The organism is Streptomyces sp. NPDC001927 (genome assembly GCF_053594455.1).
Window position 1 is genome coordinate 55,753 of the sequence record NZ_JBSFEN010000001.1, and the last position, 56,665, is coordinate 112,417.

A 56,665-nucleotide genomic window follows, 5' to 3' on the forward strand; every position below is an offset into this window, starting at 1 on the left:
TGGGCGAGTCGACCGGCCGCTCGACGAGGAAGATCGCCCCGCGCGGCGCGCACCTGCGGGAACACCGCGAGGCGCGGCGCGCGGCACTCCCGGACCGGGCGGCGAACGTCCGCACACCCCGCCGAACGAGGGCCCCGCCGTTGCCCCGCGAAGACAACCCCGTCTCCGAACCGGGAAGCCGATCCTGTACGTATGAGGAGGGAGACCCCACACCCGAACCCCGTACCCACAAGGACTGGCCCGTGATCACCTCGCCCTCGCCCCTCGTACCCGTCCCGATCCCCGACCGCGTGGCCGCCATGATCGGGTCCTGCCTGCCGCTGCACGTCCTGCAGGCGGAGGTCGACGCCGACTGCGCGGCGCGCGAGGTGCTGCGGTTCCGGGGCCCGCTCTGCGCGGAGGACCGGGCGGACCGCGAGCACGCGCTCTCCGCGCTCGCCCGGGCGAACAAGATCCTGGCCAAGCACCACCCGCTGCTGCCGGTCCGCCCGCGCCAGGAGCCCGGCTTCCTTTAGGCCGTTCGGGGCGCCGCCCCGGTACCGCACCGGTTCGGGTGTTCCCCGCATGCGGGTGACGCCGCCCGGTGTGAGGCTGCGAAGGTGACCACCACCAGCGAAGCCGCACCCGCGCCCCCGGCCGCCTCGCCACCCGTGCTCGACAGCCGCCGCCGCAACATCGTCTTCGGCACGATCATGCTCGGTGTGCTGCTCGCGGCGCTCGACCAGACGATCGTGGGGACCGCCCTCCCGACGATCGTCTCGGACCTCGGCGGCGCCGCCCACATGTCGTGGGTGGTCACCTCCTACCTGCTCGCGGAGACGGTCGCCACCGTCCTGGTCGGCAAGTTCGGTGACCTCTTCGGCCGCAAGGTGATCTTCCAGATCTCGGCGATCGTCTTCATCACCGGCTCCTTCCTCTGCGGCCTCGCCACCAACATGACGCTGCTGATCGTCTGGCGCGGACTGCAGGGCATCGGCGCCGGCGGTCTGATGGTCACCGCCATGGCGCTCATCGCCGATGTCATCCCCCTGCGCGACCGGGGCAAGTACCAGGGCGCGATCGGCGCGGTCTTCGGCGTCTCCACCGTGATCGGACCGCTGCTCGGCGGGCTCTTCACCGACCATCTGAGCTGGCGCTGGGCGTTCTACGTCAACGTCCCGATCGCGATCCTGGTCGTCATCGCGGCCGCCCGCACCATCCCCTCCGTACGCTCGGCGAGCAAGCCGATCATCGACTACGCGGGCATCGCCCTGGTCGCCGCCGGGTCCAGCGCCCTGATCCTGGCGACCAGTTGGGGCGGGAACGAGTACGCCTGGGGTTCAGCCGTCATCATCGGGCTCTTCGTCGGCGGACTCATCGCGCTCGCCCTCTTCTGCTGGGTGGAGACCCGCGCGGCCGAACCGATGCTGCCCATGCGGCTGTTCGTCAACCCGGTCTTCACCGTCTGCTCCGTGCTGAGCTTCGTCGTCGGCTTCGCGATGCTCGGCTCGCTGACCTTCCTGCCGTCCTACCTCCAGTACGTCGACGGGGACTCGGCCACCGTCTCCGGCATCCGGACCCTCCCCATGGTCATCGGTCTGCTGATCGCCTCGATCTACAGCGGCAACGCCGTCAGCAAGACCGGCACGTACCGGATCTTCCCCATCGTGGGCTGTCTCGTGATGGGCGTCGGCCTCTTCCTGCTGTCCTTGATGGACACGGACACCAATGCCTGGCTGGAGTCCCTGTACATGTTCGTGCTCGGCGCCGGCATCGGTCTGTGCATGCAGGTGCTCACCATCGCCGTGCAAAACACGGTGGAGTACGCCGACCTCGGCACCGCGACCTCGGGCGTCACCTTCTTCCGCACGCTCGGCAGCTCCTTCGGCACGGCGGTCTTCGGCACGATCTACGCCAACTCCCTCAAGCCCAACCTGGCCCAGGGCGTCGGCGAGGCGGCTGCGGTCGCCGGGCCGGGCCTGTCCGCGTCCGAGATCGCCACGGCCGCGACGAGTCCGGCCGGGCTCCACGGGCTGCCGGACGACGTGGCGGCGCCGATCGTCCAGGCGTACGCGGACACCCTGCACACGGTCTTCCTCTGGACGGTGCCGGTCGCGGCGTTCGGCTTCGTCGTCGCGCTCTTCCTCAAGCAGGTGCCGCTCAGGGACACCGCCCGCGCCTCGGCCCCCGACATGGGCGAGGGCTTCGCCTCGCCCACCTCGTCGGGCGACTCCGCCAAGCTCCTCGAACTCTCCGTCGGCAGGATCCTGCGGAAGACCGACCTGGACACCGCGCGCCGGATCGTCGCCGACTCCGACACCCGGCTCGACACGGCGGGCGCGTGGGCGGTAATGCAGGTCGAGCTCTTCACACGTACGGTCGGGCATGCCAGTCTCGGCCTGATCTCCGCCGGACGGCGGGTCCCCCCGGAGGTCCTGCTGCCGGTCTTCCAGCGCATGGTCGACGAGGGGTTCCTGACCCGGGACGGCAACCTCCTCTCGCACACCCGGGCGGGCGAGCGCGAGGCCGAGGTCATCACGCACGCCTGGGGCGACTGGCTGAAGGACCGGGTCGAGGAGGAGCGCGGCCGTCCGAGCGGCCCCGAGCTGCGGGCGGCGACGGACGCCATCGCGAAGAAGCTGATCGCGGAGGACCTGGCGCAGGGGCTGCCACGCAAGCGGGAGCAGGTCGGGATCTCCTCGTGAGCGGCGGGCGGCTCACGCCTCGTCGATGAAGTCCCCGTCGACGTACACCCAGGCGCCCTCGTGGCGGCGGAAGCGGCTGCGCTCGTGGAGCGAGCCGGCCTCGCCGCCGTGGGTGTAGCGGGCGACGAAGGTGACCGTTCCGGACTGGTGGAAGGCCGTGCCGTCGGTCGTCTCCCGGATCTCCAGGCCCGCCCAGCGCATGGACGGGTCGAAGTCGACCTCGCCGGGGCGGGTCTCCGGTGCCCAGGTGCGCAGCAGGTACGCGGCGTCGCGGACGACGAAGGCGCTGTAGCGGGAGCGCATGAGCAGCTCGCAGGTGGGCGCCGCGGTGGCGGGCCCCGCGTGGAAGCGCCAGCAGCACGCGCCGTACCGCGCGGGCAGTCCGCAGGGGCAGGGCGAGTCGGCGGAGACGGCGGGGGCGGCAGACGCGGTCTTACGGGCGGGGTTCTTCCGGGCGTTACGGCGGGACATGGCCCCCATTGTGTCGTGCGGGGCGCGGGGTCGGGATCGCGCCATGTGCGGGGCGGTGGCCGCACGACGCTTCCGGGGGCCGGTGGACGCCCTTATGCTCCTGCGCCGGACGTGACTGTTACCGCCGGTAAGCCAAAGGGGCTGGGGCATGAACCGTACGGGCACCTCGCGACGCACCTTCGTCGGCACGGCCGCCGCCGTCACCGCGGCCACCGCCACCGCCGGCGTCGGAGCCGTACCGGCCCACGCGGCCGCCACGACCGGCCGCGCCGAGCAGGCAGCGGCCCCCGCCGTCGCCGTGCTCGGCGGTGGCGTGGCGGGTCTCACCGCCGCCCACGAACTGGCCGAGCGCGGCTTCCGGGTCACCGTCTACGAGCGCCGGGCGCTCGGCGGCAAGGCCCGCTCGATGGACGTGCCGGACAGTGCCCGGGGCGGGCGGCGGGCGCTCCCCGCCGAGCACGGCTTCCGCTTCATCCCCGGGATCTACCACAACCTCCCCGACACGATGCGGCGGATCCCCTTCCCCGGGAACGCCAACGGCGTCTGGGACAACCTCGTCGCCCCGGCCGAGATGGCCTTCGCCCGCACGGGCCGCGAGGACCTGCGCATCCCGCTCCCCTGGCCCGGTCACCGGCCCGCCGAGCTCACCCTCGACGAGATCCGCCGCGCGCTGACCGCGCTCCTGGAGACCGCCCGGTCCATCCCGCTCCACGAGGCCGCGTACTTCGTCAACCGCTTCATGGTCTTCCTGACCAGCTGCGACGAGCGGCGGAACAGCACCTGGGAGGCCACGCCCTGGTGGGAGTTCCTGCGCGCCGACCGCATGAGCTACGACTACCAGCGCATCCTCGCCGTCGGGCTCACCCGCAACATCGTGGCCACCAAGGCCGAGGAGGCCAGTACCCGTACGGTCGCGACCCTCCTCGAGGCCTTCGCCTTCAACGCGCTCGGGCGCGGCGCCGACGGACCGCTCGACCGGATCCTCGACCTGCCGACCAACGAGGCGTGGATCGACCCCTGGGTCACCCATCTGACCGGTCTGGGCGTGGAGTTCCGGGTCGGCTGGACGGTGCGCGAGATGGCGTACGACGCGGCGGCCGGGCGGATCTCGGCCGCCGTGATCGAGGACCCGGACGGGGTACGGAGGTCGGTCACGGCCGATCACTACATCTCCGCCCTGCCGGTGGAGCACGCCCGGCGGACCTGGGGCGCCGCGCTGCGGGCGGCCGATCCCCAGCTGGCCCGGTGCGACCGTCTGGAGACGGACTGGATGACGGGCATCCAGTTCTATCTGACCGAGAAGGCGCCCCTGCTCGCCGGACACGCCAACCTGATCGACTCCCCCTGGTCCCTGACCTGCATCCAGCAGGCGCAGCACTGGCCGACCCGGAACTTCCCGGCCGACTACGGCGACGGATCGGTCGTGGACTGCCTGTCGGTGGACATCTCGGAGTGGGACCGCCCCGGGATCCTCTACGGCAAGACGGCCAAGCAGTGCACCCGTACGGAAGTGGCGCGCGAGGTGTGGGCCCAGCTGAAGGCCGGCTTCAACGACACGGGCCGTACGGTCCTGAAGGACGGCTCCCTGCACTCCTGGTTCCTGGACCCGGGCGTGGACGGCCTCGGCACCCCGAACCCGACCAACGACGACCAGCTCCTCGTCCACCCGGTCGGCACCTTCCACAACCGCCCGCAGGCCGCCACGCGGGTGCCGAACTTCTATCTGGCCGGCGACTACGTGGCCGTCGACATCGACCTGGCCACCATGGAGGGCGCCAACGCCTCCGCCCGGCAGGCCGTCAACGCGCTGCTCGACCGTACGGGCTCGACGGCCGCGCGCTGCACGGTCGAGCCGCTCTTCCGCGCCCCGGAGCTGGAGGGGCTCAAGCGCCACGACCGGGTGCGTTTCCGGCTCGGTCTGCGCAACGCGCTCGACGTGGGGTGACGAGCGACTCGGCCCGGCGGAACCGCCCCACCCCGCCCGTTCGTGTTACGGACCGAGGACCGACGCGCGACGAGAGGCGAGTGGCTCCATGGACAGCTCCTGGCAGATCCTCCTGGTCCTCGCGGGCCTGGTCTGTGTGGCCGGCGGAGTGCGGGAGGCGCGGACGCAGGTGCGGATGCGGCGGTCCGGAGTCCGCTCCGAGGGTGTGGTGCTGCGTCACGAGGTCACCTCCCGGGAGGGCAACAGTCGCGTGTACTCCCCGGTGGTCGGCTTCCGCGACGAACACGGCACGCACCGGGAGTTCACCAGCGACCTGAGCGGCTCGCCCCGCAGCCCGCGGGAGGGAGCCCGGGTGCGGGTGGTGCATCTGCCGGGACGCCCGGAGACGGCGCGGCTCGACACGGTCGCGTACAAGGTCACGGTCCTCGCCCTCGCGTTCGGCGTGGGCGCCGTGTTCCTCACCGTGGCCGTCGCGTTCGGGCGGTGACGGACGCGTCGTCCCGGTGGGCCGCCCGGGCCCGCCGGGTGAGTAGCGTACGAGCATGAAACTGACGATTCTCGGAGGCGGCGGATTCCGGGTCCCGCTGGTGTACGGCGTGCTGCTCGGCGACCACGCCGAGGGCCGGGTCACCCGGGTGACCCTCCACGACCTCGACGGCGGCCGGCTCTCGGCGATCGCCCGGGTCCTCGCGGAGCAGGGCGCGGGGGTGCCGGACGCCCCCGAGGTGGCGGCGACGACGGATCTGGACGAGGCGCTGCGCGGAGCGGACTTCGTCTTCTCGGCGATCCGGGTCGGCGGTCTGGAGGGCCGGGCCGCCGACGAGCGGATCGCGCTCGCCGAAGGGGTCCTCGGTCAGGAGACGGTCGGCGCGGGCGGGATCGCGTACGGGCTGCGGACGGTGCCGGTCGCGACGCACATCGCCCGGCGGGTCGCCGCGCTCGCCCCGGACGCCTGGGTCATCAACTTCACCAACCCGGCGGGCCTGGTGACGGAGGCGATGTCCCGGGTGCTCGGTGACCGGGTCGTCGGCATCTGCGACTCCCCCGTCGGGCTCGGCCGCCGGGTCGCCCGGATCCTGGGCGCGAACCCGGCCGAGGCGTGGATCGACTACGTGGGCCTCAACCACCTCGGCTGGCTGCGGGGGCTGCGGGTCGGCGGGCGGGACGAGCTGCCGCGGCTGCTCGCGGACGAGGAGGCGCTCGGCTCCTTCGAGGAGGGCCGGCTCTTCGGCCCCGAGTGGCTGCGCTCGCTCGGCGCGATCCCCAACGAGTACCTGCACTACTACTACTTCAACCGCGAGGCCGTCCGCGCCTACCAGCAGGCCGAGCGGACCCGGGGCGCGTACCTCCGCGACCAACAGGCCGGTTTCTACGCGGAGATGAGCAAGCCTGACACGCCTCCGCTGGCGGCCTGGCACCGTACGCTCGCGGACCGCGAGGCGACCTACATGGCCGCCAACCGGGAGGCCGCCGGGGTCGGGGAGCGGGACGAGGAGGACCTGGAGTCGGGCGGGTACGAGAAGGTGGCCCTGGCGCTGATGCGGGCGATCGCGCGCAACGAGCGGGCCACGCTCATCCTCAACGTCCGTAACGGCACGACCCTTTCGGTGCTCGACGCGGACGCGGTGATCGAGGTGCCGTGCTTCGTGGACGCGGCCGGCGCCCATCCGGTCTCCGTGGCACCGCTGCCGTACCACGCGGTGGGTCTGGTGACGGCGGTGAAGGCGGTCGAGCGCGAGGTGCTCTCGGCGGCGGAGAGCGGGGAACGGGCGACGGCGGTCAAGGCGTTCGCGCTGCATCCGCTGGTCGACTCGGTCTCCGTGGCGCGACGCCTCGTCGACGGCTACACGGCGGAGCATCCCGAACTGGCGTATCTGCGCCGCTGAATCGACGTCCGGACGACTGTCCGGCGAACATCTTTACGGCGGCGAGGGGCGCGGCCTACGCTCGCGCCCCATGACCTCACCTGGCACACGTTTTCGACGGGCGATCGTCCGTCTCACCACGGGCTGTCTGCTGACCGCCGGGCTGGTGGCCGCGGGACCGGCGGTCGCCGAGTCCGCCGAGCCCGCCGACCCGGCCCTCGCCGCCGCGCGCGTCGTCCCCGTCCAGCTCACCGGGCCCGCCGAGAAGCGTTTCAACCTGGTGGTCATGGGCGACGGCTACACCGCCGAGGAGACGGCCGCCTTCCGGGCCGACGTCGACAGGCACCTGGGTGTGCTGTGGAGCATCGAGCCGTTCGCCTCGTACCGCTCGTACATCAACGTGTGGGCGGTGGAGGTCCCTTCGCCGGAGTCGGGCGTGGACTGCGACCCGGGCCTCGACGCGCCCCGCCGCGACACCGCGCTGGACATGGGCTTCTGGGGCGGCTGCAACCCGGCGAGTGTGCAGCGGCTGCTGACCGTGGACAGCACGAAGGCCGCCGCGCTCGCCGGTCTCGTCCCGGGCACGAGCCCCGCCAACCGGCAGATCGTGGCCCTCGCGAACAGCGACACCTACGGTGGCGCGGGCGGCAGTTACGCGACGGCGTCCGGCGGCAACGCGCTCTCCTCGCTGATCACCCCGCACGAGATAGGCCACTCGCTCGGCGGCCTCCAGGACGAGTACGACTACTACGCGCGCGGGGTCGCGGGCGGCGCGTACGAGGGTACGGAGCCGGCCTCGGCCCACCACACCCTGCTGACCGAGGCTCAGATGCGCGAGCAGCGTGCCAAGTGGTGGCGCTGGCTGGGCGAACCGAGCGAGGCGGGCGGTGTCATCGGGCGACACGAAGGCGGCCTGTACAGCACCACGGGTGTCTGGCGGCCGAGCCGGCACTCGATCATGAAGACCCTCGGCTACGCCTTCGACCAGGTCGAGCGCGAGGTGATGGTCCGGGCGATCTCCGCGAAGGTGAACCTCGTCCAGGACCACACCCCCAATTCGGCGCCGATCGGGGCGGACCGGACGGTGTGGGTGGACACCCTGCACCCGCTGGGCGGTGAACTCGACGTCGTCTGGCGCCTCGACGGCCGCACGCTCAGGACCGGCAACGCCCGCACGGTCGACCTGCGCGCCCTCCCCCTCTCCCCCGGCACCCACACCCTGACGGCGACGGTGACCGACCCGACGCCGTTCGTGCGGGACCCGGCGGTACGCGGCTCGGCGGCGCTGACCCGCACGGTGAGCTGGACCGTGGACCGCGCCCTGACCACGCCCGTCGACGGCACTGGGCCGGCGTTCACGGGCCACACCCCGACGACGGCCCCGGTGGGCGCGCGCTCGGTGGTCCACGCGGACACCACCCACCCGACGCGCTCCGCCCCGGCCGTCCGGTGGCGGCTCGACGGCCGGCCGGTCGCGAACCCGGGCAACGACCGGGACCTGGACCTACGGGCACTGCGGCTCACCCCGGGGACGCACACCCTGACCGCCCGGATCGCGGGCACGGACGCCGAGTTGAGGTGGACGGTGGACGCCCGGCCGGCCACGGCCTCGTACGAACTGTCCACTCCGCTGCGCACGGTGAACCGACCGGGCCGGCCCGTCGAGTACGTCTACGACGGTCCGTTCACGATGGGCCTCGCCGCGCGGGACGACCAACCCGGTTCCGTGGTGCGCCAGTTCCGGGTGAACGGTGACGGCTGGTACACGTACTACGGCTGGCCCACCGACGCCGAGGCGCCGTTCCGCTTCTCGCCGAGCGGCACCGTCATCGACGACCTCGTCTACGGGAAGCTCGGCCGGAGCCGCGCGGTGCCGTGGGACGACGCCACTCCGGACTACGGCACGCACACGATCGAGTACCGCACGATCGACGCGGCCGGCAACGTGGGCCCGGCCAAGTCGTTCCTGGTGACGCTGGTGAAGCCGGGTAGCTGACGGAACGCGCGAGGCCCGCGGACCGGAAGGGTCCGCGGGCCTCGGCGCGTACTCCGTGAACGCCTTCGACCGGCGCGCGGTCAGGCGATGCGGCCGACGGCGGCCCAGCCCGGGATCGGGTCGTCGCCCTGGACCGGGACGACCTCGCCGAGCTCCGGGTGCCACTCGGCGGTGAGCGAGACCCCGGGCTCGACGAGCTCCAGGCCCTCGAAGAACGCGGCGAGCTCGTCGCGCGAGCGCGGCCGGAGGGTCAGCCCGCGGGCCTTGTACATCTCGACGGCCTTGGCCGCGCCCTCCGGGTCGAAGTCCCCGGTGACGTGCGAGAGGACGAGGTAGCTGCCCGGGGCCAGCTTGTCGACGAGCTTGCGGACCAGGTCGTACGCCCCGTCCTCGTCGCCGACGAAGTGCAGCAGGGCGAGCATCGAGAGGGCGATGGGCTGGTCGAAGTCAAGGACCTTTCCGGCCCTTTCGAGAATGATCTCGGGGTCGCGGGCGTCGGCCTGGATGTACTCGGTGGCCCCCTGCGGGGTCGAGCGCAGCAGGGCGGCCGCGTGCGCGAGGACGATCGGGTCGTTGTCGCAATAGACGATCCGCGACTCCGGCGCCGCCTGCTGGGCTATCTGGTGCAGGTTGGGCTCGGTCGGGATGCCGGTGCCGATGTCCAGGTACTGGCGTACGCCGTGGGCGCTGAGCCAGCGGATGGCGCGGTGCATGAAGGCCCGGTTGACCCGGGCCATGTCACGGCCGCGGGCGTCGAGGGTGAGGAGCTGCTTGGCCATCTCCTCGTCGACCGGGTAGTTGTCCTTGCCGCCCAGGAACCAGTCGTACATCCGCGCGGGGTGCGGCTTGCTGGTGTCGATCCGTACGGCTGCGGGGTCCTGGGTCATGGGGGCTCCTGGTCCGGGAGTGGAACTACTGGCACTGCAGCAAGAGTTACGCGACGGTAGGGGTGCGACGGAAGAGGTCAGGTGAGCAGAAAGTCTGCCTGACCGGATTTCGCTCCCTGGATGAACGCGGCGATCTCGCCGTGGGTGTAGATGAGCGCGGGTCCCTCGGGGTCTGCGGACTGTCGCACGGCGACTCTGCCGTCGGCCAGCTTCATGGCCTCCACGCAGTTGCCCCCGTTCCCGCCGCTCCACGGCTTGTGCCAGCCTTCGGCACCGAGATCCGCGGCGGGCATGCCGTTGTATATGCGATCCATTCACAGCTCCTTGCGGAGACCCCGGAGGATCTCCTTCGTGCGTTGTGCAGTCGCGGCCTGAGCCGCCATGCGGTCCATGACCTCGAGGTGGGAGGCCACCTCGGGGCGCGCGTCGAGATAGACGGCGCCGGTCAGGTACTCGCTGTAGACCATGTCCGGGAGTTCGGGCACGGCGAAGCGGAAGAGGACGAACGGTCCGTAGGTGCCGGGGTGGTGGCCGGACGCGAACTCCGCGACTTGCAGGGTGACGTTCGGCAGCTCGGACGCTTCGAGCAGCCGGTCGAGCTGGTCGCGCATCACCTCGGGCCCGTCACCGACCGGTCGGCGGAAGACCGTCTCGTCCATGATCACCCAGAACTTCGGGGCGTCCTCCCTGGTCAGCAGGGACTGGCGCTCCATCCGCAGGGCCACATGACGCTCGATCTCCTCGGCGCTGCTGGCGCCGACCGCTCCGCTGCGCAGAATGGCGCGGGCGTACCCCTCGGTCTGCAGCAGACCGGGGACGAACTGGGGTTCGTACGCCCGGATGAGGCTCGCGGCCCCCTCCAGGCTGACGTACATGGAGAACCAGCCGGGCAGCACGTCGTGGAACCGCTGCCACCAGCCGGGCAGGTTGGCCTCTTCGGCGAGGGCGACGAAGGCCTCGGCCTCGGAGTCGTTGATGCCGTACGCCTGGAGCAGGAGCTGTACGTACGGGATCTTCAGCGCGACTTCGGCGGTCTCCATGCGGCGGATGGTGGCCGGGGCGACGCGGAGGACCTTGGCGGCCTCCTCGCGCTTCAGGCCGGCCCGCTCGCGCAGATCCTGCAGACGTCTACCGAGAACGACCTGTCCCACCGTGGGGGCGGACCGCGGCTCGCTCACTCTCAGACCTCCCCGACGCGCTGTTTCGCTTGAGTGTGCCACGAACACGGCCAGAGAGAACACAGCACTCTGCATTTTTCAGAGTGCCACTTGCCAAGTGTCCGCGTCGGGAGCAAAGTATTCCGGTGAACCAGTACGCGCTGCTGCCGCGCGACGCCTCGGGAGGTTGCGTACGGCACTGCTTACCCACTGTTGTGAGGAACCGGTCGTGGCTTCTGGTAACGCGCTTCCCTCAGGTCTCATGAGCCCCCGCGTCATGCAGCAGCGCCCACGCACCGAAACTCTCCGCCACGACGTCCGCCGGTTCACCTTCGAGCTCCCCGCCCGCACCTCGTCGGTCTCGCGCGCCCGCAGACTGGCGGAGGAGCGGCTGATCCTCTGGGGCTGCGCCCCCGACATACGCGACACGGTCACGCTGATCGTCTCCGAGCTGGTCACCAACGCGGTGGTGCACACCGCGAGCGGCCATGTCGTCTGCGAACTGCGCGAGGGGGAGGACCAGTTGCGGATAGCGGTACGGGACGAGGGCGGCGCGGCGGACCCGCGGATCCGGGACTGCGGCGAGGAGGAACGCGGCCGGGGGCTGCTCCTCGTGGACGCGCTGAGCAGCGCGTGGGGATCGGACAGTACGGGGCACGGCACGGCGCGGGTCGTCTGGGCCGAACTGGCCCACGGCATGGGGCACACGTGCTGAGGTCGATGGCGACCCTTCTGTCGCCGAGGTCCCGCAGGACGCCGGACGGGGCGGGAGCGGGTTCGGGGACGGCCGCCGGCGCGCCGACCGGGGGCTCGACCTCACTGATCATCCCGCCGGGCTTCCGCACCACCCTGGGCTGCGACGCGGTCGGCGTCCCGGCGCGCTACGGCTTCCGCATCCTCTCCCGGCTGCCGTCGAAGGGCTGTGTCTACGCGGACACGGACTGGTGGTGGTGGCTGGTCCCGGCCGGCTCCGACCTGGACCTGCGCTGGCCGCTGCCGTCCTGCTACGCCTCGGGCGCCGAGATCCCGGACCGCCGCCCCCGACTGATCCACCACCCGGACGGCACGTCTCCGTACACCCCCCCGATCCCCCTCTATCTGCTCGCCTGCCAACTGACGGGTACGGCTCCGTCCTGGAGCTTGATCCCGACGCAGGGCAACGGCGTAATGTCGGAGCATGTTCACCCCTCAGGGCCCGACCGCACGTGAACTGACCGTCCAGGCGTTCTCCTCGGTGGAGCACGGGTACGACCTGCTGGCGAGGAAGTTCGACGCGACCCCGTTCCGCACGCCGGACCTGGTTCTCTCGGCGGTGACGGACGCGCTGCGTCCCGTCGGCCCCTTCGACACGGGCCTCGACGTGTGCTGCGGCACGGGGGCGGGCCTCTCGGTCCTCCGCTCGCTGTGCGCGGGCCGGGTCACGGGCGTCGACTTCAGCGCGGGGATGCTGGAGGAGGCCCGCAAGGCCCACCCCAAGGCGACCCTGATCCGCGCGAACGTCCTGGCCCTCCCCTTCGCCCCGACGTTCGACCTGGCGGTCAGCTTCGGCGCCTTCGGCCACTTCCTCCCCCGCGACCAGATCACCCTCTTCCGCCAAACCCACGCCTCCCTCCGCCCAGGCGGCCTCCTGGCCTTCCCCCTCCCGGCCCCACCCCACGTCGCCTCCCGCGCGTACTGGACCCTGCTGGGCTTCGACACGGCGATGCGCATCCGGAACGCGGTGTGGCGGCCGCCCTTCGTCATGTACTACCGCACGTTCCGCCTGGCGGACGTACGCGAGCGGCTGACTCGGGCGGGGTTCGAGGTTGAGACCCGGGCAATCGACTCGCTGGGGCGTCGGGACGACGGGAGCCCACGGTGCCGGCTGGTGTTGGCGCGGAAGGTGTGACGTCGGCACCGTCCGCGTCACGCGCGGTCTCGCCGGAGGCGTGAACGTCGGGGGGCACGCCTGGTCAGAGCAGCACCTCGTCCGCGATCTGGGCCAGCCAGTTCTTCAGGCGGTGCCACCGGCTGCAGTACCGCTTGAGACGCCACCACGAGCGCTGCTCGATCGGCCGCTCGCACCACTTGCACGGCAACGGGTCCCACTCGATCTCGATCGCCCCCATGGCCGTGACTCTAACGGCCACCACCTCTGACCTGGCCCTTGGGGAGCGCATCAGGGAAAACGCGGAACGGCCCCAGCTGGGCTGGGGCCGTTCTGATCTGTGTCCGAGGGGGGACTTGAACCCCCACGCCCGATAAAGGGCACTAGCACCTCAAGCTAGCGCGTCTGCCATTCCGCCACCCGGACTAGGTGTTTGTCGTTTTGGGGCGTTCCCCGCGGCGACATGGATAACTCTACCAGGGGTTTGAGGTGCCTTTCACCCACGTTTCCCGTGGTCAGTGGGGTGCGGCAGGAGTCGAGTCCTTGATCGTCGCCGGGCCGGCCCGGGTGGTGCACAGAGTGTCGCCGTACGCCTGCGTGGCGTAGTGGGTCGCGGCGCCTAGCCTGCGCTGGGTGAGCTATCTCTTCGAGCCCCGTGGGTCCACGCACCGCAGGCCCAGGATGCTGTCGCCCCTGCGGGAGCATCTGCGGGACACCTTCTGGTTCGCCCCGATCGTGAGCATGGCGGCCGTGTTCGTGCTGTGGCTGGTCTCCTCCGCGCTGGACGAGGCGATCATCCGGTTCCTGCAGGAGGAGCAGGACTACGACGCGGTCACCGAGCTCATCGGGATCGTCGAGGACGCCAAGACGATCGTGACCACGATCAGCTCGGCGATGATGACCTTCATCGGTGTGGTCTTCTCCATCTCGCTCGTCGCCGTGCAGATGGCCAGCGGCCAGTTCAGCCCCCGCGTCGTACGGATCTTCATCCGGAGCCGGATCACCAAGGCGACGTTCTCCGTCTTCCTCGCCACGTTCCTGCTGTCCCTGCTCGTCCTCACCTCGTACGACAGCGAGGCCGATCCCCGGTACGTCACGACGGTGCCCCTGGTGCAGTCGGTACTGACGCTGCTCATGGTCGGGCTGAGCCTGCTGCTCTTCGTGGCGTACGTGAACGCGACCCTGCGGCTGATGCGGGTGGGGCACGTGGTGGACCACATCACGTGGGAGGCGTTCGGCGTCCTCGCGAAGCAGCCGCTGTACGAGGGTGAGCTCGGCGACCTGGGCGAGGCGACCGAGCACGTGCTGCACCGGGGGCGCGCCGGGGTCGTGCGGGACGTGAACGTCGCCCTGCTCGTACGGCTCGCGCGGCGCCACGGCGTGGTGCTGCGGCTACTGCCCCGGATGGGGGACTTCGTGGTGCCCGGGACCCCGCTCCTCGCCGTGCACGGCGGCCGGGTGCCGCGCCGGATCGGGGCGGCGGTCTCGGTGGGGGTGGAGCGGACCTTCCACCAGGACCTCGCCTTCGGGCTGCGCCAACTCGCGGACATCGGGCTCCGCGCCCTCTCCCCCGCCGTGAACGACCCGACGACCGCCGTACAGGCGCTGGACCGGATCACCCAGTTCCTGGCCGCCGTGGTGAACCGCCCGCTGGGGGCGGTCCACCACCGCGACGGCAAGGACGCGGTCCGGCTGGTCCAGGACGTACCGGGGTGGACGGACCTGGTCGACCTCGGCTTCACGGAGATCCGCGGCTGCGCCCCGGGCAACCCCCAGGTGTCGCGGCGCATGCTGGCAGGCCTCGACGACCTGCTCTCCATGGCGCCGGCCGACCGCCGCGAACCCCTCCTCCGGCACCGCACCCTGCTGACCCAACTGATCGAGCGCACAACACCGGAGGCGGCCGACCGCGCGTTCGCGCTGGAGGGGGATCGTCAGGGGATCGGGTGAGAGGGGCGGTGCCCTGTCGTCACGACGCGCCGTGCGACGGCGACGGCCACGGGTCGCCCTGCAAGCGCGCGTGCAGATGCTCGTCGTGCCATCCGTCCGCGTGGAGCAAGGCGCTTCGCATGGTCCCTTCCAGCGAAAAGCCCGCCTGGGTCGCGACCCGGCAGGACGCGGGGTTGGCGACGGAGTGCGTGATACGGAGCCGGTGCAGACCCAGGTCGTCCAGGGCCCACCGGCTGATCCGGACCGTCGCCCGCGTCATCACCCCGTGTCCGCGCCCTCGCGGCAGCAGCCAGTACAGGAACTCGGCGCTTCCCCCGTGGAGGTCCATGTCGCCCAGGCCGATCAGGCCGACCGGCCCGCCCTCGCCGAGCGGGGCGATCGCCCAGATCGCGGCCCGCTCCGCGAGCCAACGCTGCCGCCAGGCCTCGATCTTGGCGACCGCCCCCTCCAGCGTCAGATGCCCGGGGCGGTTCCACCGCTGGACGTCCGGATCGTCGCACGACTCCGCCAGCACCCCGGCGTCGTCCTCCCGCCACGGCCTCAGCTCGAAGCCTCCGCCGAGGCCGAAGACCGGCTGGTCACCGTCGCTCATACGGCCCGCCGGAACCACCGCCGGTATCGAATCGATCATCGAGCCATCATGCCAAGGGCCTACGGCATCAGGTGGTAGTCCGGGAAGTTGCCCGGGAGTCGCTCGTCCTCCGGGCCCTCGGTGACGGCCTTGACCAGGAGGTCGCCGCCTACGAAGGCGCCGCGCCAGGAGGCGCCGAAGCCGCCGAAGAGTTCGTCGCGGTCGCCGCGCGAGCGGGGTTTGCCGTGGCCTGTTTTGAAGGCTCGGATCTGGGGGGCCAGGCGGGCGTACGTCTCCGGGTCGTCGGTGGCGAGGGTCGCGACGAGGGCGCCGTTGGAGGCGTTCATCGCGGCCAGGAGTTCGGCCTCGGTGTCGACGAGGACGATCGTGTCCACCGGGCCGAAGGGTTCGGCGTGGTGGAGGGGTGAGGACGGGGGCGGGTTCAGGAGCGTGACGGGCGGGAGGTACGCCGAGGTGTCCTGGCCCGGCAGGAACCGGCCGTCGGCGAGGGAGCCCCGGTGGAGCGGGATCGCGCCCCGGTCGATGGCCTCGGCGACCTGGTCGCCCAGCTCCTTGGCCTTGGCCGCGTTGATGAGCGGGCCGAAGTCGAGCTCGGGGAGCGGGTCCTCCGGGTGATCGACGGCGAGCGGATGCCCGAAGCGCAGGGCCCGGACGGGCGGCAGGTAGGCGGCGAGGAAGTCGGCGAAGGCGGTGCGCTCGACGACGAAGCGGGGGTACGCGGTGCAGCGCTGCTTGCCGTAGTCGAAGAGCTTGGGGATCACGGCGGAGAGGGCCGGCCAGTCGCTGTGCTTCCAGACGCCCCAGGTGTTGAGGCCCTCCTGTTCGAGGATGTGGCGCTTGCCCAGGTCGGCGACCTCGGTGGCGATGCGCGCGCCGGTGTCGCGACCGCCCACGAACGAGACGCAGCCGATCTCGGGGGCGCGCACCAGGGCCTCGGACAGCTCGCCCCCGCTGCCACTGACGAGCGTGATCGGGATCCCCTCGCGGGCGGCGAGCGCGGCGGCGAGGGTCAGGCAGGCGAGGCCGCCGTCGGTCGGGGTCTTGGCGATGACCGCGTTCCCGGCGAGGGCCTGCACGAGCAGGGCGTGGACGAGGACGGACATCGGGTAGTTCCAGCTGGCGATGTTGGAGACAGGGCCGGGCAACGGGGCGCGGTCGGCCAGCATGGTGTCGATGCTGTCGACGTACCAGCGCACGCCGTCGATCGCGCGGTCCACATCGGCCTGCGCGAGCCGCCACGGCTTGCCGATCTCCCAGACGAGGAGGAGGGCGAGCAGTTCGCGGTGGGCGGTGAGCGCGTCGAGGGTCGCGGAGACGCGGGCGCGGCGCTCGGCGGTCGGGACGTGGCGCCAGGCCCGGTGCTGGTCGAGCGAGGCGCGTACGGCCTGGTGGGCGGTGGCCGCGTCGAGGCGTGGCGGGCCCACGATCGGGCTGCCGTCCACGGGGCTGGTGGCGGGCAGCGGCCGGCCGTCGGGCTGCCAGGTACCGGCCCAGAGGTTGAGGACGGTGTCGTCGCGGAACGCCTCGGGGGCGACGGTCAGGCAGCGCTGCCAGGCGTCGGGCCAGGCGGTGCCGGGCTTGAGGGTGAGGGTGGGAGTGGGGGTGGCGTCAGGGGTGGGGGCGGGGGTCGGTGCCATGGAGTGTTCTCCGCTCTCGGTGCACAGTCGGGGCGGGAAGGGCGATGGCCGCGTCAATTGTGGGTGAGGGTGTCGGCCGCCGCCAGCCGGGCGACGACGAGCGCGGCGGTCTCGGTGGGCGTGGAGCCGACCTCGACCCCGGCCGCCTCCAGGGCCTTCCGCTTCCCCTCGGCCGTACCGGCCGCACCGGAGACGATGGCGCCGGCGTGGCCCATGGTCTTGCCCTCGGGGGCGGTGAAACCGGCGACGTAGGCGATGACGGGCTTGGTGATGTGCGCGGCGATGTGGTCGGCGGCGCGTTCCTCGGCGTCGCCGCCGATCTCGCCGATCATCACGATCAGTTCGGTGTCGGGATCGGCTTCGAAGGCGCTGAGGCAGTCGATGTGGGTGGTGCCGACGACCGGGTCGCCGCCGATGCCGACGGCTGAGGAGAAGCCGTACTCCCGCAGTTCGTACATGAGTTGATAGGTGAGCGTGCCGGACTTCGACACGAGTCCGATCCGTCCCGGCTCGGGGGCGATGTCGGCAGGGATGATGCCCGCGTTGGACCGGCCGGGGCTGATCAGACCGGGGCAGTTGGGGCCGATGATCCGGGTGGTGCCGCCGTGGGCGCGGGCGTACGCCTGGAAGGCCACGGTGTCGTGGACGGGGATGCCCTCGGTGATGACGACGGCGAGGCCGACGCGGGCGTCGACGGCTTCGAGGACCGCCGCCTTGGCGAAGGGCGGTGGGACGAAGACGACGGTGACGTCCGCCCCGGTGGCGGTGACGGCCTCGCGGACGGTGCCGAAGACGGGGATCCGGCGGCCGTCGAGGTCCACGGTGGTGCCCGCCTTGCGGGGGTTGACTCCGCCGACGACGTCGGTGCCGGCGGCGAGCATGCGGCGGGTGTGCTTCATGCCTTCGGCGCCCGTCATGCCCTGGACGAGGACCTTGCTCTGTTCGGTGAGGAAGATGGCCATGGGTTCAGATCCCTTCAGCGGTGCTTTCAGAGCTCTGAATCAGAGCGAGTTCGGCGGCTCGGGCGGCGGCGCCGTCCATCGTGGTGGCCTGTTCGACCAGCGGGTGGGCGCGGGCGTCGAGGATCGCCCGGCCGCGGGCCGCGTTGTTGCCGTCGAGGCGGACGACGAGCGGCCGGGTGAGGTGGACGGCGTCCAGGGCCCGGACGATGCCCTCGGCGACGGCGTCGCAGGCGGTGATGCCGCCGAAGACGTTGACGAGGACGGCCTTGACGTCGGGGTCGGAGAGGATGACGTCGAGGCCGTCGGCCATGACCTGCGCGGAGGCGCCGCCGCCGATGTCGAGGAAGTTGGCGGGGCGGGCGCCCCGGCCGGCGACGACGTCGAGGGTGGACATGACGAGTCCGGCTCCGTTGCCGATGACGCCGACCTCTCCGTCGAGCTTGACGTACGTGAGGCCCTTGGCCGCCGCGGCGGCCTCCAGCGGGTCGCCGTCGGTGTCACGCACCTCTGATGCCTCGCCCCAACGCGCCTGGCGGAAGCGAGCGTTGTCGTCCAGCGTCACCTTCCCGTCGAGGGCGAGGATCTGGTGGGCGGTGGTGCGGACGAGCGGGTTCACCTCGACGAGCAGGGCGTCCTCACGGACGAGGACCTGCCAGAGACGGGCCAGGGTGTCGGCGGTCTCCGGCGGCAGCCCCGCCGCCGCGGCGATCTCCTCGGCCTTGGCCTCGGAGACCCCTTCGGCCGGGTCGACCGGGATCCGCGCGACGGCTTCGGGGCGGGTGGCGGCGACCTCCTCGATGTCCATGCCGCCTTCGGCCGAGGCGATGGCGAGGAAGGTGCCGGCCGCCCGGTCGAGGACGTAGCTGACATAGAACTCGTCCTGGATGTCGACGGGTTGGGCGAGCATGACCCGGCGGACCGGGTGGCCCTTGATGTCCATGCCGAGGATCTGGCGGGCGGTGAGCTCGGCGGCTGCGGGGTCGGCCGCGCGTTTGACCCCGCCGGCCTTGCCCCGGCCACCGGTCTTGACCTGCGCCTTGACGACGACGCGCCCACCGAGGAGTTCGGCGGCGCGGCGGGCCTCTCGGGGGTGGTCGACGACGGCCGCGTCGGGGACCGCGATGCCGTGTCCCTTGAAGATTTCCCTCGCTTGGTACTCGTACAGGTCCATCTCGGCTCCCTCGCTCGAAAGTGCCGCACACCCCCTGGACACCATCCGGGCGATGCGGGATAACAAGCTTCATACAGTATTCGTCGACTGTATGCAATCGACCGCGATCACTCTCAACTCCCCTACGAAGGGACAGGACTTCGCCATGCCCGACGACAGCCAGCAGCAGCCCGCACAGGAACGCATCTCCGGTGGACATCTGGTCGCCAAGGCCCTCAAGGCGGAGGGCGTCGACGTCATCTACACACTCTGCGGCGGCCACATCATCGACATCTACGACGGCTGTGTCGACGAGGGCATCGAAGTCGTCGACGTACGCCACGAGCAGGTCGCCGCGCACGCCGCCGACGGATACGCCCGGATCACCGGCAAGCCCGGCTGCGCCGTGGTCACGGCAGGGCCCGGCACCACCGACGCGGTCACCGGGGTCGCCAACGCCTTCCGCGCCGAGTCCCCCATGCTCCTGATCGGTGGTCAGGGAGCCCACACCCAGCACAAGATGGGCTCCCTGCAGGACCTCCCGCACGTCGACATGATGACGCCGATCACCAAGTTCGCCGCCACCGTGCCGGACACGGCCCGCGCGGCGGACATGGTGTCCATGGCGTTCCGCGAGTGCTACCACGGCGCCCCCGGGCCCTCCTTCCTGGAGATCCCTCGCGACGTCCTGGACGCCACCGTCCCCGTGGAGAAGGCGCGCGTGCCCAAGGCCGGCCACTACCGGGCCTCCACCCGCAGCGGCGGCGACCCCGAAGCGGTCGAGCGGCTCGCCGATCTGCTGGTGCACGCCGAGAAGCCGGCGGTCCTGCTGGGCAGCCAGGTCTGGACGACCCGCGCCACCGACGCGGCCGTCGAGCTCGTACGGACCCTCAACATCCCCGCGTACATGAACGGGGCGGGGCGCGGCACGCTGCCTCCCGGCGACCCGCACCACTTCCAGCTCTCCCGGCGCTACGCCTTCGCCAACGCGGACGTCATCGTCATCGTCGGCACCCCCTTCGACTTCCGGATGGGCTACGGCAAGCGGCTCTCCCCGGACGCCACCGTCGTCCAGATCGACCTCGACTACCGGACCGTCGGCAAGAACCGGGACGTCGACCTCGGGATCGTCGGCGACGCGGGGCTGATCCTGAAGTCGGTCACGGAGGCGGCGACCGGCCGACTCAACGGCGGCGCCATCAAGCGCAAGGCCTGGCTGGAGGAGCTGCGCACCGCCGAGCAGACCGCGCTGGACAAGCGGCTGCCGCAGCTGCGGTCGGACGCCTCGCCGATCCACCCGTACCGCCTGGTCAGCGAGATCAACGACTTCCTCACCGAGGACTCGATCTACATCGGCGACGGCGGGGACATCGTCACCTTCTCCGGCCAGGTCGTGCAGCCCAAGTCACCCGGGCACTGGATGGACCCGGGTCCGCTCGGCACGCTCGGTGTCGGCATCCCCTTCGTCCTGGCGGCCAAGCAGGCGCGCCCGGACAAGGAGGTGGTGGCGCTCTTCGGCGACGGCGCGTTCTCGCTCACGGGCTGGGATTTCGAGACGCTCGTCCGCTACAACCTCCCCTTCGTCGGCATCGTCGGCAACAACTCCTCGATGAATCAGATCCGTTACGGCCAGGCCCAGAAGTACGGCCCGGAGCGCGAGCGGGTCGGCAACACGCTGGGCGACGTGCACTACGACAAGTTCGCCCGGATGCTCGGCGGTTACGGCGAGGAGGTGCGGGACCCCGCCGACATCGCCCCGGCGCTGCGGCGCGCCCGCGAGTCCGGGCTGCCGTCGCTGATCAACGTGTGGGTCGACCCGGACGCGTACGCCCCCGGAACCATGAACCAGACCATGTACAAGTGAGGGGTCTTCATCATGACCAAGGCTCTCGGTACCACGGCTCCCGGTACGAACGCGCTCGGCGCGAAGGCGCTCGAAGGCATTCGTGTCCTCGACATGACGCATGTGCAGTCCGGTCCCTCGGCCACCCAGCTGCTCGCCTGGCTCGGTGCGGACGTGGTGAAGCTGGAGGCCCCGTCCGGTGACATCACCCGCAAGCAGCTGCGGGACATCCCGGACGTCGACTCGCTCTACTTCACGATGCTCAACTGCAACAAGCGGAGCATCACCCTGAACACCAAGACCGAGCGCGGCAAGGAGCTGCTGACCGAGCTGATCCGCCGCAGTGACGTCATGGTCGAGAACTTCGGCCCGGGGGCCGTCGACCGGATGGGCTTCACCTGGGATCGGATCCAGGAGATCAATCCACGGATCGTCTATGCCTCCATCAAGGGGTTCGGGGACGGCCCGTACACCAACTTCAAGGCGTACGAGGTCGTCGCTCAGGCCATGGGCGGCTCGATGGCCACCACCGGGTTCGAGGAGGGGCCGCCGCTGGCGACGGGCGCCCAGATCGGTGACTCCGGCACCGGCATCCATGCCGTGGCGGGAATCCTGGCGGCGCTCTTCCAGCGCGAGAACACCGGGCGGGGGCAGCGGGTGAACGTCGCGATGCAGCACGCGGTGCTGAATCTCTGCCGGGTGAAGCTGCGGGATCAACAGAGGCTTTCGCACGGACCGCTCTCCGAGTATCCCAACGAAGATTTCGGCGAGGAAGTCCCCCGTTCGGGTAATGCTTCCGGCGGCGGTCAGCCTGGCTGGGCGGTGCGGTGCGCGCCCGGCGGGCCGAACGACTACGTGTACGTCATCGTCCAGCCCGTCGGCTGGGCCCCCCTCTCGGAGCTCATCGGCCGGCCCGAACTCGCCGAGGACCCGGAGTGGGCGACGCCCGAGGCCCGGCTGCCCAAGCTCTCCAAGATGTTCCAGCTGATCGAGGAGTGGTCCTCCACGCTGCCCAAGTGGGAGGTCCTGGAGCGGCTCAACGCCCGGGGCGTTCCGTGCGGTCCGATCCTCTCCACCAAGGAGATCATCGAGGACGCCTCGCTGGTCGCCAACGAGATGGTGGTCGAGGTTCCGCACCCCGAGCGCGGCAGCTTCACGACGGTGGGCTCCCCGCTCAAGCTCTCCGACTCCCCGGTGGAGGTCGTCAGCTCCCCGCTGCTCGGCGAGCACAACGAAGAGGTGTACGTCGGCGAGTTGGGCCTCGGCGACGAGGAGCTGCGGCTGCTGAAGACGAGCGGGGTGATCTAAGTGAGCGCGGACAACGCGGCGTACGGCACGGCGCCCAGCACGGCGCACGGCTTCGACAAGCGGGCCGTACGCGAACTCCTCGACGCGGTCCGGGCGGACGGTCGGACGGCCCTGACCGCGCCCGAGGGGAAGCTGCTCGCCGACGCGTACGGGATCGCCGTGCCGGGCGAGGCGCTCGCCCGGGACGTGGACGAGGCCGTGGCGCAGGCCGACCGGCTCGGCGGGAAGGTGGTCCTGAAGATCGTCTCCCCGGACATCCTCCACAAGACCGACGCGGGTGGTGTGGTCGTCGGGGTGGAGGGGGCTTCGCAGGTCCGCGAGGCGTTCTGCCGGATCGTCGAGAACGCCCGGGCCTACGCGCCGGACGCCCGCATCGACGGGGTCCAGGTGCAGCAGTTGCTGCCGCCGGGGCAGGAGGTCATCGTCGGCGCCGTCACCGATCCGGCCTTCGGCAAGGTCGTCGCCTTCGGCCTCGGCGGGGTGCTCGTGGAGGTGCTGAAGGACGTCACCTTCCGGCTGGCCCCGGTGACCGCCGACGAGGCGGTGTCGATGCTGGACTCGATCCGGGCAGCGGAGATCCTGCGCGGGGTCCGCGGCGCGCCGGCCGTCGACCGCTGGGCGCTCGCCGAGCAGATCCGGCGCGTCTCCCGACTGGTCGACGACTTCCCCGAGATCACCGAGGTCGACCTCAATCCGGTGATCGCCACCCCCGAGGGCGCGATGGCGGCCGACATCCGCGTGATCCTCGCCTCCGAAGTGCCCGCCCTTCGGCGGACCTTCGGCCGTGAGGAGATCCTCCGCTCGATGCGCCGGCTGATGGAGCCGCGCGCGGTGGCCGTGATCGGGGCCTCCAACGAGCGCGGGAAGATCGGCAATTCGGTGATGCGCAACCTCGTCGACGGCGGCTTTTCCGGCGAGATTCATCCGGTGAACCCGCGGGCCGATGACATCCTCGGCCGCAAGGCGTACAAGAGTGTCACGGACGTTCCCGGTGAGGTGGATGTGGCGGTCTTCGCGATCCCCGCTCCGTTCGTGGCATCGGCGCTCGAGGAGGTAGGCCGCAAGGGCATCCCGAACGCGGTGCTGATCCCGTCCGGTTTCGCCGAGACCGGGGAGCACGCGCTGCAGGACGAGATCGTGGCGGTGGCGGAGCGGTACGGCATCCGGCTCCTGGGCCCGAACATCTACGGGTACTACTCCACCTGGCAGGACCTGTGCGCCACCTTCTGCACGCCGTACGACGTCAAGGGCGGTGTGGCGCTGACCTCGCAGTCGGGTGGGATCGGGATGGCGATCCTGGGCTTCGCCCGGACCACGCGGACGGGGGTGTCGGCGATCGTCGGGCTCGGCAACAAGTCGGACATCGACGAGGACGATCTGCTGACCTGGTTCGGCGAGGATCCGCGTACCGACTGCATCGCGATGCACCTGGAGGACCTCAAGGACGGGCGGGCCTTCGTCGAGGCGGCCCGGCTGACCGTGCCGAAGAAGCCGGTGGTCGTCCTGAAGGCCGGGCGCACCAGCGCGGGGGCGCGGGCGGCCGGTTCGCACACGGGCGCGCTCGCGGGGGACGACGCGGTCTACGACGACATCCTGCGGCAGGCGGGGGTCATCCGGGCGCCGGGGCTGAGCGACATGCTGGAGTACGCGCGGGCGCTGCCCGTGCTGCCGGCGCCGCGCGGGGACAATGTCGTCGTCATCACGGGGGCCGGTGGTTCGGGGGTCCTCCTGTCGGACGCGATCGTCGACAACGGGCTGCGGCTGATGGAGATCCCGGACGACCTGGACGCCGCCTTCAAGGCGTTCATCCCGCCCTTCGGGGCCTCGGGAAATCCGATCGACATCACGGGCGGTGAGCCGCCGTCGACGTACGAGGCCACCATCAGGCTCGGCATGGAGGACCCGCGGATCCACGCGCTCGTCCTCGGCTACTGGCACACCATCGTCACTCCCCCCATGGTGTTCGCCGAGCTCACCGCGCGCGTGGTGGCGGAGTTCCGCGAGCGGGGCGTCGAGAAGCCGGTCGTCGCCTCGCTGGCGGGCGACGTCGAGGTCGAGGAGGCCTGTCAGTACCTGTTCGAGCGGGGGGTCGTGGCCTACCCGTACACGACGGAGCTGCCGGTGGCGGTGCTCGGCGCGAAGTACCGCTGGGCGCGGGCGGCGGGGCTCCTGGGCGGTGATGCGGTGAGCTGAGCGACAGCTCGAACCACGGGGCTCGCGGCGGCCGGATCCCGCCCGCCGCGGGCCCCGGTGCGAAGGGAACGGACAGGGGGCGCTGGCCAGACTTCTTCCACGCGAGGGGTTCGATCTCCATGACGACAACCGACATCACCACCACCCTCCCTTACAGGGAGGTGACGGACGCCAACGGCCGTACGTACCGGCTCGGTGAGACCGACGTCGAGCTGATGGGCCGCACACGCAAGTGGATGGTCATCCTGCCCTGGGTGGGCATGATGGGCATCAGCTCGGCGGAGTACGCGTTCGCGTCCGCCGAGGACACCCTGCACACCGCGCACAGCTGGAGCAGTGCGCACATCTTCTGGATGCTCGGGGTCTGGGTCTTCTTCCAGGCCGCGGTGGCCTTCCCGGCCGGGAAGCTGCGGGAGAGCGGGCGGTTGCCGGCCCGCTGGGCGATGATGCTGGGCGCCGTCGGCACGCTGCTCGGCTACCTCTCGCTCGCCTTCGCCCCGCATGTGATCGTCGCCTATCTCGGCTTCGGCATGTTCAGCGGTATGGGCGCGGGCATGGTCTACGCGACCTGCGTGAACATGGTCGGCAAGTGGTATCCCGAGCGGAAGGGCGGCAAGACGGGTTTCGTGAACGGCGGCTTCGCCTATGGTTCGGTGCCGTTCGTCTTCATCTTCACCGGCTACATGGACCTGACGAACTTCCGCTGGGTGCTGGTCTCCGTCGGGCTGTTCCTGGCCGCGATGGTCGCGGTGGCCGGGTACTTCTTCCAGGACCCGCCGAAGAACTGGTGGCCGGCCCAGGTGGATCCGCTGCGGAAACCGGACGACCCACGCGCGCGTAGGGCCATGGAGAAGAACCCGCCGGCGGTGAAGCAGTACACGCCGATCGAGGCCTGGCGGACCGGGCGGGTCGCGCTGATGTGGTTCTGTCTGCTCTGCACCTCGGGCGTCAACATCTTCGGCATCGCCTTCCAGGTGCCGTTCGGCGACGAGGCGGGGTTCGCGGGCGGGATCGTGGCCACGGCGATGTCCCTGAAGGCCATCGTGAACGGCACCGGGCGGGGCGTGATCGGCTGGCTCTCCGACCGCTACGGCCGCAAGGAGTGCCTGATCTTCGTCTGCATCGTCCTGGGGCTCGCCCAGTACGGCATCCTCTGGTCGGGCAGCATCCACAACCTGCCGCTGTTCCTGGTCTTCTCCAGCATCTCCGGTTTCGGCGGCGGCGCGATCTTCCCGATGTTCGCGGCGATGACGGCGGACTACTTCGGGGAGAACAACAACGCCTCCAACTACGGCCTGGTCTACAGCTCCAAGCTGGTGTCGGGGCTGCTCGGCTCCGGTATGGGCGCGGTCGTGGTCTCGGCCTGGGACTACTCGGGGGCCTTCGTGCTCGCCGGGTCGATCTCGCTGTTCGCCGGCTTCGTGGCGCTGTTCCTGCATCCGCCGGGGCGGCCGCGGGCCCGCCGGGTGGCGGCGAACCCGCGGCCGATCAGCCGCGACGTGTGACCGTGACGGCCGTGCGGCTCAGCGGTGCTTCTCGCGCAGCGAGTGCAGGTGCGCGCTGGACTTGCGGGCGAACGCGAAGGACTCGACCGGGTTGTCGTGTTCGGCCTGCCAGTGGTGGGCGCGGTAGCCGTGGTGGGTGCGGTTCACCGCCGAGATGAAGCGCCGGTAGTCGATGTCTCCGTCCCCGACGTCCGCCATGCGGTAGCCGTCGCGGACGGATTCGTCGCGTTCGCCGTCCTTCACGTGGAAGAGCGGGTAGCGGTGGGGCTGGGCGAGGACGTAGCGCAGCGGGTCGAAGGGGGCGGGGGTGCCGTCGGCCCGGCGGGAGAACCGGTGCTGGGCCACGTACGCCCAGTAGACGTCCATTTCGAGGTGGACGAGATCGGGGTCGGTCTCGGCGAGCAGGACGTCGTAGAGCCGGACGTCGGGCCGGTCGGTGGCGAAGGAGAACTCCTCGGCGTGGTTGTGCTGGTAGAACTTCATGCCGCGCTTCTTCGCCTCGGCGCCGTACTGGTTGAACTCCTCGGCGCAGCGCTTCCAGCCGTCGACGGTGGCGCCGTAGCGCCAGGGGCCCGAGGCGGTGCCGATGTGCGGGAGGCCGAGGGCCTGGGCGTCGTCGAGGACCTTGTCGAGGTTCTGCGCGAAGGTGTACGCGTTCGGGTCGCCGTCGTTGTAGTAGCCGACGTGGCTGCCGATGCCGCGCAGTCCGTTCTCGCGGGTGAGCTTCTTGAGTTCGGCGAGGGTGATCGGGCCGGCGGAGCCCTGGCCGTATCCGGCGAACTCGACCTCGTCGTAGCCGTACTTGCTCAGTTCGGAGAAGACCGCGGCGAAGCCGAGGGTGGCGACCTTGTCGCGCAGGGAGTAGAGCTGGATGCCGAGGCGGCCGGGCGGGAGGACGGGGCGGCCCTTGCCGTGGTCGTGGCCGCCGCCGTTGTCTTCGTGGCGGTCGGTCGACTGGGCCGCGGCGGCCTGCGGGGCGGCCGCTGCCGCTCCGAGCAGCGCGGCGGCGGTGGTTCCGGCGGCGACGCCGAGCATGTTCCGTCTGCTGAGCTTGCGGGTCAGCTCCGGGTCGGGGGTGGCGGACGAGATGCGGCGGGAGCGGGTCATCTGTGGATAACTCCTCGTTGTCGGTGGGCTCTGCTTCACTGGAGATCGGTCAGGAAAGGCCGGCCAGTCGGAGCAAGAGGGACTTCACATCGGTGGCCGCTACGCGGCCGCTCACAGCGCGGGGGGTGGAGCACAGAATGAGCGGACTTTCGTCCTCGCTCGTGGGGAGGCGGCCATGGCTGCCGCGAATAGGTGAGGGGTCCAGGGGGACGACCGCGAGCCGGTAGCGCATGCCGAGCTTCTTGCGGGCGATCGCCTTCGCCGCCTTGACCCGTACATAGGGATCGAGCGGGTCCATGAAGAGTTCGGCGGGGTCGTAGCCGGGTTTCCGGTGGATCTCGACGAGCTGGGCGAAGTCGGGCGCGTGCGCGTCGTCGAGCCAGTAGTAGTACGTGAACCACGCGTCGGGCTCGGCGAGGGCGACGAGCTCGCCCGAGCGCGGGTGGTCGAGGCCGTGCTCCTTCTTGCCCTCGTCGTCCAGGAGCCGCTCGACACCGGGGAGCCCGGTGAGGGTCTCGCGGACGGCGTCGAGGTCCTCGGGGCGGCGGACGTACACGTGGGCGAGTTGGTGGTCGGCGACCGCGAAGGCGCGGGAGGTCATCGGGTCCAGGTACTCCATGCCGTCCTGGGTGTGGACCTCCAGGAGGCCGGCGCGGCGCAGGGCGCGGTTGATGTCGACGGGCCGGCTGACGCGGGTGATGCCGTATTCGGAGAGGGCGACGACCGTGCGGCCTTCGGCTCGGGCGTCGTCGAGGAGGGGGGCGAGCGCGGCGTCCAGGTCGGCCGCGGCCTGGAAGGCGCGCGGGTCGTCCGGGCCGTACCGCTGGAGGTCGTAGTCCAGGTGCGGGACGTAGGCGAGAGCGAGGTCGGGGTGGCGGGTGCGCAAGATGTGGCGGGTGGCGTCGATGATCCACCGGCTGGAGACCAGGTCGGCGCCCGGGCCCCAGAAGTGGAAGAGGGGAAAGGTGCCGAGTTCTTCGGTGAGTTCGTCGTGGAGGGCGGGTGGTCGGGTGTAGCAGTCGGGTTCCTTGCGGCCGTCGGCGTAGTAGACGGGACGGGGGGTGACGGTGATGTCGGTGTCGGCCCCCATGGCGTACCACCAGCAGATATTGGCGACGGTGTAGCCGGGGTGCGCGCGGCGGGCGGCGTCCCAGAGCCGGTCGCCGGAGACGAGGCCGTTGTGCTGGCGCCACAGGAGGACGTCGCCCAGTTCGCGGAAGTACCAGCCGTTGGCGACGATGCCGTGCTCGGAGGGGAGGGTGCCGGTGAGGAAGGTGGTCTGAGCGGTGCAGGTGACGGCCGGCAGGACGGTGGTGAGCGGGGCCTGTGAGCCGGCCGCGCCGAGGGCCCGCAGCCGGGGCATGTGCTCCAGGAGGCGGGGGGTGAGACCGACGACGTCGAGGACGAGAAGGGGGGTGGGCCGGTTGTCGCTCCGGGGGCTGGTCATGGCAGTTCCTTGAGGCCGAGGTCGGTCAGCAGGTCGCGGGCCAGGGTGAGTTCGGCGGCGATGCCGTCGGCGAGGCGGGCGCGGTTGCGGGGGCGCCGGTCGGCCGGGAGGGCCTGCCAGGTGTAGGTCTCGACCTCCAGGTGGTGGGTGCGTGGACGCGGGCCGCCGAGGAGGAGGGCGAGGGTGGCGCGGAGGACCGGAAGAGTGGAGGTGAGCGGAGGCTCGGGCGGGGCGTGCAGGGGGACGTGGAAGTGGGAGCGCCAGGGGGCGCCGTCGGGGAGGGCCCGGCCGGAGACCGCTTCGGGCAGGTCGTCGGTGCCGCGCAGGCCGGCGGCGGTCCGGGTGCGGGTCTGGTGGAGGAAGCGGGGTTCGGCGAAGGCGGCGAGTGCGGCGCGGACCTCCGGGAGATGGGGGTGCTCGGCGTGCAGGGCGGCGGACAGCTGGGCCTTGACGACGGGGATGCCGGCGGCGCCGAGGGCGTCCAGGGCGGTGGTCGGGTCTTCGAAGGAGGTGGCGAGATGACAGGTGTCGAGGCAGATTCCGACGCGGGGGCTTGAGACGGCGGTGAGGGGGGCGATGGCGTCGGCGGTGGTCTCGACGGTGCAGCCGGGTTCCGGTTCGAGCCCGATCCGGATGCTCTTCCCGGTGAGTTCCTCCAGGGCGTCGAGGCGCTCGGCGAGGGTGGTGAGAGCGGCGAGGGCGGTGTCCTCGGCGCGGGAGTCGAAGGGGGTGCGCCAGGCGAGGGGCAGGGTGGAGACGGAGCCCTCGGTGACGTCGTCGGGAAGGAGGGCGGCGAGGAGCCGGGCCAGGTCGCCGGTGTGGGCGAGGCGTTCGGGACGGGTCCAGTCCGGCTGGTAGACGCGGTACTTGACCTCCGCTGCGCCGAAGCCCTCGTACGGGAAGCCGTTGAGGGTGACGACCTCCAGGCCGCGGCGGTCGATCTCGGCGCGGAGCGTGCGCAGCGAGCCCGGGTCGGTGATCAGGGCGTGGGCGGCGTCCCGGGCGAGCCAGAGGCCGATGCCGAGGCGGTCCCGGCCGAGGCGGCGGCGGACGGGTTCGCAGTGGTCGCGGAGTTGGTCGAGGACGCCGTCGAGGGTCTCGGCAGGGTGGACGTTGGTGCAGTAGGCGAGGTGGACGGTGGAGCCGTCCGGGTGGCGGAAGCGCATCGGCCGGCCCGCCTCATTCCCCGCCGCGGAGGACGGAGTTGCCCAGATGGGTGGAGGTGTCGGAGGAAGGAGGGGTGAGATCGAGGCGGCCGCTGAGGCCGTAGAAGGCGACGGGGTTGCGCCACAGCACGCGGTCGACGTCGTCGTCGGAGAATCCGGCGGCGAGCATGGCGTCGCCGACCTTGCGGGTCTTCAGCGGGTCGCTGTTGCCCCAGTCGGCGGCCGAGTTCACCAGGACGCGGTCCAGGCCGTGGTCCTTGAGCACGGCGACCATGCGGTCCTCGTCCATCTTGGTGTCGGGGTAGACGGAGAAGCCCAGCCAGGCGCCGCTGTCGGCGGCTTCCTTGACGGTCGTCTCGTTGAGGTGGTCGAGCAGCACCCGGTCGGGGGTGAGAGCGGACTCGCGGACCACGTCGAGGGTCCGGCGGAGGCCCGCGAGCTTGTCCCGGTGCGGGGTGTGGACGAGGGCGGGCAGGCCGTGGTCGGCGGCGAGCTGGAGCTGGGCCGCGAGGGCGGTGTCCTCGGCGGGGGTCATGGAGTCGTAGCCGATCTCGCCGACGGCGACGACGTTGTCCTTGACGAGGTACCGGGGCAGGAGGTCGAGAACGGGGGTGCAGCGGGGGTCGTTGGCCTCCTTGGGGTTGAGGGCGAGGGTGCAGTGGTGGGCGATGCCGTACTGGGCGGCCCGGAAGGGCTCCCAGCCGAGAAGGGAGTCGAAGTAGTCGACGAAGGAGGCGGGTGAGGTGCGGGGCTGGCCGAGCCAGAAGGCGGGCTCGACCAGGGCGCGGACTCCGGCGTCGTACATCGCGCGGTAGTCGTCCGTGGTGCGCGAGGTCATGTGGATGTGGGGGTCGAAGATGCGCATCAGGACTCCTCGGTGGGGGCCGTGGGGGTGGTGAGGGCGAGGACGCGAGGGAGGTCGGTGGGGACGGGGCGGCCGGCGGCGGTGCGTTCGGTGGCGTAGTCGGTGAGCATCCGGGCGAGTTCGGAGTCGCCGCGGGCGCGGTCGTGGAGTCCGGCGACGGTGTCGAGGGGGACGCCGGTGAAGAGGCACTTGAGGAGGGCGTGCCGCCAGGGGTGGGGGGCGAGGTGGGCGGCGGCGTAGGGGCCGAGGGCGGCGGCGATCAGGTGGGTGTCGTGGGTGCGCAGGGCGTCGTCGACGAGGGGCAGGGCCTCGGGGCCCGTGACGAGGGAGGGGAGGGCGAGGAGGACGGCGCGCCGCTCGGGGGCGGAGCCCTGCTCGTAGAGCCGGGTGAGGACGGCGGGCTCCGCGCGGGCCGCCCGGAGCAGGGCGACGCGGACGGAGTCGGCGTGTTCCGGGCCGCAGTGCCGGCCGGCGGAGGCGAAGCGCAGCTCCCAGAGGGCGGTGCGGTCGGTGGCGGCGGTGAGGGCCTCGTCGAACCAGGCCCGGGCGGTCGGGGTCAGCATGTCGGCTCCCTCGGTGGGGTGGGCCGGCCGGAGTGGCCGCGCAGGAACGCGAGGGAGGAGCGGGCGAGTTCCGGGCCGGCGTGGGAGTGGCGGGGCAGTTCGACGACGGTGAGGCCCGGGTAGCCGGCGGCGGTGAGTTCGGCGAGGGCGGCGAGGACGGGTGGGAAGTCGATCTCGCCGTCGCCGAACGGGAGGTGCTCGTGGACCCCGCGGCGCATGTCCTCGATCTGGACGTGGTGCAGCCAGGGTGCGGCGGCCCGGACGCAGTCGGCCGGGGACGCGGCCTCCAGGCACTGGCAGTGGCCGATGTCGAGGGTGAGGCCGAGGTGGCGGGGGTCCGGGTCGCCGAGGAGGGAGCGGAGGGTGTGGAAGTCGTCGAGGGTGGCGAGGAGGTGACCTGGTTCGGGTTCGACGGCGAGGGGAAGCCTGGCGGCCGCGGCCGCTTCGAGGACGGGGGTGATCGATTCGGCGAGTCGCTTCCAGGCGGTCTCGTCGGTGGTCCCGTCCGGGGTGATGCCGCTGAAACAGTGCACGGCGTGGGCGCCGAGGTCGGCGGCGACCCGCACCGCGCGGAGCAGCAGGTGGACGCGGGCGGCACGGGCCTCGGGGTCCGGGTCGAGGAGCGAGGGGCCGTGTTTGCGGCGGGGGTCGAGGACGTAACGGGCGCCGGTCTCGACCGTCACCCGGAGGCCGAGGGCGTCCAGACGCCGGGCCACCTGGGCGGTGCGGGCGGGGAGTTCGGGGGCGAGGGGGTCGAGGTGCATGTGGTCGAGAGTGAGGCCGACGCCGTCGTACCCGAGGTCGGCGAGGACGGCGAGCGCGTCGTCGAGCCGCAGGTCGGTGAGGCCGTTGGTGCCGTACCCGAGACGGATCGCGGGCGGGCCCGGGGTGGCGGAGGGCGTGGAGGAGGGCGTGGCGCTCATGTCGGGCTCACCTTCCGGGCGAGGGCTCGGGCGAGGGGGGCGAGGCCGAGCACCAGGAGCGCGGTGCCGGGCGCGCCGGACCGGGCGGCGAGGGTGGCCTGGAGCGGGATCAGGGCACGGATGCCAGCGCCGACGGAGCGCTGGGTGAGGGGCGGTGACGGGTTGAGGGCCGCGTGGAGGAGGGGGGTGGCGGGGGTGCGGGCGTAGGAGGCGGCGAGGGCTGCCGTGACGAGGCGGTCGACGACCGCGGAGTTGCGCGACGCGGTTCCGGCGAGCGCCGCCCCGGCCGGGCGGGCGGTCACTCCGGTCGCGGAGGCGGGTTGCGACAGGAGGTCCGTGGGCTTCGGAGTGCAGCCGCCCCGGCCCGCGTTCGGCTCCCCCGGCCCGGTGCGTGTGCGGGCGGTGGCCGCAGCTACCGCCAGCATGGTCGCGAGGGCCAGGAGTGGAGTGCGGGTCGAGCCGCCCTGGGTCTCGTGGCGGGAGACCGCGGTGACCGCGTAGGTGTGGGCGCCGACGAGGGCGGCCGAGCCCAGGGCCGCCGCGGGCGGGCGGCGGCCACGCCCCAGGTCCGGCAGCCCGGCCCCAGCAGGGCCGGCCGCCGTGGCGCGGGCCGCGCCGCCGCTCGACGTGGCCACCGTGCCGAGCAGGACGTTCAGGGCGCGGGCCGTGGCCATCGTGGCGGGGGCCGCCGGGGTGTGCTTGAGGTGGAGGTCGTAGGACCAGACCGTCGCCGCGAGGGCGGTGGCCGTCGCCAGGGTGGGGCGGCCCGCGCGGGCGGCTAGGGCGAGTCCGGCGGCCGTCAGGGCGGCGGAGGCGGCGAGGGCGGCGCGTGGCGTGACGCGGCCCGAGGGGATGGGGCGCCCCGGGCGGTCGACGGCGTCCTCGGCGCGGTCGGCCCAGTCGTTGAGCGCCATGCCCGCCTCGTACAGACACAGCGAGGAGCCGATGGCGAGGAGGGTCGAGCGGTTGGGGCGGAGGCCGGCCGCCGCCGCGCCCGCCAGGGCGTCGCCCGGCACGGTGGCCAGCGCGGAGACGCGCAGCAGCTCCGCCCAGGCCGTGACGCGCCCGCGCGCCCGGCTCACCGGGCCTCCCCCAGCCGGGCCGCGAAGGCCACGAGCCGCGCGTACTGGTCCGCAAGTCCCGCCGGGGCCTCCCCCTCCGGGTCCTTGAAGTAGAAGGCGAGGTCAGCCAAGGGGCCGGAGAGCGCCGCCTCGTGGGCGCGGGCCGTCAGCCGGGCCAGGTCCAGGACGAGGGGCGCCGCGAGGGCCGAGTCGCAGCCCTGCCAGGTGGTCTGGAGGACCATCCGGGAGCCGAGGAAGCCCTCGAAGGCGATGTGGTCCCAGGCCGTCTTCCACTCCCCGAGCGCCGGGACGTCGTCGATGTGGACCTCGCCCTCAGGGGCGTGGCCGAAGACGTCCGCGAGGACTCGTTCCTTGCCCGCGTTCTTCGCGGCCGCCGCGGCCGGGTCGGCGAGGGCCGCGCCGTCTCCGCCGCCCAGCAGGTTGGTGCCCGACCAGGCCCGTACGGTCAGGGCGCGTTGGAGGAACATCGGGGCGAGGACGGAGCGCAGCAGGGTCTGGCCGGTCTTCCCGTCGCGGCCCGCGTGGGGCAGGCCGCTCGCCGCGACGGTGTCGGCGAGGGCGGGGTGGCGGAGCCCGGTCGAGGGGGTGAAGTTGACGTACGGGCAGCCGGCGCGGAGCGCGGCGGCCGCGTAGAGGGAGCTGGGCGGGAGCTCGGCGCCCCCCGACGCCGGCTCCGTGGAGGCAACATTGACCACGACGACCCGGTCGAGTTCCAGCCGGATCCTGAAGTCCGTCAGGTCGGTGGCGAAGGAGGTGATCAGCTCCTCCTCCGTGCGGGTGTCGCCCGGCAGGGGGCCGCCGGGGCGGATCTCCGTGTCGGCGGCGCGCAGTTCGGCCGCGACGGCGGAGGCGAGGCCGTGCGGGAGGACGCCCGCGACGGTGAGTGCCTCGGCCCGTTTGGGGAGCGGACACGCCGCCGTGTCGTGTCCGCCGAAGACGAGGGAGGCGAGGGGCGGGAGTCCGGCGGAGGCGAAGGGGGCGGTCTCCGTCACCATGCCGGTGGGCGGGTGCAGGCCCGCGGTGGTCGCGGCGCAGCCGGCCACCGCCGTGGTGGCCACGGAGCCTCTCGCCCCGACGAACCAGACTCCCGTACGCCCGACGGCGTCCGTGCGTGTTCCTGTGGTCACGACCCTGCCTCCCTGGACTGTGGTGGAGACGGCGGGCGGGGGGTACGGCGCCTCCCCGCCCGCCGTCGGCTGGGCAGGGGGCTCTACGAGGGGAGCTCCCTGAGCTTGATGGCGCGGAACGACACCTGGTCGTCGGCTCCGTGGTTCTGGATGCCGATGTGGCCGTCCTTGAGGCTCCGCGCCGGGTCGGTGTTGGTGAAGTCGTTGATCTTCACCCCGTTGAGGAACACCTGGAGCCGTTCGCCCTGGACGCGGATCTCGTAGCTGTTCCACTGGCCCGGCGGCCGCAGCACGGCGTCGCGGGCAGCGAGGTTGGCGGACTTGAAGCCGTAGACGGCTCCGGTGGTCCGGTCGGCGGCGTCGGTCGCGTCTATCTGGATCTCGTACCCCTTGTTCACGGCGGACCAGGGGTCGTCCGAGGCGGGGAAGCCGACGAAGATGCCGGAGTTGTCGTCGCCCGCGGCCTTCCAGTCGAGCGTGAGGGAGTAGGAGGAGAACTGCTTGGCCTGGTACCAGAGCATCCCCATGCCGCCCACCGAGCGCAGTTCGCCGTCGGCGACGTCGAAGCTGCCGGGTCCGGCCTGCTTCCAGCCCTCGCGGGTCTCTCCGTTGAAGAGCTCGCGGTAGCCGGTCTGCGGCCGGCAGTCGGCCGTGGCCTGGCCAGTGGCGTACTGGAGTCCGCCGAGGAGGTGCTGCCGGAAGGCCGGCTCGGCGTACGACTCCTTGGTGTGGCCGCCGCCGGTGTAGAAGGACCGTCCGCCGCCGTACGACTTGCACCAGGCGATCGGGTGGTCGCCCTTCATGTTGCCGCCCTCGTAGGTCGTCTCGTCGAGGGTGGCGAGGATCCGGGCCTGACCGCGCGGATTCGTGCGGTAGTTGTACCACTCGTCGGTGCGCTGCCAGGTGGCGTCGAGGTGCTCGGTGGCCGGGTGGGCGTGGTCCTCGACCCGTACGGTCGCCGGCTGGATCTGCGGGTGCGAGTGGAAGTGGGCGCCGACGAGCCCGCCGTAGAACTCCCAGTCGTACTCGGTGTCCGCCGCCGCGTGGACGCCCATGTAGCCGCCGCCGTTGGAGACGTAGTGCTCGAAGGCGGACTGCTGTTCGGCGTTGAGGACGTCACCGGTCGTCGAGAGGAAGACGACGGCGTCGTAGCGGGCGAGGTTGTTGGTGGTGAACTGGCGGGGTTCCTCGGTCGCGTCGACGGTGATGCCGCTCTGCGCGCCGAGCTCCTTCAGCGCCGTGACGCCGCTGCCGATCGAGTCGTGGCGGAATCCGGCGGTACGGGAGAAGACGAGGACGCGCTTGGCGTTCCGGTCGATGGGGGCGCTGGAGATGGTGAAGTCGTCCACGTCGTAGAGCGCGCCCGCGCCGCCCTTGAAGACGAGGAAGAGTTCGGTGGTCTTGCGGGGCACGTTCCTCAGGGGTACGTCGATGTCCTGGAAGGTCTCCCAGCCGCCGGTGACGGGGACGGGCGCGGAGCCGTGCAGGGTGCCGGTGGGCGAGCCGGTGCGGACTTCGAGGAAGCCGCCGGCGCCGCCGGAGGAGACGCGGGCGGTGAGCTTGGTGGCCCCGGTGAGGTTGTAGGGCTTGAGGGAGATCCAGTCGCCGTTGTCGATGTCGCCGACGGTCCTGCCGCCGTTCGCCTCCGCCTTGTCGTACGTCGTGATGCCCTGCTGGGCGTCGAAGTGCTCGGCCTGGCGGTGGCGCGGCTGGAGCTTGGCCTGGTCGTGGGTGGTGAGGGCGGCCTGGCCGCCGCCTCCGTTGTCGGTGTACTCGGCGTCGAAGACGGCGAAGATGTTGGCGTCGTCGTCGTGGCCGCCATCGGCGGAGGTCTTGATGGTGCCGGAGCAGCCGTTGGCCGAGGTGACCGGGTGGCCGTGGCTGTCGTGGCCGAGGACGTAGGTGACCTTGACCTTGGCGCAGTCGATCGCGCCGTCCTCCGGGTCGGTGACCGTGACCTTGAAGGGGACCTCGTCGCCGAAGGCGAACAGGGCGCCCTCCGCCGGGAGTTCGAGGGTGACCTTGGGCGCGGTGTTGCCGACGACGACGTGGACGGAGGCCGAACCGGTGCGCCCGCTCGGGTCTTTGGCGGTCACGGTCGCGGTGTAGGTGCCGTTCTTCCGGTACGTGTACGTGGGGTTGGCGGCCGTGGACGTACCGCCGTCGCCGAACTCCCAGCTGTAGGTGAGGGCGTCGCCGTCACCGTCGGTGGTCCCGGCGGAGGAGAAGGCGACCTTCAGGGGCGCCACGCCGGAGGTCTTGCTCGCACTCGCCTCCGCGACCGGGGAGCGTCCGCCGGTGGCGTTCTCGATGCGGTAGAGCCCGGAGTTGTGGTCGCCGCCGAACCAGGCGGTGCCGTAGTCGAGGACGTACAGCGCGCCGTCGGGGCCGAAGGCCATGTCCATCACCTGCGTACCGGTCCACGGCACGGGGTTGATGGACTGGACGGTGCCGTCGGCGCCCTGCTCGACGCGCTTGATCCAGCGCCGCCCGAACTCCCCGGCGAAGAAGTCGCCGTCGTACGCCTCGGGGAACTTGACCGGGGACGTGGAGGCCGCGTCGTAGCGGTAGACGGGTCCGCCCATCGGGGACTCGGATCCGGTGCCGAACTCCGGTACGGAGCCGCCGTCGTACGGGAGCCAGGCCGGCTCGGCCGGCGGCAGGTCGACGAGACCGGTGTTGTACGGCGAGTCGTTCTTCGGCGCGGCACAGTCGAAGGCCGCGCCGGACTGCTTGGTCGCGAAGTCGTAGTCGACGTAGCCGTCGTTCTTGCCGGTGCAGAACGGCCAGCCGAAGTTGCCGGGCTTCGTGATCCGGGCGAACTCGACCTGTCCCGCCGGTCCGCGCTTCGGGTCGGCGGCGCCGGCGTCGGGGCCGTAGTCGCCGACGTACAGGACGCCGGTCGCCTTGTCGACGCTGAAGCGGAACGGGTTGCGGAAGCCCATCGCGTAGATCTCGGGGCGGGTCTTCGCGGTGCCGGCGGCGAAGAGGTTGCCGTCGGGGACCGTGTACGAGCCGTCCTCGGCGACCTTGATGCGCAGGATCTTGCCGCGCAGGTCGTTGGTGTTGCCGGAGGTCCGCCGGGCGTCGAACGCGGGGTTGCGGCCCGGGCGTTCGTCGATCGGGGTGAAGCCGTCGGAGGCGAAGGGGTTGGAGTCGTCGCCGGTCGACAGGTAGAGGTTGCCCTGCGCGTCGAAGTCGATGTCGCCGCCGACGTGGCAGCAGATGCCCCGGGTGGCGGGGATGTCGATGACCTTCTTCTCGCTGGCGTTGTCGAGCGTGCCGTCGGCCTTCAGCGTGAAGCGGGAGAGCCGGTTGACTCCGTCGTACTTGGCGAAGTCGGCCGCCGTGCCGTTCTCGGGGGCGTCGCCGGTGGGGGTGTCGAGCGGCGGGGCGTAGTAGAGGTAGATCGCCCGGTTCTGGGCGAAGCCCGGGTCGAGGCCGATGCCTTGGAGGCCCTCCTCGTCGTGGGAGTAGACGGGGACGGTGCCGATGACCTCGGTGTTGCCGGCGGCGTCGGTGCGGCGCAGCTCGCCGTTGCGTGAGGTGTGCAGGACGCTGCGGTCGGGGAGCACGGCCAGCGACATCGGCTCGCCGACCTCCTCACCGCCCTTGGCGAGGGTGACCTGCTGGAACTCCTCGGCGGCGGCCGCGGGGGCGGCGGTGCCGTTCTCGGTCTCCGCGGCGAGGGCCTGCTGGCCGCCGAGGGCGAGGAGTCCGGCGGCGAGGAGGGCGAGTGGCTTTCTGGCTCGGGGGCGTTTCTTGCTGTGCACGAATGTCCTCCGGAGTAGGGCCGGGTGAGTGCGGGTGTCCGGGGACCGGCGCGCGCCGTCACGCTGGTCACAACCATCGAGCTACGTCATGTACACATCAGTGCCTGCATCAGGGACCGTAGCGGGGTTCGTCCGGGGCGGAAAGGCCTTGCGCACTGCCCCTGTCGAACTTTTCACCGCGACAGGACAAAGCCGTCCGCGGGCACGGCGGGGCCGCCCGGGTGACGTCGCCGCCGCCCGGGCTCCCACCTGGAACCTCACCTCAGTCGCGGCCGCCGAAGGCGGCGTCGAAGGAGGCCGAGGGCGGGTCGAAGTCGAAGCGCTTGAGATGGGCAAGCGCTTCCGGGGCGCCGGTCAGCCGGTCCATCCCGGCGTCCTCCCACTCCACCGAGACCGGCCCCGCGTAGCCGATCGAGCGGAGCATCCGGAAGACGTCCTCCCACGGCACGTCACCGTGCCCGGCCGAGACGAAGTCCCAGCCGCGCCGGGGATCGCCCCACGGCAGGTGCGAGCCGAGCCGCCCGTTGCGCCCGTCGAGCCGCTTGCGGGCCTCCTTGCAGTCCACGTGGTAGATCCGGTCGCGGAAGTCCCAGAGGAAGCCGACCGGGTCCAGGTCCTGCCAGACGAAGTGGCTCGGGTCGAAGTTCAGCCCGAAGGCCGGCCGGCGGTCCACCGCGTCGAGCGCGCGCTGCGTGGTCCAGTAGTCGTACGCGATCTCGCTCGGATGGACCTCGTGCGCGAAGCGCACCCCCTCGGCGTCGAAGACGTCCAGGATCGGGTTCCAGCGCTCCGCGAAGTCCTCGTAGCCGCGCTCGATCATGCGCTCGGGGACCGGCGGGAACATCGCCACCAGGTGCCAGATGGACGAGCCGGTGAAGCCGATGACGGTGTCGACGCCGAGCGCGGCGGCGGCCCGGGCGGTGTCGGCCAACTCCCGCGCCGCACGCCGCCGTACGCCCTCCGGCTCTCCGTCGCCCCAGATCCGTGCGGGCACGATCGCCTGGTGGCGCTCGTCGATGGGATGGTCGCAGACCGCCTGGCCGACCAGGTGGTTGGAGATCGCCCAGCACTTCAGGCCGTACTTCTCCAAGAGGGCGTGGCGGCCCTCGACGTACGACGGGTCGGCGAGCGCCTTGTCGACCTCGAAGTGGTCGCCCCAGCAGGCGAGTTCGAGACCGTCGTAGCCGAAGTCGCGAGCGAGCCGGCAGACCTCCTCCAGCGGCAGGTCGGCCCACTGGCCGGTGAAGAGGGTGAAGGGACGGGACACGGTCAACGGCCTCCTAGAGCTGCGGTACGGGGGTGTAGACGGCGTTCTTCTCGGCGCTCTCCTCCACGGCGGCCAGGACCCGCTGCACCTGGAGCCCGTCGGCGAAGGACGGGGCGGGACCGGCCCCCGACGCGACGGCGAGGACCAGGTCGCGGGCCTGGTGGACGAAGGTGTGCTCGTAGCCGAGCGCGTGACCGGGCGGCCACCAGCCCTCCAGGTACGGGTGGTCGGGCTCGGTCACCAGGATGCGGCGGAAGCCCGCGGCGGCGGCCGGCTCGGTGTGGTCGTGGAACGACAGCTCGTTGAGCCGCTCCAGGTCGAAGGCGAGGGAACCCTTCTCGCCGTTGAGCTCGAGCCGCAGCGCGTTCTTCCGGCCCGCGGCCATCCGGGTCGCCTCGAAGGAGGCGAGCGCCCCGGAGGCGAGCCGCCCGGTGAACAGCGCGGCGTCGTCCACCGTCACCGCCCCGTACGCCCCGCCCGTGGCCGCCCCGGAGAGCCCCGCCGACACGCCCGCGAGCAGGGGCCGCTCCCGTACGAAGGTCTCGGTGAGCGCCGAGACCCCGACCAGGAGCTCCCCCGCGAGGTACTGGGCGAGGTCGACGGCGTGCGCACCGAGGTCGCCGAGGGCCCCGGAGCCGGCGTGCGCGCGCTCCAGGCGCCAGGTCAGCGGGAAACCGGGGTCGACGAGCCAGTCCTGCAGATAGGTGACCCGTACGTGCCGCAGCGCGCCGAGCCTGCCCTCGGCGACGAGCCGGCGGGCGTACGCGAGGGCCGGCACCCGCCGGTAGTTGAAGCCGACCATGGCGACCTGGCCGCGGGCGGCCGCCGCCTCGGCCGCGGCGACCATGGCCTCGGCCTCGGCGACGGAGTTGGCGAGCGGCTTCTCGCACAGGACGTGCTTGCCCGCCTCCAGGGCGGCGACGGCGATCTCCGCGTGGCTGTCGCCCGGGGTGCAGACGTCCACGAGCTGGACGTCGTCGCGGGCGACGAGGGCGCGCCAGTCGGTCTCGGCGGCGGCCCAGCCGTGCTTGTCCGCCGCCGCCCGCACGGCGGCCCGGTCCCGGCCGGCGACGGCGGCGAGAACGGGCCGCAGCGGCAGGTCGAAGACGCGCCCCGCGGTGCGCCACGCCTGGGAGTGGGCGGCGCCCATGAACGCGTAGCCGACCATGCCGATGCCGAGCGTCGGCGCCGAAGCGGACACGTCGGCCGCCGTCGCGGCCGTCGCCTGGGCCGTCGCCGTCTGCGTGGCCTCGTCGCCTTCGCTCTCCCGCTGTTCCATAGGGTTCCTCCTCGTCGGTTGCACGGTGGGGGGTGCCGGGCTCGGGCCGGCGGCCCGGGACCGGTCAGCTGAAGCCGGTGGGCAGGTACTCGTCGACGTTCTCCTTGGTCACCACGGCCGAGTAGAGGGTCAGCGAGGCCGGGATCTCCAGCTCGGAAAGGCCGCCGACGCCCTTCTTCTGGCCGAGCGCGCGGGCCAGGTCGATCGCGGAGGCGGCCATGGTCGGCGGGTAGAGGACGGTGGCCTTGAGCACGCTGTCGTCGGCCTTGATGGCGTCCATCGCGGACTTGGCGCCCGCCCCGCCCACCATCAGGAAGTCCTTGCGGCCGGCCTGGGCGATGGCCCGCAGCGCGCCCACGCCCTGGTCGTCGTCGTGGTTCCACAGCGCGTCGAACTTCGACTGTGCCTGAAGGAGTTGGGCCATCTTCGCCTGGCCGGACTCGACGGTGAAGTCGGCCGCCTGGCGGGCCACCTTGCGGATGTTGGGGTAGTTCTTGAGGGCGTCGTCGAAGCCTTGGGTGCGCTGCTTGGTCAGTTCGAGGCTGTCCATGCCGGCGAGTTCGATGACCGTGGCGTTCGGCTTGTCCTTGAGCTGCTCGCCGATGTAGCGGCCGGCGTTGAGCCCCATGCCGTAGTTGTCGCCGCCGATCCAGCAGCGGTACGCCTGCGGGGAGGCGAAGATCCGGTCCAGGTTGATGACGGGGATGCCCGCCTTCATGGCCTGGAGGCCGACCTGCGTGAGCGCCTTGCCGTCGGCGGGCAGGATGACGAGGACGTCGACCTTCTTGTTGATGAGGGTCTGGATCTGGCCGATCTGGACGGCGGTGTCGTTGGAGCCCTCGGTGATCTCCAGGGTCACCTCGGAGTACTTCTTCGCGCGGTCCTTGGCGTTCTGGTTGATGGCGTTGAGCCAGCCGTGGTCGGCCTGGGGGCCGGCGAAGCCGATGGTGACGGGCGTGCCGGGCTTGTCGTCGGCGGCGGGCACATTGCTCGCGGCCGTGGCCTGGGCCTTGGGCTCGTTGCTGGTGCAGGCGGTGAGGAGGGCTCCGGCGGAGACGGCTGCGGTGCCGAACAGCAGTCCTCTGCGGCTGGTTTCTGGCATGGCGATGGTTCCCTTCGGGGGGTGAGGGAGAGGTGCCGGGTGGTGGGGGCGGGGGTCAGGTGGCTTCGCCGTGGCGGGCGGTGCGGTGCTGGACCAGGACGGCGGCGACGATGATCGCGCCCTTGGCGATCTGCTGGACGTCGCTCTGCAGGTTGTTGAGCGCGAAGATGTTGGTGATCGTCGTGAAGACGAGGACACCGAGGACGGAGCCGACGATGGTGCCCCGGCCGCCGCTGAGGAGGGTGCCGCCGATGATCGCGGCGGCGATGGCGTCGAGTTCGTACAGGTTGCCGTTGGTGTTCTGGCCCGAGCCGGACAGGATGATCAGCAGAAAGGCCGCGATGCCGCAGCACAGGCCGGAGAGCAGATAGAGGTAGAGGCGCTGGCGGCGGACGTCGATGCCGGCGAGGCGCGCGGCTTCCGCGTTGCCGCCGACGGCGATGGTGCGGCGGCCGAAGGTGGTCCGGTTGAGGACCAGCCAGCCGAGGACGGTGACGGCGGCGAAGACCAGGACCAGCGGCGGTATGCCCAGGATGTAGGCGTCGGGGATGCCGAGGTCGAGGACCGAGTCGACGGTGACGATCTGCGTGCGGCCGTCGGTGATCTGCAGGGCGAGGCCGCGGGCCGAGGCGAGCATGGCGAGGGTCGCGATGAACGGGACCATCCCGCCGTACGCGACGAGCAGCCCGTTCACCAGGCCGCAGCCCACCCCCACGACGACGGCGGTGAAGAGGATGCCGGCGAATCCGTACTCCTGTGTCGCCAGCGTCGTCGCCCACACGGAGGCGAGGGCGACGATCGCGCCGACGGAGAGGTCGATGCCGCCGCTGGTGATGACGAAGGTCATGCCGACGGTGACGACCCCGATCACGGAGGCCTGGGTGAGCACGAGTTGGAGGTTGGAGACGGCGAGGAACTCGTCGGGGCGGGTGAGTCCGCCGACCGCGATCAGTACGGCGAGCACGCCGAGCAGGGAGAGGTTGCGGACGTCGGCCCGCAGACCGAGCGGACGCCGGCCGCCGTCCTGCGCGGACGCCTCGGTGGTCTTGGCGGTGGACAGCGTCATGAGCGGGGGCTCCCTTCCAACACGAGGTCGAGTACGCGGTGTTCGTCGAGCTCACGGGCGGGCGCCGTGTGGACGACCCGGCCCTCCCTGAGCACCAGGACGCGGTCGGCGAGGCCCAGGACCTCGGGCACCTCGCTCGACACCAGAAGGACGGCGAGGCCTTCGTCGGCGAGGCGGCGGATGACGGCGTACAGCTCGGCGCGGGCGCCGACGTCGACGCCGCGGGTCGGCTCGTCCAGGAGCAGGACGCGGCAGCCGCGCAGCAGCCAGCGGGCGAGGACGGCCTTCTGCTGATTGCCGCCGGAGAGGGTACGGACCGGGACGTCGGGGTTCTCGGGGCGGAGCGACAGCTCCCGGGTGGCGGCCCGGGCGGCTTCGCGTTCGCCGTTACGGTCGATCCAGCCGGCGCGCGCGAAGCGGGCGAGCGTGGAGACCGAGACGTTGCGGGTGACGGACTCCAGCATCAGGAGGCCCTGGGCCTTGCGTTCCTCGGGGGCGAGCCCGAGCCCGGCGCGGACGGCGGCGCGGACGCTGCCGGGGCGCAGGGCGCGCCCGTCGACGAGGACCCGGCCCGCGCCGGCCTTGCGGGCGCCGTAGATCGTCTCCAGGATCTCGGAGCGGCCGGAGCCGACCAGCCCGGCGAGGCCGACGATCTCCCCGGGCCGCAGTTCGAGGTCGACGGGCTCGAACTCCCCTTCCCTGGCGAGACCTTGGACCTGGAGCACGGGTGCGGCCACGGGCGGTTCCGCGGGGCGCGGCGGGAAGACGTACTCGACGTTCCGGCCGGTCATCAAGGCAACGATGTCACGCGTCGGGGTCGAGGCCGCGGGAAGCCCGCCGGCGACGGCGCGGCCGTCCTTGAGGACGGTGACGCGGTCGCCGATACGGCGGATCTCCTCCAGGCGGTGGGAGATGTAGACGACGGCGACTCCGGCGGCGGTGAGGTCGGCGACGATACGGAAGAGGTTGTCGACCTCGTCGGGGTCGAGCGCGGCCGAGGGCTCGTCCATGACGATGAGCCGGACGTCGTGGGAGAGGGCGCGGGCCATCGAGACGATCTGCTGCTGGGCGGCGGAGAGTTCGCCGACGCGGCGGCCCGGGTCGATCTCGGGGTGGCCGAGCCGCTTCAGGAGGGCGGCCGTGGCGGTGCGGGCGGCGCGGCCCCTGACGATGAATCCGGCGCTGGTGGGTTCGTGGCCGAGGTGGACGTTCTCGGCGACGGAGAGCCCTTCGACCAGGTCGAGTTCCTGATAGATGGTGGCGATGCCGAGGCGCATGGCGGCGATCGGGGAGCGGAGCTGGACGGGTTCGCCGCGCCAGGTGATGTTTCCGCCGTCCGGCTGGTGGGCGCCGGCGAGGACCTTGATGAGCGTGGACTTCCCGGCGCCGTTCTGGCCGAGGAGGCAGTGCACCTCGCCGGCCGCGACCTCCAGGTCGACGCCGTCGAGGGCCCGGACGCCGGGGAAGGACTTGGTGATGGCGGACATGGTGAGCAGGGGCGGGGGCGCTTGAGGCGCTGGAGACTCTTGAGGCATGGGTGGGATCCCCTCGGCGGATGCGGGTTGCGCCTGAGCGGGTGGTGACGGGGGTGGTGCGGGGTGCGGGTGCGGGCGGATGCGTTCCGGCGTGGGGCCGGATCGCACGTACGGAGGTTCGGACCGCCTGTGGGGCCATGGGCTGCCCGTGGGAGTCACGGACTGCCCGCGGGAGGGGGCACAGACTGCTCGTGGGGGTACGGACTGCCGTCGGCGGCTGAGGCCGCCGGCGGCGGTTACGCCGGGGAGAAGAGGTGGTCGCTGATGAGGCGGGCCGCGCCGATGACGCCGGCGGTCTGGCCCAACTCGCCGAGGACGATGGGGAGGTTGCCGGTGGCCAGCGGGAGGGACTGGCGGTAGACCTGGGTGCGGACACTGGCGAGGAGGTTGTGACCGAGGCCGGTGACCCCGCCGCCGATCACCACCAGACCGGGATTGAAGAAGCTGACGAGTCCGGCGATGACCTGCCCGACCCGGTTGCCGCCCTCGCGGATGAGGGCGAGCGAGGTGGCGTCCCCCGCGGCGGCCGCCGCGGCGACGTCGACCGCCGTGAGCGTTCCGGCCACCTCCAGGCGTCCGGCGAGCACCTCCGAGCGGCCCGCGCGGGCCGCGTCCTCGGCGTCGCGGGCCAGGGCGGCGCCGCTGAAGTGGGCCTCCAGGCAGCCCTTGTTGCCGCACGCGCAGGCGCGGCCGTCCGGCTCCACCTGGATGTGCCCGATGTCGCCGGCGCTGCCCGTCGTACCGCGGTACACGTCCCCGCCCACGACGATGCCGCAGCCGATGCCCGTACCGATCTTGACGCAGAGGAAGTCGCCGACCGAGCGGGCGACGCCCGCGTGCTGCTCCCCCATGGCCATGAGGTTCACGTCGTTGTCGACCATGACCGGGCAGCCGAGTTCCTGGCTGAGGGCCTCCCGTACGGGGAAGCCGTCCCAGCCGGGCATGATCGGGGGCGCGACCGGGATGCCCTCGGGGAAGCGGACCGGTCCCGGGACACCGACTCCGGCGCCGTCGAACCCTTCGGCGAGCCCGGACGCCCGCAACTTGGCGGCCATCGCGAGGGCTTGCTCGAAGACGGCGACCGGTCCCTCGCGGACGTCCATGGGGTGGTTGAGATGCCCGAGCACCTCCAACTCGGCGTTGGTGACGGCCACGTCGACGGACGTGGCGCCGATGTCGACGCCGAGGAAGCGGAGTTCGGGGGCGAGCCGGATGTTGTGCGAACGGCGGCCGCCGCGCGAGGCGGCGAGGCCGTCCGCGACGACGAGGCCGGTGTCGAGGAGCCGGTCCACCTCGACGGCGAGCCTGGAGCGGGACAGATCGATCTGATCGCCGAGCTGCGCACGGGAGTTGGGGCCTCCGTCGCGCAACAGGCGCAGCAGTCGCGCCTGGTGCGCGTTGGCGGGTCGTGCGGTCATGCGTCTCACGCGCCCCTCCCCTAGCGAGTCGGCGAACCCTTCGGCGCCCGACGGAAGTCGGCTCTCCGCCGGGCTTTCGAGGGGAACGTAGCAGTGGTGTCCGGGGGTGGGAAGAAGTCGCGCAGTGATCCGTGCAGACTTTTTCCCGGAGAAGGACAAAGGAGGGTTGGGTGGGCCGTCGGCCGACCGGGGTCAGCGCACCTCGACGAGCCGGGCGGAGACGACGACGTTGCCGTCGTACCCCCGCTGCCGCGAGAAGCCTCCGCCGCAGGTGATGACGCGTAGCTCGGGGTACGGGGACGCCCGGTAGATCCGCTCGGCGGGGAAGCCGTCTTTGGGAACGACCTCGGTGCCGTACACGGAGAAGACGGCGGTCCTGCCGTCCTGCCGGAGGACCTCGACCCGCTGCCCCTTGGCGAGCGCCCCGAGGTCGTAGAAGACGGCGCGCCCGACCGGGGTGTCGACATGGCCGACGACGACCGCCGTGCCCTTCTCCCCGGGGGTGACGGCACCGGTGAACCAGCCGGCCAGGTTCGGCTCGTCCTCGGGCGGGGTGTCGATCCACCCCTCGGCGTCGAGGCCGACGGCGGCGACGGGCGCGTCGATGCGGACGGCGGGCACGCGGACCCGGGCGGGCCGGGAGGCGGGCAGGGGGTCGGGGGCGCGCACGGGCGCGAGGGCGGCGGCATGGCCCGGGGCCGCGGCGGCCGGCGGCTGCGGAGGGCCGCCGGTCACCCACCCCTCCGTACCGCCCCGGACGAGATGGACGCCGACGAGCAGGACGACGATGACGACGCCCCACGCGCCGCGTCTGGACGGTCCGTACGACCCCTGCACGATGTGCGCTCCCGGTTCCCGCTGTACGCGATGGCGCTCCTCCGCCCCGGACCTCGTCATCCCAGGGCGGAGGAGCCGTTTCAGGCGCGGTCGGCCTCGCGGCGGTGGCGGCGCGCCACCAGGACGCCGCCCGCGCCGAGCGCGCCCGCGATCAGCGCGGTGCCCAGGACGACCTCGGTGGCGCCCATGGCGTCGGAGCCGCCGCCGAAGCCGGCCTTGACGCCCTTGTGGGCTCCGGTGTCGGTGGAGGTGCCTGTGGAGGTGCCGTCCTGACCGCCTGTCTCCTTGCCGCCCGTCTCGTGACCGCCCGTCGACTGGCCGGCGATGATCAGCTTCGTGGTGCCCTTCTCGCCCTTGCAGTCGAAGGTCACCTGGTACTCGGCGCCGACCTTGGCGTCGGCGTCGACGGTGGCGGAGCCCTCGCGGCCCTCGTTGAGCGTGACGGTGTCGAAGACCCCGGCCGTGACGGTCACGGTGGTGACCTCGCAGCCGTCGGCTTTCAGCGTGACCTTGCCGCCGGGGGCGACGGTCGAGGGCGAGACGGAGAAGCCGAAGGAGGTGACGTTGTGGCCGGTCCCCTCGCCGGTGACGGCACCGCCGGCCGTACCGGAGCTCCCCGGGACGTCGCTCCACGGGACCTCGTTGGCGGGGACGCCGACCGCCGGGGCCTCGGCCGCCGGAATGCCGGCCGGCGGGACGTCGACCGGTGGCACCTCGGCCGCCGGGGCGCCGACCGGGGGCACCGCGACCGATGTCCCGCCGACCGGCGGGACATCGACCGGAGGGACGTCGTCCACGGCCCCGGCCGTCGGCGCGCCCAGGCAGAGGGCGGCGGCGGCGAGCAGGGCGGTGGCGGCACCTCGTATCGCGCGCATGGCGATCGACCTCCCGGTCACGCGAGGGCGCGCGGCGGACGGTTCCGCGGACGGCTACGAGATGACCCTCGACCCGTCCGAAGCTAGGACGGGCCCGGGGCCCCCGCCACCGGGCTCCGCCGAACGGAGGTACCGGCGAAACGGGGGTACCGGCGAACGGAGGTGCCGGCGAACGGGCGGGCGCAAACGCGCCTCAGCCCTGGCTGTGTTCCCGGTAGGTCGCCCGGGTGTGTTCCGTGTGGGCGCGCATGACCGTCGTCGCGCGGGTCTCGTCGCGGGCCGCGATCGCGGCGATGAGCTGCCGGTGCTCCTTCCAGGACTGCTCGCCGCGCTGCCGGGCGACCGGTGTGTAGTACCAGCGGACGCGGCGGTCGACCTGGCCGGCCAGCTCGGCGAGCACGACGTTGCCGGCCAGCTCCATGACCTTGGCGTGGAAGGCCGCGTTCGTCGCCACGGCCAGGTCGACGTCGTCGTCCGCCACGGCCTGCTCGCCCCGCGCGCAGAGCTCCTCGAGGGCGGCGATCCCGGCCGAGCCGGAGTTCGCGGCGGCGAGCCGGGCGGCCTCCGCCTCCAGGAGCGTACGGACGGAGAGCAGCTGGTCGGCCTCCTCGTCGGTCGGCTCGTGGACGAAGGCGCCCTGCGCGGGCCGCAGGTCGACCCAGCCCTCGGTGTTCAGCCGCTGGAGCGCCTCGCGCACCGGCTGACGGGAGACGCCGAGGTGACCGGCGAGCTCGCTCTCGACGAGGTGCTGCCCGGGGCGCAGGGCACGGGTCGTGATCAGTTCGAGCAGCGCTTCGTAGACCCGGTCGCGCAGCGGCCCCGGCCGCTCCAGCCGGGGCACGGCCCCTTGCGGCAGTCCTGCGGACAACATCGCGGCCCCCTCGTACGCCGTAGGCGATCGACCGTCGGCAGTCACCGATCACCGGTCACCATGGATTGGCTATCGTCTACAGTCTACCGACGCACAAGTCCAGGCATGCGGCCCGCGGCGATCTCGGCCGAAACAACCCCACTACAGGCAGCGGGAGTTACGGGACCCGGACGACCTGTCCCGCGTACGACAGGTTGCCGCCGAAGCCGAAGAGAAGGGTCGGCGCGCCGGACGGGAGCTCTCCGCGCTCGACGAGCTTGGCGAGGGCCAGCGGGATCGAGGCGGCGGAGGTGTTGCCGGACTCGATCACGTCCCGGGCCACCACCGCGTTGACCGCGCCGATCTTGGCGGCGAGGGGCTCGATGATCCGCAGGTTGGCCTGGTGCAGCACGACCCCGGCCAGGTCCTCCGGCGCGAGGCCGGAGCGCTCGCACGCCTGGCGGGCGAGGGCGGGAAGCTGCTGGGTGGCCCAGCGGTAGACGGACTGGCCCTCCTGCGCGAAGCGCGGCGGGGTGCCCTCGATCCGGACGGCGTGCCCCATCTCGGGGACGGAACCCCAGAGAACCGGGCCGATGCCGGGCTCGGTGCCGTCCGGCACGGCCTCGACGATCGCCGCGCCCGCGCCGTCGCCGACGAGCACGCAGGTCGTACGGTCGGTCCAGTCGGTGACCTCGGTCATCTTGTCGGCGCCGATGACCAGGGCGCGGCGGGCGCCGCCCGCGCGGATCGCGTGGTCGGCGGTGGCGAGGGCGTGCGTGAAGCCCGCGCAGACCACGTTGAGGTCCATGGTGGCGGGCGAGCCCATGCCGAGCCGGGCGGCGACGCGGGCCGCGGTGTTGGGCGAGCGGTCGATGGCCGTGGAGGTCGCGACGAGGACCAGGTCGATGTCGGCGGCTTCGAGGCCGGCGGTGGCGAGCGCCTTGCCGGCGGCGTGCGCGGCGAGCTCGTCGACCGGCTCGTCGGGTCCGGCCATGTGCCGGGTCCTGATGCCGACCCGGCTGCTGATCCACTCGTCGCTGGTGTCGACGAGCTTGGCCAGGTCTTCGTTGGTGAGCACCTTGGCGGGCTGGTAGTGCCCGAGCGCGGCGATACGAGTGCCCGTCATGCTCGGGACCCCCTTGGGTTCAAGTGGAAGCAGGACCTCCCATCCTGACCAGCGACTGATCGGTAACCAGGCACGTAAACCACCAAGATTCGCCCGTAGGTGTTGGGAGACCGTGACAACGGACGTTCCGCGCCGCCCCTTGTCGACCCCCTCTCCATACTGTAGACAATATTTCGTCGACACTCTCTTTTCCGGTTCCCTCGACCGAACGGAGATCCGCACGTGAAGGTCGCAGTACTCGGCGCCGGTGCGATCGGCGCCTACGTCGGAGCCGCGCTCGACCGCGCGGGCGCCGACGTCCATCTGATCGCCCGTGGACCGCACCTCGCGGCCATGAGGCGGCACGGCGTACGGGTCGAGAGCCCGCGCGGCGACTTCACCGCCCGGGTGCACGCCACCGACGACCCGGCCGACGTCGGCCCCGTCGACTACGTCTTCCTGGGCCTCAAAGCCCATGCGTACGCGGCGTGCGGGCCGCTCGTCGCGCCGCTCCTGCACGACACCACGGCGGTCGTCGCCGCCCAGAACGGCATCCCCTGGTGGTACTTCCACCGGCACGGCGGCCCGCACGACGGACATCGCGTCGAGAGCGTCGACCCGGGCGGCGCCGTCTCGGCCGTCCTCGCCCCCGAACGCGCCATCGGCTGCGTCGTCTACGCGGCGACCGAACTGAGCGGCCCCGGCGTCGTCCGCCACCTGGAGGGCACCCGGTTCTCCATCGGCGAGCCCGACCGGTCGGCGTCCGAACGCTGCCGGACGTTCGCCGAGGCGATGCGCGCCGGGGGCCTGAAGTGCCCGGTCGAGGCGGAGTTGCGGCACGACATCTGGATCAAGCTGCTCGGCAACATCTCCTTCAACCCCCTCAGCGCGCTCACCCGGGCGACGATGCGTCAGATGTGCGTGCACGGCGGTACGCGGCAGGTGGTCGAGCGGATGATGCACGAGACGCTCGCCGTCGCCGCGGCGCTCGGCTGCCGCCCCGACATCTCCGTCGAACGCCGGCTCGCCGGGGCGGAGCGGGTCGGCGACCACCGCACCTCCACCCTCCAGGACCTGGAGGCGGGCAAGCCCCTGGAGCTGGACGTGCTCCTCGCGGCCGTGGTGGAGCTCGCGGCCGTCACCGACGTACCCGTGCCCACGCTCCGTACCGTCCACGCCCTGTCGGACCTGCTCGCGAACCCGACCGGCCGACCCAGCCAGTCCGGCCGGCCCAACCCGTCCAGTCGGCCCACCCCGTCCAGCCAGCCCAGGAGTTCGGCATGACGAACACGAGGAAGAGGAACCGGAACCGCGACCCGAAGACCTACACCCGGCTCACCCACCCGCTCGTCCGGGACGAGAAGGGCGGACCGCTGCGGCGGGCGAGCTGGGACGAGGCCCTGGAGCGCGCGGCGGCCGGATTCCGGGCGGCGCGGGGCGCGTTCGGGATGTTCTCCTGCGCGCGGGCGACCAACGAGATGAACTACGTGGCGCAGAAGTTCGCGCGGGTGGTGATGGGAACGAACGACGTCGACTCCTGCAACCGGACCTGTCACGCGCCGAGCGTCGCCGGCCTCTCTGCCGTCTTCGGTTCGGGCGGCGGCACGTCCTCGTACGAGGAGATCGAGCACACCGACGTGATCGTGATGTGGGGCTCCAACGCCCGCTTCGCGCATCCGATCTTCTTCCAGCACGTCCTGAAGGGGATCCGGAACGGGGCGCGGATGTACGCGGTCGATCCACGCCGCACCTCGACCGCGGAGTGGGCCGAGGGCTGGCTCGGGCTCGACGTCGGCACCGACATCCCGCTCGCCCACGCCGTCGGCCGCGAGATCATCGAATCCGGCCTGTACAACCGGGCGTTCGTGGAGCGGGCGACGAGCGGGTTCGAGAAATACCGCGCGCTCGTCGAGCCGTGGACGCTGACGGCGGCCTCGAAGGTGACGGGCGTACCCGCCGCCGCGATACGGGAGTTGGCGCACGCCTTCGCCCGGGCCGAGCGGGCCCAGCTGTGCTGGACGCTCGGCATCACCGAGCACCACAACGGCACCGACAACGTCCGGGCGTTGATCAACCTGGCGCTCCTGACCGGACACGTGGGGCGGTACGGCTCCGGGGTGCAGCCGCTGCGCGGCCAGAACAACGTGCAGGGCGGCGGCGACATGGGCGCCATCCCGAACCGGCTGCCCGGCTTCCAGGACATCCTGGACGCGGGGGTACGGGCGAAGTTCGAGTCCCTCTGGGGCACGGAGATCCAGCCGCGCTACGGGCGGACGCTGACCGAGATGTTCGAGGCGATGGAGAGCGGCGAGCTGCGGGCCGTGTACTGCGTCGGCGAGAACCCGGCGCAGTCGGAGGCGGACAGCGCGCAGGCGATGGCCCGGCTCGCGAAGCTCGACTGTCTGGTGGTGCAGGACATCTTCCTGACGAAGACGGCCGAGTTCGCGGACGTGGTCCTGCCGGCGACGGCGGCCTGGTGCGAGACGGACGGGACGACGACCAACAGCGAGCGGCGGGTGCAGCGGGTACGGAAGGCGGTGCGGCCGCCGGGCGAGGCCCGCGAGGACATCGACATCATCTGCGCGTTGGCACGGCGGCTCGGCCACGAGGGCTGGGCGTACGCGGACGCCGAGGCCGTCTGGAACGAGCTGCGCGCGGTGTCCCCCGACCACTGGGGCATGACGTACGACCGACTCGAGGAGCACCAGGGCATCCAGTGGCCGTGCCCCGATCTGGAGCGGCTCGAACCGTCCTTCCTGCACGGCAGGTTGTGGGAGGCCGATCCCGAACAGCGGGGCGCGCGGGCCCCGTTCGGCCTGGTGCGGCACGATCCGCCCGTCGATCTGACGGACGAGCGGTATCCGATCCGGCTGACGACCGGGAGGCGGCTCGACTCGTACAACACCGGTGTGCAGAGCGGGAGTTTCGCCTCGCCGCTGCGGCGCGGTGAGTACGTGGAGCTGTGCCCGGAGGACGCGGAGCGGTACGGGGTCGCGGTGGGCCAGGAGGTCCGGGTGACCTCGCGGCGGGGGTCGGTGGTGGCGCCGGTGTGGGTGGATCCGGCGCTGCGGCCGGGGCTCGCGTTCATGACGATGCACTTTCCGGACGAGGTGGACACCAACCAGCTGACGATCGAGGCGAACTGTCCGATCGCGGGGACCGCGGAGTTCAAGGCGTCGGCGATACGGATCGAGAGGGTGGGCTCCGATGGATCTCCGCTTCGGTGACGCCAAGCCGTCGGACGAGGAACGGGAGGCTGTGGACACGCTCCTCGGCCCGCCGGAGTCGGCGTGGGAGGGCGCGGACGACCGCTCGGCGGAGGACCTGCGCTGGGCGCGGGGCGGGCGGGAGGCCCGGGAGCGCCGTGACCTGCTGCTGCCGGGGCTGCACGCGCTCAACGACCGGGTGGGGTGGATCAGCGAAGGGGGCCTGGCCTATCTGTGCCGCCGCCTGACGGTGCCACCGGCGGAGGCGTACGGGGTGGCCACGTTCTACTCGATGTTCGCGGTACGCCCGCGCCCGGCGCAGGTCCTCCACGTCTGCACGGACCTGGCGTGCGCGGCGCGCGGATCGGCGGCGCTGACGTCGGGCCTGGAGGCGGAGGGGGTCGCCTTCGAACCGAGCCCCTGCCTGGGCCTGTGTGAACGGGCCCCGGCGGCGCTGCTCGTACGGGCGGGGGCGCCCACACCGCCTGCCTCCCCACGCGCACGCCTGGCCCGCGTCGTCGCACCGGCCACCGTCGGTGAGCTCGCCGAGGTCGCGCGGGACCCCGAGTCCGCCGCGCCCGAGGCACCCGCGGTGGCGGCGGTCCCGCAGGCAGGCCACGACGAGGGGCGTAGCCCCCTCCCCCTCCCCCTCCTCGCCCGCGTCGGTGTCGTCGACCAATCCAGCGTGGACGACTACCGCGCGCACGGTGGCTACGTCGCGCTGCGGCGGGCGTTCGCCCTCGGGCCCGCCGGGGTGATCCGGGAGGTCACGGAGGCCGGGCTCGTCGGGCGGGGTGGGGCCGCGTTCCCGACGGGGCGGAAGTGGCAGGCGACCGCGTCTCAGCCGGACGGCCCCCACTACGTCGTGTGCAACGCCGACGAGTCGGAGCCGGGCACCTTCAAGGACCGGGTCGTCATGGAGGGCGACCCGTACGCGCTCGTGGAGGCGATGACCGTCGCCGGGTACGCGGTCGGCGCGCACCGGGGCTATCTCTACATCCGGGGTGAGTACCCCCGTGCGTACGAGAGGCTCGCCCACGCCATCAGCGAGGCCCGCGCCCGCGGGCTGCTCGGCGACGACGTCCTCGGCAGCGGTTTCGCCTTCGACATCGAGATCCGGCGCGGGGCGGGCGCGTACATCTGCGGCGAGGAGACCGCCCTCTTCAACTCGATCGAGGGCTACCGCGGCGAGCCCCGCTCCAAGCCGCCGTTCCCGGTCGAGAAGGGGCTCTTCGGCAAGCCCACCGCCGCCAACAATGTCGAGACGCTCGTGAACGTGCTCCCGATCCTGACCCGGGGCGCCGAGGCCTTCCGGGCGGCCGAGACCAAGCTCTTCTGCGTCTCGGGCAGCGTCACCCGACCGGGCGTGTACGAGCTCCCCTTCGGCGCCACTCTCCGCGAACTCCTCGACCTCGCCGGGCCGCCCGAGGCCCTGCGCGCGGTCCTCCTCGGCGGCGCGGCGGGCGGCTTCGTCCGCCCCGACGAGCTGGACATCCCGCTCACCTTCGAGGGCACCCGCGCCGCCGGCACGACGCTCGGCTCGGGGGTCGTCCTCGTCCTCGACGAGTCCGTGGACCTGCCGAGGATCCTGCTGCGCATCGCCGAGTTCTTCCGGGACGAGTCCTGCGGCCAGTGCGTGCCCTGCCGGGTCGGCACGGTCCGCCAGGAGGAGGCGCTGCACCGGATCCGGGAGCGGACGGGCGCCGCCGCGGCCGCCGACATCGCCCTGCTCCGCGAGGTCGGGCAGACCCTGCGCGACGCCTCGATCTGCGGTCTCGGCCAGACCGCGTGGAACGCCGTGGAATCCGCCATCGACCGACTGGGGGTCTACCGATGACCACCGTTCCGCTCGCCCCGCCCCGCCGCCTCCTGGAGTTCACGCTCGACGGCGCCCCCGTCCGCGTCCCCGAGGGCGCCACGATCCTCGACGCCTGCCGCGCCGCCGGTACGGACGTGCCGACGCTCTGCCACGGCGACACGCTCACCCCGAAGAACGCCTGCCGGCTGTGCGTGGTCGAGGTCGAGGGGGCCAGGACCCTCGCCCCGGCCTGCTCGCGCCGCGCCGAACCCGGGATGGTCGTCCGTACCGACACCGCGCGCACCCGCCACAGCCGCAAGGTCGTCCTGGAGCTGCTCGCCTCCTCGGTGGACCTCTCCACCACCCCGGGCGCCGCCGAGTGGATCAAGGAGTACGGGGCGGAGCCCGACCGCTTCGGCCCGGAGGCGCGCCGCCTCGGCGAGGAGCCGCGCGTCGACAACGAACTGTACGTCCGCGAGTACGACAAGTGCGTCCTCTGCTACAAGTGCGTCGACGCCTGCGGGGAGCAGTGGCAGAACTCCTTCGCGATCTCGGTCACCGGACGCGGCTTCGACGCCCGGATCGCCGTGGAGCACGACGGGCCGCTCACCGAGTCCGCGTGCGTGTACTGCGGCAACTGTGTCGAGGTCTGTCCGACGGGCGCGCTGAGCTTCAAGCGGGAGTTCGACATGCGCGCGGACGGCACCTGGGACGAGGCGGCGCAGACGGAGACCACGACGGTCTGCGCGTACTGCGGGGTGGGCTGCAATCTCACCCTGCACGTTCAGGACAACGAGATCGTGAAGGTCACCTCACCGCACGACAACCCGGTGACCCATGGCAACCTCTGTATCAAAGGCCGTTTCGGCTTCCAGCACGTACAGAATCGGGTGTAACCACATGGGACGGGTCACCGAACGACGGCGCGTCATCCGGATCCGGGGCGCGGCCGTCAACGAGCGCCCGGACACGCTGGTGGCCGAGGAGCCGCTGGAGATCCGGCTGAACGGCAAGCCGCTCGCGATCACGATGCGCACGCCCGGCGACGACTTCGCGCTCGCGGCCGGGTTCCTGGTCAGCGAGGGCGTGCTCGGCGCCGCGTCGGACGTGCGGAACATCGTGTACTGCGCGGGCGCCAAGGACGACGGGACGAACACGTACAACGTGGTGGACGTCCAGCTGGCGCCCGGCGTCCCCGTCCCGGACATCACCCTCGAGCGGAACGTGTACACGACGTCGTCGTGCGGGCTGTGCGGCAAGGCCAGCCTGGACGCGGTCCGCACCACGGCCCGCTTCCCGATCGCCGACGCTCCCCCGGTCCGGCTGACGCCCGAGCTCCTGGCCCGCCTCCCCGACCGGCTGAGGGCCGCCCAGCGGGTCTTCGACCGGACCGGGGGGCTGCACGCGGCGGCGCTGTTCTCCGAGGACGGCGAGCTGCTCGACGTACGGGAGGACGTGGGCCGGCACAACGCGGTGGACAAGCTGGTCGGCCGGGCGCTGAGCGACGGGCGGCTTCCGCTCTCCCGGGCGGTCCTGCTGGTCTCCGGCCGTGCCTCGTTCGAGCTGGCGCAGAAGGCCGTGATGGCGGGCATCCCGGTGCTCGCCGCCGTCTCGGCGCCGTCCTCGCTGGCCGTGGACCTGGCCGCCGAGACGGGCCTCACGCTGGTCGGCTTCCTGCGCGGGCAGGACATGAACGTGTACGCGGGCGAGCACCGGATCGCCCTCGGGGCCGCGGCCGCGCACGGCTGACCGGGCGCCGCCCGCCGCACGGGTCGGGCCACCGGCCGGCGGGGAGCGCCCCCTGCGCCGGCCGGTCCCGCACCGCTCGTCCCGCTCGTACCTCCCGCACCGCTTGTCCCGCTCATACCGCCCGCGCCGCTCATACCCGCCCGCACCGCTCCTACCTCGCGTACCGCGGCTGTCAGCTCCCCGCGACCGCCAGCAGCAGCTTGCCCGTGCTCGCCCGCGTGCCCATCAGCCGGTGTGCCTCGGCGGCGTCCGCGAGCGGGAACTCGGCGGTGACCGGCAGGGTGACCGTGCCGTCGGCGACCGTCGCGAACGCCCGCTCGGCCAGGCTCCGCAGCTCGGCCGGGGCGGTCTTCGCCAGCGTCAGGATCGAGAAGCCGCCGACGGAGACACCGGTCGGGTACAGCTCGGGCTGCCCCACCCGCCAGGGTTCGGCCGAGCTGGCGTTGCCGAAGGAGACCAGGCGGCCGAAGACCGCGAGCGAGGCCAGGGCGGCCCGGAAGGTCTCGCCGCCGA

General features: G+C 72.1%; 48 protein-coding genes and 1 tRNA gene (1 of these 49 cut by a window edge). 19 read left to right on the top strand and 30 right to left on the bottom strand.

What is annotated here, in order from left to right; genetic code table 11:
- Positions 1–299: 299 nt before the first annotated feature.
- Together ACWCO8_RS00265 and ACWCO8_RS00270 are read left to right on the top strand one after the other, a co-directional pair.
- Positions 300–515 carry a hypothetical protein gene (locus ACWCO8_RS00265; RefSeq protein WP_451030866.1) on the top strand — a complete coding sequence of 72 codons (216 nt, stop codon included), beginning with the start codon at positions 300–302 and terminating at the stop codon, positions 513–515.
- An 84-nt stretch (positions 516–599) separates the two neighbouring features.
- On the top strand, positions 600–2,684 hold the full coding sequence (locus tag ACWCO8_RS00270; protein WP_451030186.1) for an MDR family MFS transporter: 2,085 nt from the start codon (positions 600–602) through the stop codon (positions 2,682–2,684).
- A gap of 12 nt (positions 2,685–2,696) precedes the next feature.
- Here the strand turns inward: ACWCO8_RS00270 and ACWCO8_RS00275 are convergent, their stop codons facing one another.
- A complete protein-coding gene (locus ACWCO8_RS00275; protein ID WP_451030187.1) occupies positions 2,697–3,155 on the bottom strand; it encodes a YchJ family protein in 459 nt (152 codons plus the stop codon).
- Between the two features lie 148 nt (positions 3,156–3,303).
- Between ACWCO8_RS00275 and ACWCO8_RS00280 the strand changes: the two genes are divergently transcribed.
- From ACWCO8_RS00280 to ACWCO8_RS00295, 4 genes are all read left to right on the top strand, one after another.
- Positions 3,304–5,100 (top strand): hydroxysqualene dehydroxylase, encoded by a 1,797-nt coding sequence (locus ACWCO8_RS00280; protein WP_451030188.1) that lies wholly within the window; start codon positions 3,304–3,306, stop codon positions 5,098–5,100.
- An 88-nt stretch (positions 5,101–5,188) separates the two neighbouring features.
- Complete coding sequence (locus tag ACWCO8_RS00285; RefSeq protein ID WP_451030189.1) at positions 5,189–5,587, top strand: DUF3592 domain-containing protein; 399 nt, start codon at positions 5,189–5,191, stop codon at positions 5,585–5,587.
- A gap of 55 nt (positions 5,588–5,642) precedes the next feature.
- The gene (locus ACWCO8_RS00290) at positions 5,643–6,986 is read left to right on the top strand and encodes a 6-phospho-beta-glucosidase (protein ID WP_451030190.1); all 1,344 of its coding nucleotides are present in this window, start codon (positions 5,643–5,645) and stop codon (positions 6,984–6,986) included.
- A gap of 70 nt (positions 6,987–7,056) precedes the next feature.
- Positions 7,057–8,961, top strand: coding sequence for a M64 family metallopeptidase (locus tag ACWCO8_RS00295; protein WP_451030191.1), 1,905 nt, complete (start codon positions 7,057–7,059; stop codon positions 8,959–8,961).
- 80 nt (positions 8,962–9,041) lie between these two features.
- On the opposite strand, the gene ACWCO8_RS00300 is transcribed toward ACWCO8_RS00295, so the two are convergent.
- From ACWCO8_RS00300 to ACWCO8_RS00310, 3 genes are all read right to left on the bottom strand, one after another.
- Entirely contained in the window at positions 9,042–9,848 is an 807-nt protein-coding gene (locus tag ACWCO8_RS00300; protein WP_362002574.1) for an SAM-dependent methyltransferase, read from the bottom strand.
- Between the two features lie 77 nt (positions 9,849–9,925).
- Positions 9,926–10,162, bottom strand: coding sequence for a DUF397 domain-containing protein (locus tag ACWCO8_RS00305; protein WP_137992288.1), 237 nt, complete (start codon positions 10,160–10,162; stop codon positions 9,926–9,928).
- Positions 10,163–11,026, bottom strand: a complete 864-nt coding sequence (locus tag ACWCO8_RS00310; RefSeq protein WP_362002572.1) for a helix-turn-helix domain-containing protein — start codon at positions 11,024–11,026, stop codon at positions 10,163–10,165. It abuts the gene before it with no gap.
- A 256-nt stretch (positions 11,027–11,282) separates the two neighbouring features.
- Here ACWCO8_RS00310 and ACWCO8_RS00315 point away from each other — a divergent pair, with 256 nt between their 5' ends.
- Genes ACWCO8_RS00315 through ACWCO8_RS00325 form a run of 3 tightly spaced genes read left to right on the top strand, consistent with a single transcriptional unit; the run spans position 11,283 to position 12,893 of the window.
- Positions 11,283–11,720: an ATP-binding protein gene (locus ACWCO8_RS00315; RefSeq protein WP_451030867.1), complete on the top strand. Its 438-nt coding sequence runs from the start codon at positions 11,283–11,285 to the stop codon at positions 11,718–11,720.
- A 5-nt stretch (positions 11,721–11,725) separates the two neighbouring features.
- Positions 11,726–12,214 carry a hypothetical protein gene (locus ACWCO8_RS00320; protein WP_451030192.1) on the top strand — a complete coding sequence of 163 codons (489 nt, stop codon included), beginning with the start codon at positions 11,726–11,728 and terminating at the stop codon, positions 12,212–12,214.
- Positions 12,183–12,893: a class I SAM-dependent methyltransferase gene (locus ACWCO8_RS00325; RefSeq protein WP_451030193.1), complete on the top strand. Its 711-nt coding sequence runs from the start codon at positions 12,183–12,185 to the stop codon at positions 12,891–12,893. The genes ACWCO8_RS00320 and ACWCO8_RS00325 overlap by 32 nt, the downstream gene beginning before the upstream one ends.
- A gap of 64 nt (positions 12,894–12,957) precedes the next feature.
- On the opposite strand, the gene ACWCO8_RS00330 is transcribed toward ACWCO8_RS00325, so the two are convergent.
- Together ACWCO8_RS00330 and ACWCO8_RS00335 are read right to left on the bottom strand one after the other, a co-directional pair.
- Positions 12,958–13,113: a hypothetical protein gene (locus tag ACWCO8_RS00330; protein WP_451030194.1), complete on the bottom strand. Its 156-nt coding sequence runs from the start codon at positions 13,111–13,113 to the stop codon at positions 12,958–12,960.
- Positions 13,114–13,213: 100 nt separating this feature from the next.
- Positions 13,214–13,298, bottom strand: a tRNA-Leu gene (locus tag ACWCO8_RS00335).
- A gap of 255 nt (positions 13,299–13,553) precedes the next feature.
- Here ACWCO8_RS00335 and ACWCO8_RS00340 point away from each other — a divergent pair.
- Positions 13,554–14,822 (top strand): DUF2254 domain-containing protein, encoded by a 1,269-nt coding sequence (locus tag ACWCO8_RS00340; RefSeq protein ID WP_451030868.1) that lies wholly within the window; start codon positions 13,554–13,556, stop codon positions 14,820–14,822.
- A gap of 19 nt (positions 14,823–14,841) precedes the next feature.
- Here the strand turns inward: ACWCO8_RS00340 and ACWCO8_RS00345 are convergent, their stop codons facing one another.
- The 4 genes from ACWCO8_RS00345 to sucC are packed head-to-tail and all read right to left on the bottom strand — an operon-like array spanning position 14,842 to position 19,184.
- Positions 14,842–15,453 (bottom strand): GNAT family N-acetyltransferase, encoded by a 612-nt coding sequence (locus ACWCO8_RS00345; RefSeq protein ID WP_451030195.1) that lies wholly within the window; start codon positions 15,451–15,453, stop codon positions 14,842–14,844.
- A gap of 20 nt (positions 15,454–15,473) precedes the next feature.
- On the bottom strand, positions 15,474–17,051 hold the full coding sequence (locus tag ACWCO8_RS00350; protein ID WP_451030196.1) for an aldehyde dehydrogenase family protein: 1,578 nt from the start codon (positions 17,049–17,051) through the stop codon (positions 15,474–15,476).
- A 53-nt stretch (positions 17,052–17,104) separates the two neighbouring features.
- A complete protein-coding gene (sucD, locus tag ACWCO8_RS00355) occupies positions 17,105–18,013 on the bottom strand; it encodes a succinate--CoA ligase subunit alpha (protein WP_451030197.1) in 909 nt (302 codons plus the stop codon).
- A 4-nt stretch (positions 18,014–18,017) separates the two neighbouring features.
- Complete coding sequence (sucC, locus tag ACWCO8_RS00360) at positions 18,018–19,184, bottom strand: ADP-forming succinate--CoA ligase subunit beta (RefSeq protein ID WP_451030198.1); 1,167 nt, start codon at positions 19,182–19,184, stop codon at positions 18,018–18,020.
- A gap of 145 nt (positions 19,185–19,329) precedes the next feature.
- Between sucC and ACWCO8_RS00365 the strand changes: the two genes are divergently transcribed.
- The 4 genes from ACWCO8_RS00365 to ACWCO8_RS00380 all read left to right on the top strand — a co-directional run bounded on the left by ACWCO8_RS00365 (position 19,330) and on the right by ACWCO8_RS00380 (position 26,012).
- Positions 19,330–21,027, top strand: a complete 1,698-nt coding sequence (locus ACWCO8_RS00365; RefSeq protein ID WP_451030199.1) for a thiamine pyrophosphate-binding protein — start codon at positions 19,330–19,332, stop codon at positions 21,025–21,027.
- 12 nt (positions 21,028–21,039) lie between these two features.
- Positions 21,040–22,314 (top strand): formyl-CoA transferase, encoded by a 1,275-nt coding sequence (frc, locus tag ACWCO8_RS00370; protein WP_451030200.1) that lies wholly within the window; start codon positions 21,040–21,042, stop codon positions 22,312–22,314.
- Complete coding sequence (locus ACWCO8_RS00375; protein WP_451030201.1) at positions 22,315–24,507, top strand: acetate--CoA ligase family protein; 2,193 nt, start codon at positions 22,315–22,317, stop codon at positions 24,505–24,507.
- A 119-nt stretch (positions 24,508–24,626) separates the two neighbouring features.
- A complete protein-coding gene (locus tag ACWCO8_RS00380) occupies positions 24,627–26,012 on the top strand; it encodes an OFA family MFS transporter (protein ID WP_451030202.1) in 1,386 nt (461 codons plus the stop codon).
- A gap of 18 nt (positions 26,013–26,030) precedes the next feature.
- Here the strand turns inward: ACWCO8_RS00380 and ACWCO8_RS00385 are convergent, their stop codons facing one another.
- The 19 genes from ACWCO8_RS00385 to ACWCO8_RS00475 form a co-directional block, all read right to left on the bottom strand.
- Positions 26,031–27,119 carry a sugar phosphate isomerase/epimerase family protein gene (locus ACWCO8_RS00385; RefSeq protein ID WP_451030203.1) on the bottom strand — a complete coding sequence of 363 codons (1,089 nt, stop codon included), beginning with the start codon at positions 27,117–27,119 and terminating at the stop codon, positions 26,031–26,033.
- Positions 27,120–27,168: 49 nt separating this feature from the next.
- The gene (locus tag ACWCO8_RS00390) at positions 27,169–28,566 is read right to left on the bottom strand and encodes an alkaline phosphatase family protein (RefSeq protein WP_451030204.1); all 1,398 of its coding nucleotides are present in this window, start codon (positions 28,564–28,566) and stop codon (positions 27,169–27,171) included.
- The gene (gene eboE / locus ACWCO8_RS00395) at positions 28,563–29,732 is read right to left on the bottom strand and encodes a metabolite traffic protein EboE (RefSeq protein WP_451030205.1); all 1,170 of its coding nucleotides are present in this window, start codon (positions 29,730–29,732) and stop codon (positions 28,563–28,565) included. The genes ACWCO8_RS00390 and eboE overlap by 4 nt, the downstream gene beginning before the upstream one ends.
- Before the next feature lie 13 nt (positions 29,733–29,745).
- Positions 29,746–30,597 carry a TatD family hydrolase gene (locus ACWCO8_RS00400; protein WP_451030206.1) on the bottom strand — a complete coding sequence of 284 codons (852 nt, stop codon included), beginning with the start codon at positions 30,595–30,597 and terminating at the stop codon, positions 29,746–29,748.
- Entirely contained in the window at positions 30,597–31,160 is a 564-nt protein-coding gene (locus ACWCO8_RS00405; RefSeq protein ID WP_451030207.1) for an EboA domain-containing protein, read from the bottom strand. Before ACWCO8_RS00405 ends, ACWCO8_RS00400 begins: the two co-directional genes overlap by 1 nt.
- The gene (locus ACWCO8_RS00410) at positions 31,154–32,083 is read right to left on the bottom strand and encodes a sugar phosphate isomerase/epimerase family protein (RefSeq protein ID WP_451030208.1); all 930 of its coding nucleotides are present in this window, start codon (positions 32,081–32,083) and stop codon (positions 31,154–31,156) included. Before ACWCO8_RS00410 ends, ACWCO8_RS00405 begins: the two co-directional genes overlap by 7 nt.
- Entirely contained in the window at positions 32,080–33,165 is a 1,086-nt protein-coding gene (locus tag ACWCO8_RS00415) for an SCO3242 family prenyltransferase (protein ID WP_451030209.1), read from the bottom strand. Before ACWCO8_RS00415 ends, ACWCO8_RS00410 begins: the two co-directional genes overlap by 4 nt.
- A complete protein-coding gene (locus tag ACWCO8_RS00420) occupies positions 33,162–34,292 on the bottom strand; it encodes an inositol-3-phosphate synthase (protein ID WP_362002537.1) in 1,131 nt (376 codons plus the stop codon). The genes ACWCO8_RS00415 and ACWCO8_RS00420 overlap by 4 nt, the downstream gene beginning before the upstream one ends.
- An 83-nt stretch (positions 34,293–34,375) precedes the next feature.
- Entirely contained in the window at positions 34,376–38,065 is a 3,690-nt protein-coding gene (locus ACWCO8_RS00425) for a ThuA domain-containing protein (protein WP_451030210.1), read from the bottom strand.
- A gap of 262 nt (positions 38,066–38,327) precedes the next feature.
- Positions 38,328–39,332, bottom strand: a complete 1,005-nt coding sequence (locus ACWCO8_RS00430; protein ID WP_362002533.1) for a sugar phosphate isomerase/epimerase family protein — start codon at positions 39,330–39,332, stop codon at positions 38,328–38,330.
- A gap of 13 nt (positions 39,333–39,345) precedes the next feature.
- Entirely contained in the window at positions 39,346–40,500 is a 1,155-nt protein-coding gene (locus ACWCO8_RS00435) for a Gfo/Idh/MocA family protein (protein ID WP_451030869.1), read from the bottom strand.
- A 175-nt stretch (positions 40,501–40,675) separates the two neighbouring features.
- On the bottom strand, positions 40,676–41,713 hold the full coding sequence (locus ACWCO8_RS00440) for a substrate-binding domain-containing protein (protein ID WP_362002532.1): 1,038 nt from the start codon (positions 41,711–41,713) through the stop codon (positions 40,676–40,678).
- A 55-nt stretch (positions 41,714–41,768) separates the two neighbouring features.
- Positions 41,769–42,779: an ABC transporter permease gene (locus ACWCO8_RS00445; RefSeq protein WP_393485862.1), complete on the bottom strand. Its 1,011-nt coding sequence runs from the start codon at positions 42,777–42,779 to the stop codon at positions 41,769–41,771.
- Positions 42,776–44,266, bottom strand: coding sequence for a sugar ABC transporter ATP-binding protein (locus ACWCO8_RS00450; protein ID WP_451030211.1), 1,491 nt, complete (start codon positions 44,264–44,266; stop codon positions 42,776–42,778). The genes ACWCO8_RS00445 and ACWCO8_RS00450 overlap by 4 nt, the downstream gene beginning before the upstream one ends.
- 284 nt (positions 44,267–44,550) lie before the next feature.
- The gene (locus ACWCO8_RS00455; protein ID WP_451030212.1) at positions 44,551–45,732 is read right to left on the bottom strand and encodes an ROK family protein; all 1,182 of its coding nucleotides are present in this window, start codon (positions 45,730–45,732) and stop codon (positions 44,551–44,553) included.
- Between the two features lie 192 nt (positions 45,733–45,924).
- Positions 45,925–46,572, bottom strand: coding sequence for a class F sortase (locus tag ACWCO8_RS00460; RefSeq protein ID WP_451030870.1), 648 nt, complete (start codon positions 46,570–46,572; stop codon positions 45,925–45,927).
- 77 nt (positions 46,573–46,649) lie between these two features.
- A complete protein-coding gene (locus tag ACWCO8_RS00465) occupies positions 46,650–47,444 on the bottom strand; it encodes a hypothetical protein (RefSeq protein ID WP_451030213.1) in 795 nt (264 codons plus the stop codon).
- 193 nt (positions 47,445–47,637) lie between these two features.
- Positions 47,638–48,315 (bottom strand): GntR family transcriptional regulator, encoded by a 678-nt coding sequence (locus tag ACWCO8_RS00470; RefSeq protein ID WP_362002521.1) that lies wholly within the window; start codon positions 48,313–48,315, stop codon positions 47,638–47,640.
- A 157-nt stretch (positions 48,316–48,472) separates the two neighbouring features.
- Positions 48,473–49,420, bottom strand: coding sequence for a beta-ketoacyl-ACP synthase III (locus ACWCO8_RS00475; protein ID WP_451030214.1), 948 nt, complete (start codon positions 49,418–49,420; stop codon positions 48,473–48,475).
- A 222-nt stretch (positions 49,421–49,642) separates the two neighbouring features.
- Between ACWCO8_RS00475 and ACWCO8_RS00480 the strand changes: the two genes are divergently transcribed.
- Genes ACWCO8_RS00480 through fdhD form a run of 5 tightly spaced genes read left to right on the top strand, consistent with a single transcriptional unit; the run spans position 49,643 to position 56,152 of the window.
- Entirely contained in the window at positions 49,643–50,683 is a 1,041-nt protein-coding gene (locus ACWCO8_RS00480; RefSeq protein WP_451030215.1) for a 2-dehydropantoate 2-reductase, read from the top strand.
- Positions 50,680–52,626: a molybdopterin oxidoreductase family protein gene (locus ACWCO8_RS00485; RefSeq protein WP_451030216.1), complete on the top strand. Its 1,947-nt coding sequence runs from the start codon at positions 50,680–50,682 to the stop codon at positions 52,624–52,626. Before ACWCO8_RS00480 ends, ACWCO8_RS00485 begins: the two co-directional genes overlap by 4 nt.
- Positions 52,607–54,442, top strand: coding sequence for an NADH-ubiquinone oxidoreductase-F iron-sulfur binding region domain-containing protein (locus ACWCO8_RS00490; RefSeq protein WP_451030217.1), 1,836 nt, complete (start codon positions 52,607–52,609; stop codon positions 54,440–54,442). The genes ACWCO8_RS00485 and ACWCO8_RS00490 overlap by 20 nt, the downstream gene beginning before the upstream one ends.
- Positions 54,439–55,299: a 2Fe-2S iron-sulfur cluster-binding protein gene (locus ACWCO8_RS00495; protein ID WP_451030218.1), complete on the top strand. Its 861-nt coding sequence runs from the start codon at positions 54,439–54,441 to the stop codon at positions 55,297–55,299. Before ACWCO8_RS00490 ends, ACWCO8_RS00495 begins: the two co-directional genes overlap by 4 nt.
- A gap of 4 nt (positions 55,300–55,303) precedes the next feature.
- Positions 55,304–56,152, top strand: coding sequence for a formate dehydrogenase accessory sulfurtransferase FdhD (gene fdhD / locus ACWCO8_RS00500; RefSeq protein WP_384504095.1), 849 nt, complete (start codon positions 55,304–55,306; stop codon positions 56,150–56,152).
- A 172-nt stretch (positions 56,153–56,324) separates the two neighbouring features.
- Here the strand turns inward: fdhD and ACWCO8_RS00505 are convergent, their stop codons facing one another.
- On the bottom strand, positions 56,325–56,665 hold the final stretch of the coding sequence (locus ACWCO8_RS00505) for a quinone oxidoreductase family protein (RefSeq protein ID WP_451030219.1). Its footprint extends 637 nt past the window's final position; the window shows 341 of its 978 coding nt (coding positions 638–978); the start codon falls outside the window, past its right edge — the gene reads right to left on this strand; it ends in the stop codon at positions 56,325–56,327.

What these genes read in the sequence shown, in the direction of transcription:
- ACWCO8_RS00340 (WP_451030868.1), top strand. Translation starts at nt 13,554, where the DNA reads ATGCTGTCGCCCCTGCGGGAGCATCTGCGGGACACCTTCTGGTTCGCC.
- ACWCO8_RS00475 (WP_451030214.1), bottom strand. Translation starts at nt 49,420, where the DNA reads ATGACGGGCACTCGTATCGCCGCGCTCGGGCACTACCAGCCCGCCAAG.
- ACWCO8_RS00280 (WP_451030188.1), top strand. Translation starts at nt 3,304, where the DNA reads ATGAACCGTACGGGCACCTCGCGACGCACCTTCGTCGGCACGGCCGCC.
- ACWCO8_RS00390 (WP_451030204.1), bottom strand. Translation starts at nt 28,566, where the DNA reads ATGACCAGCCCCCGGAGCGACAACCGGCCCACCCCCCTTCTCGTCCTC.
- ACWCO8_RS00350 (WP_451030196.1), bottom strand. Translation starts at nt 17,051, where the DNA reads ATGGCACCGACCCCCGCCCCCACCCCTGACGCCACCCCCACTCCCACC.
- ACWCO8_RS00450 (WP_451030211.1), bottom strand. Translation starts at nt 44,266, where the DNA reads ATGTCCGCCATCACCAAGTCCTTCCCCGGCGTCCGGGCCCTCGACGGC.
- ACWCO8_RS00285 (WP_451030189.1), top strand. Translation starts at nt 5,189, where the DNA reads ATGGACAGCTCCTGGCAGATCCTCCTGGTCCTCGCGGGCCTGGTCTGT.
- ACWCO8_RS00440 (WP_362002532.1), bottom strand. Translation starts at nt 41,713, where the DNA reads ATGCCAGAAACCAGCCGCAGAGGACTGCTGTTCGGCACCGCAGCCGTC.
- ACWCO8_RS00305 (WP_137992288.1), bottom strand. Translation starts at nt 10,162, where the DNA reads ATGGATCGCATATACAACGGCATGCCCGCCGCGGATCTCGGTGCCGAA.
- ACWCO8_RS00290 (WP_451030190.1), top strand. Translation starts at nt 5,643, where the DNA reads ATGAAACTGACGATTCTCGGAGGCGGCGGATTCCGGGTCCCGCTGGTG.
- eboE (WP_451030205.1), bottom strand. Translation starts at nt 29,732, where the DNA reads ATGCGCTTCCGCCACCCGGACGGCTCCACCGTCCACCTCGCCTACTGC.
- ACWCO8_RS00435 (WP_451030869.1), bottom strand. Translation starts at nt 40,500, where the DNA reads ATGGTCGGCTACGCGTTCATGGGCGCCGCCCACTCCCAGGCGTGGCGC.
- ACWCO8_RS00300 (WP_362002574.1), bottom strand. Translation starts at nt 9,848, where the DNA reads ATGACCCAGGACCCCGCAGCCGTACGGATCGACACCAGCAAGCCGCAC.
- sucC (WP_451030198.1), bottom strand. Translation starts at nt 19,184, where the DNA reads ATGGACCTGTACGAGTACCAAGCGAGGGAAATCTTCAAGGGACACGGC.
- ACWCO8_RS00345 (WP_451030195.1), bottom strand. Translation starts at nt 15,453, where the DNA reads ATGATCGATTCGATACCGGCGGTGGTTCCGGCGGGCCGTATGAGCGAC.
- fdhD (WP_384504095.1), top strand. Translation starts at nt 55,304, where the DNA reads ATGGGACGGGTCACCGAACGACGGCGCGTCATCCGGATCCGGGGCGCG.
- ACWCO8_RS00465 (WP_451030213.1), bottom strand. Translation starts at nt 47,444, where the DNA reads ATGCGCGCGATACGAGGTGCCGCCACCGCCCTGCTCGCCGCCGCCGCC.
- ACWCO8_RS00320 (WP_451030192.1), top strand. Translation starts at nt 11,726, where the DNA reads ATGGCGACCCTTCTGTCGCCGAGGTCCCGCAGGACGCCGGACGGGGCG.
- ACWCO8_RS00295 (WP_451030191.1), top strand. Translation starts at nt 7,057, where the DNA reads ATGACCTCACCTGGCACACGTTTTCGACGGGCGATCGTCCGTCTCACC.
- ACWCO8_RS00490 (WP_451030217.1), top strand. Translation starts at nt 52,607, where the DNA reads ATGGATCTCCGCTTCGGTGACGCCAAGCCGTCGGACGAGGAACGGGAG.
- ACWCO8_RS00410 (WP_451030208.1), bottom strand. Translation starts at nt 32,083, where the DNA reads ATGAGCGCCACGCCCTCCTCCACGCCCTCCGCCACCCCGGGCCCGCCC.
- ACWCO8_RS00455 (WP_451030212.1), bottom strand. Translation starts at nt 45,732, where the DNA reads ATGACCGCACGACCCGCCAACGCGCACCAGGCGCGACTGCTGCGCCTG.
- ACWCO8_RS00495 (WP_451030218.1), top strand. Translation starts at nt 54,439, where the DNA reads ATGACCACCGTTCCGCTCGCCCCGCCCCGCCGCCTCCTGGAGTTCACG.
- ACWCO8_RS00325 (WP_451030193.1), top strand. Translation starts at nt 12,183, where the DNA reads ATGTTCACCCCTCAGGGCCCGACCGCACGTGAACTGACCGTCCAGGCG.
- ACWCO8_RS00385 (WP_451030203.1), bottom strand. Translation starts at nt 27,119, where the DNA reads ATGACCCGCTCCCGCCGCATCTCGTCCGCCACCCCCGACCCGGAGCTG.
- frc (WP_451030200.1), top strand. Translation starts at nt 21,040, where the DNA reads ATGACCAAGGCTCTCGGTACCACGGCTCCCGGTACGAACGCGCTCGGC.
- ACWCO8_RS00470 (WP_362002521.1), bottom strand. Translation starts at nt 48,315, where the DNA reads ATGTTGTCCGCAGGACTGCCGCAAGGGGCCGTGCCCCGGCTGGAGCGG.
- ACWCO8_RS00405 (WP_451030207.1), bottom strand. Translation starts at nt 31,160, where the DNA reads ATGCTGACCCCGACCGCCCGGGCCTGGTTCGACGAGGCCCTCACCGCC.
- sucD (WP_451030197.1), bottom strand. Translation starts at nt 18,013, where the DNA reads ATGGCCATCTTCCTCACCGAACAGAGCAAGGTCCTCGTCCAGGGCATG.
- ACWCO8_RS00445 (WP_393485862.1), bottom strand. Translation starts at nt 42,779, where the DNA reads ATGACGCTGTCCACCGCCAAGACCACCGAGGCGTCCGCGCAGGACGGC.
- ACWCO8_RS00315 (WP_451030867.1), top strand. Translation starts at nt 11,283, where the DNA reads ATGCAGCAGCGCCCACGCACCGAAACTCTCCGCCACGACGTCCGCCGG.
- ACWCO8_RS00485 (WP_451030216.1), top strand. Translation starts at nt 50,680, where the DNA reads ATGACGAACACGAGGAAGAGGAACCGGAACCGCGACCCGAAGACCTAC.
- ACWCO8_RS00400 (WP_451030206.1), bottom strand. Translation starts at nt 30,597, where the DNA reads ATGCGCATCTTCGACCCCCACATCCACATGACCTCGCGCACCACGGAC.
- ACWCO8_RS00380 (WP_451030202.1), top strand. Translation starts at nt 24,627, where the DNA reads ATGACGACAACCGACATCACCACCACCCTCCCTTACAGGGAGGTGACG.
- ACWCO8_RS00365 (WP_451030199.1), top strand. Translation starts at nt 19,330, where the DNA reads ATGCCCGACGACAGCCAGCAGCAGCCCGCACAGGAACGCATCTCCGGT.
- ACWCO8_RS00330 (WP_451030194.1), bottom strand. Translation starts at nt 13,113, where the DNA reads ATGGGGGCGATCGAGATCGAGTGGGACCCGTTGCCGTGCAAGTGGTGC.
- ACWCO8_RS00265 (WP_451030866.1), top strand. Translation starts at nt 300, where the DNA reads ATGATCGGGTCCTGCCTGCCGCTGCACGTCCTGCAGGCGGAGGTCGAC.
- ACWCO8_RS00275 (WP_451030187.1), bottom strand. Translation starts at nt 3,155, where the DNA reads ATGTCCCGCCGTAACGCCCGGAAGAACCCCGCCCGTAAGACCGCGTCT.